At 45.2% G+C, this 57,671-nt stretch carries 49 protein-coding genes (1 of these 49 only partly in view); 31 read left to right on the top strand and 18 right to left on the bottom strand.

Annotation, left to right across the window (positions count from 1 at the left end; all coding sequences use genetic code 11):
• From lptB to HMPREF9999_RS05770, 22 genes are all read left to right on the top strand, one after another.
• A protein-coding gene (lptB, locus tag HMPREF9999_RS05880) for an LPS export ABC transporter ATP-binding protein (RefSeq protein ID WP_232301284.1) crosses the window boundary here: on the top strand, positions 1-417 show its final stretch. It extends 522 nt beyond the left edge of the window; only the last 417 of its 939 coding nucleotides appear in the window; its start codon lies off the left edge, out of view; it ends in the stop codon at positions 415-417.
• A gap of 17 nt (positions 418-434) precedes the next feature.
• Positions 435-3,011 (top strand): S9 family peptidase, encoded by a 2,577-nt coding sequence (locus HMPREF9999_RS05875; protein ID WP_009437582.1) that lies wholly within the window; start codon positions 435-437, stop codon positions 3,009-3,011.
• Between the two features lie 170 nt (positions 3,012-3,181).
• The gene (locus tag HMPREF9999_RS05870; RefSeq protein WP_198144629.1) at positions 3,182-4,027 is read left to right on the top strand and encodes a DUF4348 domain-containing protein; all 846 of its coding nucleotides are present in this window, start codon (positions 3,182-3,184) and stop codon (positions 4,025-4,027) included.
• Positions 4,028-4,085: 58 nt separating this feature from the next.
• A complete protein-coding gene (murB, locus tag HMPREF9999_RS05865) occupies positions 4,086-5,090 on the top strand; it encodes a UDP-N-acetylmuramate dehydrogenase (protein WP_009437580.1) in 1,005 nt (334 codons plus the stop codon).
• Between the two features lie 70 nt (positions 5,091-5,160).
• Positions 5,161-5,916 (top strand): exodeoxyribonuclease III, encoded by a 756-nt coding sequence (locus HMPREF9999_RS05860; protein ID WP_198144628.1) that lies wholly within the window; start codon positions 5,161-5,163, stop codon positions 5,914-5,916.
• A 67-nt stretch (positions 5,917-5,983) separates the two neighbouring features.
• A complete protein-coding gene (gene sppA, locus HMPREF9999_RS05855; protein ID WP_009437578.1) occupies positions 5,984-7,765 on the top strand; it encodes a signal peptide peptidase SppA in 1,782 nt (593 codons plus the stop codon).
• A gap of 67 nt (positions 7,766-7,832) precedes the next feature.
• Positions 7,833-8,903, top strand: coding sequence for a tetraacyldisaccharide 4'-kinase (gene lpxK / locus HMPREF9999_RS05850; RefSeq protein WP_009437577.1), 1,071 nt, complete (start codon positions 7,833-7,835; stop codon positions 8,901-8,903).
• Positions 8,866-9,678 carry a purine-nucleoside phosphorylase gene (locus tag HMPREF9999_RS05845; RefSeq protein ID WP_009437576.1) on the top strand — a complete coding sequence of 271 codons (813 nt, stop codon included), beginning with the start codon at positions 8,866-8,868 and terminating at the stop codon, positions 9,676-9,678. The genes lpxK and HMPREF9999_RS05845 overlap by 38 nt, the downstream gene beginning before the upstream one ends.
• A gap of 410 nt (positions 9,679-10,088) precedes the next feature.
• Positions 10,089-10,715 carry a DUF2238 domain-containing protein gene (locus tag HMPREF9999_RS05840; RefSeq protein ID WP_009437575.1) on the top strand — a complete coding sequence of 209 codons (627 nt, stop codon included), beginning with the start codon at positions 10,089-10,091 and terminating at the stop codon, positions 10,713-10,715.
• Positions 10,716-11,278: 563 nt separating this feature from the next.
• Complete coding sequence (locus HMPREF9999_RS05835; RefSeq protein WP_009437573.1) at positions 11,279-11,875, top strand: TetR/AcrR family transcriptional regulator; 597 nt, start codon at positions 11,279-11,281, stop codon at positions 11,873-11,875.
• A 35-nt stretch (positions 11,876-11,910) separates the two neighbouring features.
• Positions 11,911-12,657, top strand: coding sequence for a 3-oxoacyl-[acyl-carrier-protein] reductase (gene fabG, locus HMPREF9999_RS05830; protein WP_009437572.1), 747 nt, complete (start codon positions 11,911-11,913; stop codon positions 12,655-12,657).
• A 162-nt stretch (positions 12,658-12,819) separates the two neighbouring features.
• Positions 12,820-13,518 (top strand): RluA family pseudouridine synthase, encoded by a 699-nt coding sequence (locus tag HMPREF9999_RS05825; protein WP_009437571.1) that lies wholly within the window; start codon positions 12,820-12,822, stop codon positions 13,516-13,518.
• Positions 13,519-13,857: 339 nt separating this feature from the next.
• Complete coding sequence (locus tag HMPREF9999_RS05820; RefSeq protein WP_009437570.1) at positions 13,858-15,516, top strand: AMP-binding protein; 1,659 nt, start codon at positions 13,858-13,860, stop codon at positions 15,514-15,516.
• Positions 15,517-15,794: 278 nt separating this feature from the next.
• On the top strand, positions 15,795-16,055 hold the full coding sequence (locus tag HMPREF9999_RS05815) for a hypothetical protein (RefSeq protein WP_009437568.1): 261 nt from the start codon (positions 15,795-15,797) through the stop codon (positions 16,053-16,055).
• Between the two features lie 9 nt (positions 16,056-16,064).
• Complete coding sequence (locus HMPREF9999_RS05810; protein WP_009437567.1) at positions 16,065-16,616, top strand: FKBP-type peptidyl-prolyl cis-trans isomerase; 552 nt, start codon at positions 16,065-16,067, stop codon at positions 16,614-16,616.
• A gap of 167 nt (positions 16,617-16,783) precedes the next feature.
• Positions 16,784-17,314 carry a TIGR00645 family protein gene (locus HMPREF9999_RS05805; RefSeq protein WP_009437566.1) on the top strand — a complete coding sequence of 177 codons (531 nt, stop codon included), beginning with the start codon at positions 16,784-16,786 and terminating at the stop codon, positions 17,312-17,314.
• 344 nt (positions 17,315-17,658) lie between these two features.
• Positions 17,659-18,855, top strand: coding sequence for a tryptophan synthase subunit beta (trpB, locus tag HMPREF9999_RS05800; RefSeq protein ID WP_009437565.1), 1,197 nt, complete (start codon positions 17,659-17,661; stop codon positions 18,853-18,855).
• A gap of 59 nt (positions 18,856-18,914) precedes the next feature.
• On the top strand, positions 18,915-19,481 hold the full coding sequence (locus tag HMPREF9999_RS05795; RefSeq protein ID WP_009437564.1) for an anthranilate synthase component II: 567 nt from the start codon (positions 18,915-18,917) through the stop codon (positions 19,479-19,481).
• An 843-nt stretch (positions 19,482-20,324) separates the two neighbouring features.
• Positions 20,325-21,950: an ABC-F family ATP-binding cassette domain-containing protein gene (locus HMPREF9999_RS05785; RefSeq protein WP_009437561.1), complete on the top strand. Its 1,626-nt coding sequence runs from the start codon at positions 20,325-20,327 to the stop codon at positions 21,948-21,950.
• Between the two features lie 122 nt (positions 21,951-22,072).
• Positions 22,073-22,663: a nucleotide exchange factor GrpE gene (locus HMPREF9999_RS05780; protein WP_044063227.1), complete on the top strand. Its 591-nt coding sequence runs from the start codon at positions 22,073-22,075 to the stop codon at positions 22,661-22,663.
• Between the two features lie 53 nt (positions 22,664-22,716).
• Entirely contained in the window at positions 22,717-23,880 is a 1,164-nt protein-coding gene (gene dnaJ, locus HMPREF9999_RS05775; RefSeq protein WP_009437559.1) for a molecular chaperone DnaJ, read from the top strand.
• A gap of 32 nt (positions 23,881-23,912) precedes the next feature.
• The gene (locus tag HMPREF9999_RS05770) at positions 23,913-25,223 is read left to right on the top strand and encodes a bifunctional folylpolyglutamate synthase/dihydrofolate synthase (RefSeq protein ID WP_009437558.1); all 1,311 of its coding nucleotides are present in this window, start codon (positions 23,913-23,915) and stop codon (positions 25,221-25,223) included.
• An 86-nt stretch (positions 25,224-25,309) separates the two neighbouring features.
• On the opposite strand, the gene HMPREF9999_RS05765 is transcribed toward HMPREF9999_RS05770, so the two are convergent.
• The 10 genes from HMPREF9999_RS05765 to der all read right to left on the bottom strand — a co-directional run bounded on the left by HMPREF9999_RS05765 (position 25,310) and on the right by der (position 39,388).
• Positions 25,310-26,122, bottom strand: coding sequence for an indole-3-glycerol phosphate synthase TrpC (locus HMPREF9999_RS05765; RefSeq protein ID WP_009437557.1), 813 nt, complete (start codon positions 26,120-26,122; stop codon positions 25,310-25,312).
• Between the two features lie 50 nt (positions 26,123-26,172).
• Positions 26,173-26,652: a 2-C-methyl-D-erythritol 2,4-cyclodiphosphate synthase gene (gene ispF, locus HMPREF9999_RS05760; RefSeq protein WP_009437556.1), complete on the bottom strand. Its 480-nt coding sequence runs from the start codon at positions 26,650-26,652 to the stop codon at positions 26,173-26,175.
• 115 nt (positions 26,653-26,767) lie between these two features.
• Positions 26,768-27,925, bottom strand: a complete 1,158-nt coding sequence (gene porV, locus HMPREF9999_RS05755) for a type IX secretion system outer membrane channel protein PorV (protein ID WP_009437555.1) — start codon at positions 27,923-27,925, stop codon at positions 26,768-26,770.
• Positions 27,926-28,042: 117 nt separating this feature from the next.
• Positions 28,043-31,957 carry a type IX secretion system sortase PorU gene (gene porU, locus HMPREF9999_RS09955; protein WP_009437554.1) on the bottom strand — a complete coding sequence of 1,305 codons (3,915 nt, stop codon included), beginning with the start codon at positions 31,955-31,957 and terminating at the stop codon, positions 28,043-28,045.
• A gap of 289 nt (positions 31,958-32,246) precedes the next feature.
• Positions 32,247-32,864 (bottom strand): fumarylacetoacetate hydrolase family protein, encoded by a 618-nt coding sequence (locus HMPREF9999_RS05745; protein WP_044063226.1) that lies wholly within the window; start codon positions 32,862-32,864, stop codon positions 32,247-32,249.
• Between the two features lie 158 nt (positions 32,865-33,022).
• Complete coding sequence (asnS, locus tag HMPREF9999_RS05740; protein WP_009437552.1) at positions 33,023-34,417, bottom strand: asparagine--tRNA ligase; 1,395 nt, start codon at positions 34,415-34,417, stop codon at positions 33,023-33,025.
• A 163-nt stretch (positions 34,418-34,580) separates the two neighbouring features.
• Positions 34,581-35,933, bottom strand: a complete 1,353-nt coding sequence (locus HMPREF9999_RS05735; RefSeq protein ID WP_044063225.1) for a pseudouridine synthase — start codon at positions 35,931-35,933, stop codon at positions 34,581-34,583.
• A 244-nt stretch (positions 35,934-36,177) separates the two neighbouring features.
• Positions 36,178-37,524, bottom strand: a complete 1,347-nt coding sequence (gene purB, locus HMPREF9999_RS05730; RefSeq protein ID WP_009437549.1) for an adenylosuccinate lyase — start codon at positions 37,522-37,524, stop codon at positions 36,178-36,180.
• A 130-nt stretch (positions 37,525-37,654) separates the two neighbouring features.
• Entirely contained in the window at positions 37,655-38,068 is a 414-nt protein-coding gene (locus tag HMPREF9999_RS05725) for a hypothetical protein (RefSeq protein WP_009437548.1), read from the bottom strand.
• A 6-nt stretch (positions 38,069-38,074) separates the two neighbouring features.
• On the bottom strand, positions 38,075-39,388 hold the full coding sequence (gene der / locus HMPREF9999_RS05720) for a ribosome biogenesis GTPase Der (protein ID WP_009437547.1): 1,314 nt from the start codon (positions 39,386-39,388) through the stop codon (positions 38,075-38,077).
• 333 nt (positions 39,389-39,721) lie between these two features.
• On the opposite strand from der, the gene HMPREF9999_RS05715 reads away from it, so the two are divergent.
• From HMPREF9999_RS05715 to HMPREF9999_RS05680, 8 genes are all read left to right on the top strand, one after another.
• Positions 39,722-40,627: an NAD(P)H-hydrate dehydratase gene (locus tag HMPREF9999_RS05715; RefSeq protein WP_198144627.1), complete on the top strand. Its 906-nt coding sequence runs from the start codon at positions 39,722-39,724 to the stop codon at positions 40,625-40,627.
• Position 40,628: 1 nt separating this feature from the next.
• The gene (locus HMPREF9999_RS05710; RefSeq protein WP_009437544.1) at positions 40,629-41,717 is read left to right on the top strand and encodes a DUF4831 family protein; all 1,089 of its coding nucleotides are present in this window, start codon (positions 40,629-40,631) and stop codon (positions 41,715-41,717) included.
• Positions 41,718-41,733: 16 nt separating this feature from the next.
• Complete coding sequence (locus HMPREF9999_RS05705) at positions 41,734-43,002, top strand: S-adenosylmethionine:tRNA ribosyltransferase-isomerase (RefSeq protein ID WP_009437543.1); 1,269 nt, start codon at positions 41,734-41,736, stop codon at positions 43,000-43,002.
• Positions 43,003-43,151: 149 nt separating this feature from the next.
• Positions 43,152-43,541, top strand: coding sequence for a hypothetical protein (locus HMPREF9999_RS05700; RefSeq protein ID WP_009437542.1), 390 nt, complete (start codon positions 43,152-43,154; stop codon positions 43,539-43,541).
• Complete coding sequence (locus tag HMPREF9999_RS05695; protein ID WP_009437541.1) at positions 43,538-44,332, top strand: thymidylate synthase; 795 nt, start codon at positions 43,538-43,540, stop codon at positions 44,330-44,332. The genes HMPREF9999_RS05700 and HMPREF9999_RS05695 overlap by 4 nt, the downstream gene beginning before the upstream one ends.
• Positions 44,333-44,526: 194 nt before the next feature.
• Positions 44,527-45,018 (top strand): dihydrofolate reductase, encoded by a 492-nt coding sequence (locus tag HMPREF9999_RS05690; RefSeq protein WP_009437540.1) that lies wholly within the window; start codon positions 44,527-44,529, stop codon positions 45,016-45,018.
• Between the two features lie 255 nt (positions 45,019-45,273).
• Positions 45,274-45,624: a CidA/LrgA family protein gene (locus tag HMPREF9999_RS05685; protein ID WP_044063223.1), complete on the top strand. Its 351-nt coding sequence runs from the start codon at positions 45,274-45,276 to the stop codon at positions 45,622-45,624.
• Positions 45,605-46,324, top strand: coding sequence for an LrgB family protein (locus HMPREF9999_RS05680; RefSeq protein ID WP_009437537.1), 720 nt, complete (start codon positions 45,605-45,607; stop codon positions 46,322-46,324). Before HMPREF9999_RS05685 ends, HMPREF9999_RS05680 begins: the two co-directional genes overlap by 20 nt.
• Before the next feature lie 209 nt (positions 46,325-46,533).
• Here the strand turns inward: HMPREF9999_RS05680 and HMPREF9999_RS05675 are convergent, their stop codons facing one another.
• The 5 genes from HMPREF9999_RS05675 to HMPREF9999_RS05655 form a co-directional block, all read right to left on the bottom strand.
• On the bottom strand, positions 46,534-47,622 hold the full coding sequence (locus tag HMPREF9999_RS05675) for an ABC transporter permease (protein ID WP_009437536.1): 1,089 nt from the start codon (positions 47,620-47,622) through the stop codon (positions 46,534-46,536).
• A gap of 7 nt (positions 47,623-47,629) precedes the next feature.
• Positions 47,630-48,688: an ABC transporter permease gene (locus tag HMPREF9999_RS05670; protein ID WP_009437535.1), complete on the bottom strand. Its 1,059-nt coding sequence runs from the start codon at positions 48,686-48,688 to the stop codon at positions 47,630-47,632.
• Between the two features lie 70 nt (positions 48,689-48,758).
• Positions 48,759-50,264, bottom strand: a complete 1,506-nt coding sequence (locus HMPREF9999_RS05665; protein ID WP_009437534.1) for an ATP-binding cassette domain-containing protein — start codon at positions 50,262-50,264, stop codon at positions 48,759-48,761.
• Positions 50,265-50,277: 13 nt separating this feature from the next.
• Positions 50,278-51,210 carry an HlyD family secretion protein gene (locus HMPREF9999_RS05660; RefSeq protein WP_044063290.1) on the bottom strand — a complete coding sequence of 311 codons (933 nt, stop codon included), beginning with the start codon at positions 51,208-51,210 and terminating at the stop codon, positions 50,278-50,280.
• Between the two features lie 56 nt (positions 51,211-51,266).
• Entirely contained in the window at positions 51,267-52,550 is a 1,284-nt protein-coding gene (locus HMPREF9999_RS05655) for a TolC family protein (protein WP_009437532.1), read from the bottom strand.
• 172 nt (positions 52,551-52,722) lie between these two features.
• On the opposite strand from HMPREF9999_RS05655, the gene HMPREF9999_RS05650 reads away from it, so the two are divergent.
• A complete protein-coding gene (locus HMPREF9999_RS05650) occupies positions 52,723-53,586 on the top strand; it encodes an AraC family transcriptional regulator (protein ID WP_044063222.1) in 864 nt (287 codons plus the stop codon).
• Positions 53,587-54,241: 655 nt separating this feature from the next.
• On the opposite strand, the gene HMPREF9999_RS05645 is transcribed toward HMPREF9999_RS05650, so the two are convergent.
• The 3 genes from HMPREF9999_RS05645 to HMPREF9999_RS10750 all read right to left on the bottom strand — a co-directional run.
• Positions 54,242-55,156, bottom strand: a complete 915-nt coding sequence (locus tag HMPREF9999_RS05645) for a dihydrodipicolinate synthase family protein (protein WP_009437528.1) — start codon at positions 55,154-55,156, stop codon at positions 54,242-54,244.
• Between the two features lie 242 nt (positions 55,157-55,398).
• Positions 55,399-57,075, bottom strand: coding sequence for a glycoside hydrolase family 25 protein (locus tag HMPREF9999_RS05640; RefSeq protein ID WP_009437527.1), 1,677 nt, complete (start codon positions 57,073-57,075; stop codon positions 55,399-55,401).
• A gap of 386 nt (positions 57,076-57,461) precedes the next feature.
• On the bottom strand, positions 57,462-57,671 hold a 210-nt coding region (locus HMPREF9999_RS10750), incomplete at its 5' end, for a hypothetical protein (RefSeq protein ID WP_009437526.1).

Genomic DNA, 57,671 nt, shown 5'->3' with positions numbered 1-57,671 from the left:
GAATCCCTAATCTCAGAGTTCCGCTTACAGAAGGTGCGGAAAAATTTGGGTGACCAACTTTCAGGTGGTGAACGTCGCCGTACAGAGATTGCACGTTGCTTGGCCATCGATCCCAAGTTCATTATGCTGGATGAACCTTTCGCAGGTGTTGACCCAATTGCTGTAGAGGATATCCAATACATTGTATGGAAACTAAAAGACAGAAACATTGGCATTCTCATTACAGACCACAACGTCGAAGAAACACTGAGCATCACAGATCGTGCGTACTTACTCTTTGAAGGAAAGATTCTTTTCCACGGCAGTCCAGAAGAACTAGCCGCCAACGAGATAGTACGCGACCGTTACCTTACACACTCTTTCAAACTACGCAAAAAGAATTTTCAACTCATCGCTGAACAACGCGAAGGAAAATGACTCTCATATAATACCGCATGAAACCCATCTTACCTCTCTTTGTGCTAACACTCTGCACAGCACCACTCTGTGCTGTAGGCACGCACATAACATCCACTTCTAGCATAACACGTACCCATAGTGCGAATGCAACAGAGGATTCTTCCCAAAAGACTAAAGTAGACTCCCAGATTGATTCTGCTAGAATAAACGACACCCTGCATGTGACTTCAGCGCAACTCTATGGTCCTGTATTATTACAAGCCCCAATTTGGAAGGATTCGCTCAACTTCGCCGGAAAAAGTTATGAAGAAGATGAGGTTAAAGAATGGAATAGTCACCTCGTAGAAAATCCCAACCTGCGCTCGTCACGTATCCTTCGTAAAGGAGAAGCCATTGATTCTAATAGCGTCAATGGAATCCGATTTACGGTTGACGTACAACGCTGGACCAAAGCCGATTTATCTACGAAAAAAATTAGCAATTTCGACACCTATGTCAATGGTATTCTTCAAGATAACCAAACGATTATATTGCGCCCTGGGCGCACAGAGATAGCTCTTCTCACCTACTCTACATGCGATGCTCGTGACACCTTTGAAGTAAGCGTTATTGGTAAAGATTTAGCTAAAGCTGAGCTTAATAGCTCAAAGCCCCAAGCTTTCTCTTTCGATGACATGCTTCATGGGGAAAGTTTCTACAGCATGAAAATGTCTCCTTCGGGTCGCTATCTCATGACCATGTACTACACGACCAATCGTGATGGTAAAAACGATTATCGCACAGTACTTACCGACCTTCACTCACAGCGTACAATTTATCGCAGTGAAAAGTATGAGTACTGGACATGGTTGGAGCAAGAGGACAAATTATACTACGAAACCAAGAAAGGTGGAGATAACCAACTCGTACTTCTTGACCCAGCTACTATGCAAACACAGGTAATAGGTACGCATCTCCCCGAGGGAAGTATGGCACTTGCTCCCGATGGAAAGTTTGCTATTTATGACATCAATGAAGACAGTGACGAACAACGTGGTGCTCTCAAACAACTTAAGGCTCCCGATGATCGCCAGTCTGGCTGGCGCAATAGGAGTGCCCTCTACTATGTAGACTTAACCACTGGAGCTGCACGTCGCCTCACTTTTACCAAAGAAGATGTGCATCTCAACGATATATCTCATGATGGTCAACGTATACTTGTGAGCCAAAATACACATGATTTGACTCGCAAGCCCTTTGACCACAAAAATGTATATGAGATTTGGCTCGAAAAAGGAACTATTGACACCCTTTTAGTTGACCAACCTTGGTTAGGTAATGGCCAATACAGCCCAGACGATAAACAGATTTTGTTCGAAGGGTCTCCCTCTGCTTTTGATGGTATTGGCAGCAATCTCCCAAAAGGAGAAGTTGCTCAATCCTTCGACCAACGCTTATTTCTTTTTGACCGTACCACTCGTAAAGCCACTGCATTGCTCAAAGACTTTAAGCCTTCTGTGAGTCATGCCAAATGGAATCGTGGTGATGGCTTTATCTATGCCGAGTGTGCAGATGGTTATGATGAAACAATGTGGCGCATCAATCCCAAGAATGGACAACGCGAACGTCTTAATCTTCCGGTTAGCATAGTTCAAGGCTTTACGATGTCTCAAACACGCAAGCCACAAATAGCCTTTTTCGGACAAACTGGCACTACTTCACGAAATGGATATGTGGCAGAGCTTACGAGTATAACTCCCAAGTGTAAACCTTTTGGCGAAGTTTCTTTCCAGAAATCATTTGGTAATCGTGCAATTGCCAGTTGTACTCCATGGAAGTTCACAACTTCTAGAGGCGATATTATAGAAGGCTTTTATCACCTTCCCAATAATTTCGATGCTACACGTAAATACCCCATGATCGTTTATTACTATGGCGGTTGCATGCCCATTACTCGCGCTTTAGAGTCACACTACCCTCTCTCAGTATTGGCCAATATGGGCTATGTGGTATTGGTAGTGGAACCTTCTGGTAGCACAGGATTTGGAGAAGAATTTGCCGCACGCCACATCAATACCTGGGGAAAGATGTCCTCCGACGACATCATTGAAGGTACACAGACTTTCTTAAAAGAACATCCTTATGTAGATGCAACGAAAGTCGGTTGCATGGGTGCAAGTTATGGCGGATTCATGACCGAACACCTCCAAACACGCACTAACATCTTTGCAGCTGCCATAAGCCACGCTGGTATCTCTAACATAGCTTCCTATTGGGGCGGCGGATATTGGGGGCATACCTACGGAGAAACAGCGCAATATGGATCATATCCTTGGAACAACCCAGACCTATACACGAAGCAGTCTGCCTTGTTCAATGCTGACAAAATCCACACTCCTCTGTTATTGTTGCACGGCACAGCCGACACTAATGTCCCCACCAATGAGAGCCAACAACTTTTTACTGCGCTCCGCATTTTAGGTCGTCCTGTGAGTTACATTCAAATCAAAGATGCTAATCACGTGGTAACAGATTATCATCAACGCAAGGAATGGCAAGATGCCATCATGGCATGGTTTGAAAAATATCTCCAAGACAATGATGCTTGGTGGAAGCATCTAGGATTTGAATAGTACCTATATTCAAACTCTTTATCGGACGGAATTATAGCACTCTTCTAAGACAAAAATGGTATCTTCCAACGAATGATACTCAAAACAAAAAGCGAGGCCAAAAAGCCTCGCTTTTCGTTTTGTTCATTCCTAGGATTTACGTATCTTTGTCGCAATATATCAAAATGATTATGAAGATTCATTCGCTCTTCTTAGCAGCAACTGGTACAGTCCTTCTTATGGGAGGCTGTAAAAATCGCAATGATGCCTCTGCAGAAGTCACGACCCCAGCCGATACAAGTCAAATAGACACCACAGTCACCGCAAGTGACTCCATTATGGAGGAGCAAGATACTGTTGCTCCCCCTAAAAAAGCTGATGAATTTTTTGATGACTTCGCTTTCGCCTTTATGAAGAATCGCAAGTTCCAACGTTCCCGCATAATCTTTCCATTGCCATACACAGTAGATGGACAAACAAAGTATATAGCTCGCAATGCTTGGAAGTTTGATCGCATGTATTCTGCTCACGAAGTCTACACACTCATCTTTGATAGCCATAAAGGAACAAAGATGTCTAAGGACACCTCTGTAAGCAAGGTAGTTGTGGAAGAACTAAACTTGGAAGTCCAGCGTGTCAAAAGTTATCATTTTGAACGCAAAGCAGGTGAATGGAAACTTACATCTCTCAACGACCAGCCAATGGAAGAGAGTGTGAATAGCGAATTCTATAATTTTTACCACCGCTTCGCCTTAGATGATGACTTTCAAAAATCCCATGTAGCAGAATCCCTAAAATTCACGACCTACGATGATGACAATTTTCAACGCATCAAAGGCACTATCTCTGCTGCTCAATGGAAAGACTTCGCTCCTGAGCTCCCCCACACGCAGCTCACCAATATCCTCTACGGTCAAACTTACAAAAATTCAAACCTTCGCATCTTGTCTATTTCTTCCCTCTCTGGAGGAATGGCAAGCACATTGACGTTTAAAAAGAAGAATGGCGAATGGATTCTCACTCAACTTGATAATTAAAACTGTCATCTTCGCTTTTAGTCATATACGTTTCACTTTTTCTCCTTTTGCTTGAGATATGGCCTACCCTCTCACAGCTCACAATACTTTTGGCATAGCCGCTACCTGCAATTCATTCTTTGAATATGCTTCTGTGGAAGAACTACAAGCATTGCTTCCTCAGCTCAACCAGCAACGCTGGCTGCACATTGGTGCCGGTAGCAATCTCCTTTTTGTTCATCCACATTTCGACGGAGTGATCTTGCATAGTGGCATTAAAGGGTGGGAAAAAATCAATGAAACCGACACGACTGTGGACATTAGAGTTGGGGCGGGTGAAGAGATGGACGCTTTCATAGCACAGATGATAGTCCAAGGATACTATGGATTAGAAAATCTCTCTCACATCCCGGGAGAAGTGGGTGCATCTGCCGTGCAAAACGTTGGAGCTTATGGCGTAGAAGCTGGAGACTTCATTGTATCAGTAGAGGCTCTGGAAGTTGCGACTCAACAAGTAGTTACACTCCAACATGATGACTGTCACTATTCCTATAGATTTAGTGAGTTTAAAGGCAACTGGCGAGGCAAATACATTATTACAAAAGTCACCTTCCGCTTAAAGAAAACCTTCACTCCAATTCTTTCTCATAAATCCGTTCCACAAAGATTAGCTGAACTTGGCATTCCACTCGACACAGCTCGAGCCACAGACCTGAGAAAAGCCATTATTGACATCAGAAGTGCTAAACTTCCCGACCCTAAAGTCATAGGAAGTGCGGGTTCATTCTTTATGAATCCCATCGTTACTCCCGAAGTCGCAAAAGATTTATTGGAACAATTTCCCAATATGCCACACTACGCAATGCCTAATGGAGTAAAGATTCCAGCTGGCTGGCTGATCGAACAAGCTGAGTGGAAAGGAAAATCATTAGGTAATGCTGGTGTTCATCCCCAACAAGCCTTAGTGCTCATAAACAAAGGTGGGGCCACGGGCGAAGAAGTCTCACATTTAGCACACACCATTCAACAAGATGTAAAGCAAAAGTTTGGGATTATGTTGCATCCAGAAGTAATGTTTCTCTAAACATCGCACTTCGCCTTGTTTAATGCTTCTTAGTATTCACTCTTTCGTAATAGAAACACACAAAAACTCAATGATGAAATTTATCTCTTGGAATGTCAATGGTCTTCGCGCGTGTCGCGAAAAAGGATTTGAAGAAAGTTTTGCTCAACTAGATGCAGACTGCTTCTGCCTACAAGAAACCAAATTACAAGAAGGACAGATAGACATAGCCTTCGATGGCTATGAAAGCTATTGGAACTATGCTGAAAAGAAAGGTTACTCGGGCACTTGTATTTTTACACGTATCAAACCTCTCAGCGTTCGCTACGGGCTGGGGATAGAAGAACATGATCATGAAGGTCGCGTCATCACTCTTGAATTTGAAGATCTCTACCTCCTCACCGTCTACACTCCTAACTCCCAAGATGGACTACGCCGTTTAGACTACCGCATGACCTGGGACGATGATTTCCGTGCCTATGTACAACAACTCGATGCCCATAAGCCTGTTGTCATTTGTGGCGACCTCAATGTGGCACACCAAGAGATAGACTTGAAGAATCCTAAAACCAATCGCAAAAATGCAGGTTTTACCGACGAGGAACGCCAAAAGTTTAGTCAACTCTTAGAGGCAGGATTCACAGACACCTACCGTTTCTTTAATCCAGACCTTACTGATAGTTATTCCTGGTGGAGTTATCGTTTCAAAGCGAGAGAGAAGAATGCCGGATGGCGCATTGATTACTTCGTAACCTCGCAAAGTCTTAACGATCGATTGGTTTCTGCCGACATCCATCAAGAGATTTTTGGAAGTGACCACTGTCCTGTGGAATTAGTTATTAAATAAAAGAGTTCTCTTTCCCCTGTATTAAGGCTATAGCTATACGTAAACATCACATTTCTCCCACAGCTATATGAAACAATTCTTGCAATATGTCCTTGCTTCTATCGTCGGTTTTGTGATAGTAAGCATTTTCACCTTCATCATGTTTTTCGTTATGCTGGGTGCACTTATGGCATCTAGTGGTGAGCAACCTAAAGTTGACGACAATTCAGTTCTCAAAATATCTCTCAGTGGTACACTTGTGGATCAAGCCCCAGCAGAAAACCCCATTACCGCTCTTCTAGGTAATAACGGAGCTACGACAACACAAGGATTAGACCAGCTCATAGATGCCATCAAAGTAGCCAAGGAGAATGACCAGGTCAAAGGTATTTACCTTGAAGGTGGAGCTCTACAATCTGATTTTGCCTCTAACGAAGAGCTTCGCCGTGCTTTGCTTGACTTTAAGAAGAGTAAAAAATGGATCATCGCCTATGCCGATAGCTATAGCCAAGGAACTTACTACATAGCTTCAGTGGCTGACCGCGTATTGCTCAATCCTAGTGGGATGCTTGATTGGCATGGTATTGCCCAGCAAACGACCTTCTACACGGGATTAATGGAGAAACTCGGTATCAAAGCCCAAGTATTTAAAGTAGGTACGTTCAAGAGTGCGGTAGAGCCTTTTACTTTGAAGCAAATGAGTGAAGCCAACCGTCTGCAAATGTCAGAGTTAATTGGGGGACTATGGAAAGATATGTGTACTACTGTTGGAGCCTCTCGCCAACTCTCTCCTGATAGTCTCAACTCTTATGCTGATCGCTATCTCGCGCTGACCGATGCGAAGGATTATAAACAGCTTAAACTCGTAGACGACCTTGTCTACATTGATCAAGTACGAGCACTACTTCAGCAACGTGCAGGCGGTGAGATGAAGTTAGTGACTCCTAACACCCTATCGGCCTTGATGCAACAAGAAGGAGATGACCAAATTGCCGTCTACTATGCTAGTGGTAACATCGTTGACTTAGCAGGAACTGGTGTTCTAATGGGAGGAGACAATGAAATCGTAGGCGAAAAGGTTGTAAGTGATCTTGACAAACTCGCCAAAGACAAACACGTCAAAGCCGTTGTCCTCCGCATCAATTCGGGCGGTGGTTCAGCCTACGCTAGTGAACAAATGTGGCGAGCCGTTCAACTACTCAAGCAAAAGAAGCCAGTGGTGGTTTCCATGGGTGGTGTCGCAGCCTCGGGTGGATACTACATGGCCTGCGGTGCACAACGCATCTTTGCTGATCCCACTACCATCACAGGGTCTATCGGCATTTTTGCTATGATTCCTGAAGCAAGTGAACTTCTCACCCAAAAACTCGGTTTGAACTTTGACGTAGTCAAGACCAATCGTGCTTCCGACTTCGGTGGCCGTGCGCTGCGTATTGATGAATTGGGTGGTGCTGCCTTGCAAAAGCATGTAAATCATGGCTATGCTCTCTTCCTCAAACGTGTGGCAGATGGACGTTCAGCGGCAGGACGTAGAATGAGCATCAATGAAGTTGACAATATTGGTCAAGGTCGCGTTTGGACAGGTCGAAAAGCACTCCAAATTGGTTTAGTAGACCAGCTCGGTAGTCTTAATGAAGCTATCACTTATGCTGCAAAACTAGCCAAAACTCAGGACTACTACATAAGTAACTATCCCAATAATCCAAGTTGGTTAGACAATCTCAAATCTAGCACAGATACCGATAGCTACATGGAACGTAAACTTCGCACAGCTCTTGGTGAGTACTACGAACCTCTTCAAATGCTCCACCAAGTGGGACAGCACAATTATATGCAAGCCCGTCTTCCATTCTCAATTAACTTCAAGTAGAGAGTCTGCACGCCAGATATTTCATTCTCCACACCAGGTGAGTATTCCAAAGCCCTATTCATTGTCTATGTATTCCTCATTGTCCCATCAAATCCTACACGCAGTCCTACTTCCTCTAGCATGGTGTTATGATGGTGTGACACGTATACGTAATTGGGCCTTTGACCATGGATATCTCCCCACACTAAAATTTGACCTTCCTATTATAGGAGTAGGAAATCTCGCTGTCGGCGGAACAGGTAAGACACCTCATGCTCAATGGATTGTAGAGCAACTCTTGGAAATGAATAAACGCGTTGCGGTATTATCCAGAGGGTATGGACGCAAAACTCGAGGTTTTCGTCTCCTCACCTTCACAAGCACCGCTGACGAGGTAGGCGATGAACCACTACAGCTCTTTCGTCGCTTTGCCCAACGCAACTTCATTGCTGCAGTGTGCGAAAAAAGAGTCCTTGGAGTCAAAAGATTATTGCAACTCGAATATCCTCCGGAAGTTATAGTACTGGACGATTCATTTCAGCATCGCTACGTATCGCCAGGTCTAAATATCCTACTTACAGATTTTGCAAAAACCTATGACGAAGACTCTCTACTTCCTGCAGGTCGTTTGAGAGAAAATGCTAAAGGTGCATCAAGGGCAGACGTTATTATCGTAACTAAGTGTCCTCAGCATCTGTCAACAGCACAACAAACTGCCAAGATAACAGCTTTGCTGGCTGCCCACCCTTTACACCCCTCTACAGAGGAATTGCCTATATTCTTCACCACAATAGGATACCCTCCCATTCTTGCTACAAAAGAAGCCCTCCTTATCACAGGCATAGCCAATCCTCGACCACTAGTTGAACATTTGCAAAGACAAGGCATCACTCTTAAACATCTTGCTTTTGCTGATCACCATCATTTCTCAACCGCAGACCGAGCTCACATCATAGCTTGTGCTGCACACTATCCCACCCTCTTCACCACCGAAAAGGATTTCGTTCGCCTGGAGCAACTCAATCTGCCCGAAAACGTGCGACAAAAGATAAAACCTATTCCCATCACCGTGCAAGTGCTCTTCGAACAATCGGAAGCATTGCGCCAGATTATTCAGCGTTATGTTAGCTCAAATTCAAGAAACTGCTCAGTGGATTAAAGACCACACCTCGCTTCGCCCCACCACCGCCATTGTCTTGGGCACTGGTCTCGGACGTTTAGCAGAAGAAATCGAAGTCATAGAGAAATTCCCCTACGCCGACATTCCTAACTTTCCTGTATCTACAGTAGAAGGTCACTCTGGTTGCCTTATTTTTGGTCGCCTTGGTGATAAAGAAGTACTTGCCATGCAAGGCCGATTCCACTACTACGAAGGTTATGACATGAAGCAAGTCACCTTCCCCATCCGCGTAATGCACGAACTTGGTGTGAAAACTCTCTTTGTTTCTAATGCTTCTGGGGGCGTCAATCCTGATTTTGCCATTGGCGATCTCATGTTCATTACCGACCACATCAACTTCTTCCCCGAACATCCTCTTCGCGGTAAGAACTTCCCCACTGGCCCACGCTTCCCAGATATGAGCGCAGCCTATAATCCAGAGCTTCTTCAATTGGCTCGCAACATCGCACAAGAAAAGGGCATTCGCCATGTCGAAGGCGTGTATGTTGGCACACAAGGCCCCACCTTTGAAACTCCTGCAGAATATCGCATGTACTATCGCATTGGTGGTGATGCAGTGGGCATGTCTACCGTGCCAGAAGTCATTGTAGCACACCACACAGGCATCCGAGTATTTGGAATCTCTATTATCACCGACCTAGGAGTCGAAGGTAAGATTGTGGCAGTCAGCCACGAAGAAGTACAGGTAGCCGCTAACGCTGTTCAACCTATTATGGCCGATCTCATGCGAGAAATGATTAAACGTAGCTGCTAAAGGAAACCTCTAATTCGCAGCTCTTTCCTAGCATTGCATCTTTTGTAGTTTTCTTCTAAGTCTTCACAAAGATGCAATGCTATGTATTTATACCTAGCTTGAAAATAGTTATCCAATTATCTTATTTACAGATCTACCATAGATTACATTTAGGACAGAGAAATCAACACAGCTTTCCGTTCTATATGACTCTACTCTTAAGTTTATAATTTTCTTTTTTGCCCTAAGCTGAACAATTTCATGCTTGTTCTGACAGAAAGTTCAAGTAAGAAATATAGAGAGAAGTAGGCACTTAGCTCCCTTATATGGCGTGTTACTCTTTTTTCATTCGTCTCTCTTCCCCCTACATCAAGCACTTCGTGAACGACTTGTTCTCCCTTTCACGACTAACGATATTAGGACTTATTGATATGTATAAAATCAAACTCGCCTTTGTACTATTGATAGTGGTAGCCACAGCAGTTTCGTGCATCGACCCACTATACCCTAACGAACAAATGCTTCAACACCTTGGCACGCTCTTACTCTTTGTACCTCTTGCCAGAGATTTATTCCGAAACAAACTTCCATTACCTGCTTTTATTGGAATTGCATGCTTCACTTTTCTCCATATCCTGGGTGCTCACTACATCTACTCCTATGTTCCCTATAAAGAATGGGCTGTTACGCTAGACATTGTCGATGCAGATTTCTTTCAATCGCCACGCAACCATTTTGACCGCCTTGTTCATTTTTCCTTTGGATTGTTAATCCTACCTTCTATGCTCCACTTAGCAAAACAATGGATTAAAGATAACACTTGGACTGCTCTCTTTATGGCCTGGCTAATGATTCAGACAGGAAGTTTAATTTACGAACTGTTTGAGTGGTCTCTTACCATTGTCATGGCCTCGGAATCGGCCGATTACTACAACGGACAACAAGGAGACATGTGGGATGCACAAAAAGACATGGCTTTAGCCTTAGTTGGTTCAACCATAACTAGTGGCATCTATGCCATAAGCTTCTATTTTTCCCGACAAAAAAATCTAAACTAAGTCCAATCCGCAATATCTTATTGTAGATATTGCGGATTTTTGTTATCCAGCCAATAACAATTTCTCGATACCTCTCTAAAGAGCTAGAGCCAACCACGAAATATAGCACATCCCTCGATTTATATACATGCTAGACAATCTACTATCAGAAGTTTTAAATGCCCTTGTACAATGGCATTCATAGCTGCAGCCTATGGAACTACAAAGCAGAAAAAGTGCGACTAAAAGCAAGAACAACCCAACAAGGCAAGGAAACAGTAGAGCTACATTCTTACTATTTTTCCATAAACACAGAGTATTATCAAGATTTTACTTCAATTGACATCAATAGTTCCACCCTTTAGAAGCTCTATTCTCCGAACTTCACTATCATTCACTCCGACGTTTTCAAAACTAAGGCAGACATTTACTAATATCCAGGGGAAAGACATCCATTTTACAGACTAAACTCTCAGATATATAGGACACAAGAATTTATCGCTATCGAGGAAAAACAGAACAAAAATTGCACACTTCTAGAAAAAATGCGTAACTTTGCAGCAGAATTTCATTGACACTCAACCATGTCTATCAGTAAAACTCGCCAGAAACTCATTACCGTTGCTCGTGAACTCTTTGCCAAACAAGGCTTTGATGGTATCACGATGAACGATATCGCTCAAGCTTCTCAAAAAGGTCGACGCACGATGTACACCTACTTTAGCAGTAAGGAAGACATCTATTATGCGGTTATCGAAGATGAACTAGAGCATCTGTCAGAAGAGATGGACAAAGTGGTGAACCTCCCCATTGATCCACAGGAGAAAATCGTGAAGATTATTTACACCCACCTTCATCTCATAGAAGATGTGGTTAAACGTAATGGATCGCTCCGTGCGGAATTTTTTAGTGACATCCACAAGGTGGAACGCGTACGTCGCAAGTTTGACCTTGAAGAACTTCATGCACTACGTAGTATCTTGCGAGAAGGTGTGGCCAAAGGAATTTTCAAGCTAGACCATGTCAATCTCACTGCCGACGTCATCCACTATGCCATAAAGGGCATCGAAGTTCCTTTCATGTTCGACCGTTTAGGACAAGGCCTCTCCATGGAGGAAAGTGTAGTAGTGGTGGAACGACTCATCAGTCGTGCGCTTGGTGTCAGTCTACCCCAACAATAGTATTATCATTATATCCATAAATATTCAATCTAAATATGGGACTCTTAACAGGAAAAACAGCCATAATCACTGGTGCTGCTCGTGGTATTGGTAAGGCTCTTGCTCTCAAGTTTGCAGAAGAAGGTGCAAACATTGCATTCACTGACCTCGTCATTGACGAAAGCGGCGAAGAAACTCGCAAAGAAATTGAAGCCAAGGGTGTAAAGTGCTTGGCTTATGCCAGCAATGCAGCTAACTTTGAAGAAACAGCAGAAGTTGTGAAGAAGATTCACGAAGATTTCGGCACCATTGACGTCTTGGTCAACAATGCAGGTATCACCAAAGATGGTTTGATGCTCCGCATGACTGAAGCTCAATGGGATGCAGTTATCAACGTAAACTTGAAGTCTGCGTTCAACTTCGTACACGCTTGTCTTCCCATCATGATGCGTCAACGTGGCGGCTCTATCATCAACATGTCTAGTGTTGTTGGTGTGCATGGTAATGCAGGTCAAGCTAACTATGCAGCTTCTAAGGCTGGTATGATAGCCCTTGCCAAGAGCGTAGCTCAAGAAATGGGTAGCCGCGGTGTTCGCGCCAACGCCATTGCTCCTGGCTTCATCGAAACTGCAATGACTCACCAACTTTCAGATGAAGTGCGTAAGGAGTGGATGAAGCAAATCCCTCTCCGCCGTGGCGGTCAAGCTGAAGACGTGGCCAACGTTGCTGTATTCCTCGCATCTGACCTTTCTTCCTATGTCACTGGTCAAGTGATCCAGGTGGACGGTGGTATGAACACTTAATCTTATCACCTCCTAGTTATTCTTAGTGCCGAGTGGCTTCTTCGGAGCTACTCGGCACTATCTTATCTGTTTATACCTTGAAGGCAAGGCAATATTCCCACTTTGCAAAGGCACAAGATCATTCTACAAGCCTCTAACCTCTCAGACTGCGCAACAAAATTCATGGAAGTACTTTACGAAGACAATCATATTATCATAGTAAACAAATCCGCTGGCGAAATCGTACAAGGCGATAAAACGGGGGATGCTACCTTAGCAGATGCCGTAAAGGCCTATATCAAAGAGAAATATGCAAAGCCTGGTGATGTTTTCTTGGGTACCGTGCATCGTCTCGACCGCCCTGTGAGCGGTATTGTCGTATACGCACGTACTTCCAAAGCTCTTTCGCGCCTCAACGAGATGTTCCGTCTTGGACAAGTACACAAGACTTACCATGCGATAACTCCAAAAACTCCACTTGCTCGTAGTGGACAACCCCCTCTCGCCCTAGGAACTCCCACAAATCTTGTACATTTCCTCACGCGCAATGAGCGACAAAACAAAGCCTATGCTCACCTTCACGAAGTCTCGGGAGCCAAGCGCGCAAGTCTTGATGCTACGATACAGAAAATCGGGGACAACACTCAGCTCATAGAAGTAAATCTCCACACAGGCCGCCACCATCAGATTCGCTGTCAGTTGGCAGCTGTAGGCTTTCCCATTCGTGGAGACTTGAAATACGGTGCGCCACGCTCCAATCCCGATGGTAGCATATGTCTTCACGCGCATCACATCGAGTTCGTCCATCCAGTATCGAAACAACTCATTAGTGTCACAGCTCCTTATCCACAAGGGTTAAGCATCTGGCGTGCTTTTGAGTAACAAGTTTCGTTATATTCTTTGTCTCTGTAGCTCTAAACTCAACTATCCACTCAACTTTTTATCAACTAGCATTTGGTCGAACTTAATTTTGTTCGTAATTTTGCTAGGCAACTCATTACTGGACGTTTCCAGAAACTAGTACTAAACTACTATAGAGGTACATTTCTACCCTAAAAGTAAGCTCAGACTGGCGATGCTACGCCAACTCATAACTAGCAACAACGCAAAACTCACAACTAAACACTACGCATCACAGCGTTTGTTTTTCATTATTCCGAACACATTCATGGCAATATCCTCGTTGATTACCAGGATAGTGCCTTTTTTATTCCTACCCCTATGATTGAAAAATACCTCAAAACATCACACTTCTCCAACACAGAAGAGTTTGCCAATGGTTTCCACATAGATATTCCCCAATGCTTCAATTTTGCCTATGACATCGTTGATGAGTGGGCAAACAAAGCTCCTAGCAAACGTGCCCTCTGCTGGGTAAATGAACATGGTCACCACCATGACTTTACCTTTAGAGAGATGAAGCAACTCTCAGATGCTGCCGCTTCCTTCTTCCTATCGATTGGTATAGGACGAGGAGATATGGTGATGCTCATGCTCAAACGTCGCTACGAATTTTGGGTAGCTATTCTAGGCCTTCACAAGATTGGTGCAGTAGCCATTCCCGCTACCCACTTACTCACTCCCAAAGACATAGAGTATCGTTGCAATGCCGCTGACATCTGTGCTATTATTTGCACCGAGGAGCATGATATGCAAGATAAAGTGAATGCAGCGATGCCCCTTTGCCCCACGGTTAAACATCGCATCGCTATTAATGCTCCAGAGGAAGGGTGGCACGATTTCCATCGTGGCCTTCAAGAAGCCGCTCCTTTCATCCGTCCCGCTGCTCCTGTGAATACGAACGACGATATCATGCTCCTCTATTTCACCTCAGGTACAACAGGCAACCCTAAGATGGTGACACATAATTTCGCTTATCCCCTCGGACATATCGTTACAGCCAAGTATTGGCAGCAGCTGCACGAAGACAGTTTGCACCTCACTGTAGCAGATACTGGCTGGGCTAAGGTAGCTTGGGGCAAACTCTATGGACAGTGGATCATCGGAGCTGCCATCTTTGTCTACGACCACGAACGCTTTGATGCTGCTAAAATGCTGCAACTTATTCAAGAATATAGCATCACTTCGTTTTGTGCTCCCCCAACGGTCTATCGCTTCATGGTGCGCGAAGATCTTTCTTCCTACAATCTGTCCTCACTTGAACATGTTACTACTGCTGGAGAAGCTTTGAACCCCTCAGTCTTTGAGGCTTTCCAAAAAGGGACAGGTTTAAAGATGACCGAAGCCTTTGGACAAACAGAAACTACACCGCTCATTGTCACCTTCCCTTGGGTAGAACCTCGCCCAGGTTCAATGGGTATTCCCAATCCGCTCTACAACCTGGACATCATTCGCCCCGATGGTAGTTCAGCAGGAGTTGGCGAAAAGGGAGAGATTGTCATTCGCATGCCAGAAGATGGCAGTCACCCTCTCGGTCTTTTCCGAGGATACTATCGTGACGAAGCGATGACGTGTCAAGTTTTGCACGATGGTCTATACCACACGTGCGATGTGGCCTATCGTGACGAGGAAGGCTATTGCTGGTTTGTTGGGCGCACCGATGACATCATAAAGAGTTCAGGCTACCGCATCGGTCCCTTTGAAGTAGAAAGTGCTGTAATGACTCACCCTTCTGTGGTAGAGTGTGCTATCACTGGCGTGCCCGATGACATTCGTGGCATGATTGTGAAGGCCACCATTGTACTTGCACCTGAATATAAGGAGCAAGCAGGTCCAGATCTTGTGCGCGAGATACAACAGCACGTAAAACACGTAACAGCCCCCTACAAGTATCCTCGTCTCATCGAGTTTGTTGATGCCTTGCCAAAGACTATTAGCGGAAAAATCCGCCGTGTAGAAATTCGCAAGAATGAGAAATAAGCTTTAATTGCCTGGGAACTTTTCACTTATCAAACTTTTATTATAGAACTCCTCACCTTCTCTGAATTCATTCCTAGTTTATTATTTAAAGTCCTAGGAAATATCGGAGTAGATGAGGATTCTTGAAAAAGGCAGTGCAGAAAAGGCCATTAAACCTTTGGTGTTCTTGCTGATTTCCATTACTTTTGCACGTGAGTAGACCTCTATCTTCTCTCTTTCTTCTATCAAATTTTACTCGCCCAACTTAGCCTACGCAAAACCACAAAACTTACAGAAGTATGGATAAAGCTAAATTTGAAAAAGTGATGGGTGTCATTGGCACCATTACTGCAGTTCTCATGTACGTGTTCTACATCAACACGATTCTCAACAACCTCAATGGACAAAAAGGTGACTGGGTTCAACCTTTGATGGCATGCATCAACTGTATCATTTGGGTCAGCTATGGTCTTTTCAAAGAACGTCGCGATTGGCCCGTAGCTCTCGCTAATGCTCCTGGTATCATCTTCGGACTCGTAGCTGCTGTCACCGCATTCTAAACTCTTATTATGCTCACATTCATTGCACATTTGACTCAATCCGTCTTCCACTTCAACCGTAATCTTCTTTTAGCTGGCGCTATGCTCACCGCAGCAACTACAATCACGAGTTGCTCCAATCAGAACAAAGCTCATGACGCTGCCGCTGCTACTGCACAAAACGATAGCATCGAAGCGCGCCAAATGGCAAAAGAAGAAACCTTTCTAGCCCAGAAAGCCAAAGAGCCTGGGGTACAGTCGCTCGGTGGTGGGCTCCTTTATAAGGTGCTTCGCGCTGGAAATGGTGCGCAGCCCACTTCAACGAGTATGGTGACCGTGGACTATGAAGGCAAACTCATCGATGGCACTATCTTCGACAGTAGTTACCAACGCGGAGAACCCGCAAGTTTTCCCGTGAGCGGTGTCGTTGCTGGTTGGCAAATCGCCTTAAAAGCGATGCATGTAGGAGATGAATGGGAAGTATATATCCCACAGTATCTGGGTTATGGTGCTAATGGCACGGGCAACATTCCTCCCTACTCTACTCTCATCTTCAGAATTTCTCTGAAATCTGTGGAGTAACCGACACTTTGCTTCGTAATGTCCCCCTCGACTCTCGCAGTACCGACATTGCGAAGCCTTGTTTTTGCACAACCATCGATTATTGTTAGCTTGGCATCGTATCTTATGCACGGTATCAAGCGCACATCGTTAGCTAAAACCTCTGTTTCTTAGTCTTATTTTGCTATATGGGTAAACCTATCTCTGCTTTCAAACGTGTCGAAAACACCATCGAATGGATTATCTACAACGCTCGATGGATTCAAGTGCCTATTTATCTTGGTCTCATTGTGGTGATGCTACTCTATTCCTATGTCTTTTGTTGCGAAGTGTTTGACCACATTGTCCACATCAGCTCCTTACACGAAGCGGATATGCTCCTCATCACCTTGGGACTAGTGGACGTGTCCATGATTTTCAATCTTATCATCGTGGTCATCATGGGAGGATATTGGACCTTTGTCAGCCATCTAAGCATTTCCGAACGCGACAAAGATGGTGAACAATTTGGTCATCTAGGCAACCTGTCTGCTAATTCGCTCAAGATTAAGCTCCTGGTATCGCTCATTAGCATCAGTGCCGTACATCTCCTCGAAAGTTTCGTGCGCCACGACGTAGAACCCAAGCACATAGCAGCGCAAATAGCCATTCACCTTGTCTTTATCATCTCTGCTCTCGCCATGACATACATGGATAAAATAACGGCAAATTCTCACTAATATCGCCTATTGTCTCTGGGTAGCCCCATTTTTTAGACAAAAAAGTTCAGAGAATCTTGGCTTTTTCGCCATTTTGCATTACATTTGCAAAACCAAATCACAATTCAATCGTAAACAACAATGATGCAACAAAACAACATTAAGGGTTGGTGGCGCACTCAAGATAGTAATATCGTGAGTTAGACATCGCACACCCTAATTGTTCGTTCATCATCTACGGAATATTGAGGCTTGTCGTTACTCACGGCAAGCCTTTTTTGTCGTGAGTTGCGCGCGACAGTCCCGACGTCAACTGTTGCCCCCTACTTTCCGAGTATCATTTATCTCTTCAACAACGACGACTTATGACTTCTTTCCTTATTGATTCTAAAGGTTTTTATGGCAAATTTGGCGGTGCCTTCGTGCCCGATGTCTTGCTACCCAACATACAAGCCCTGCAAGAAGCCTATATTTCCATCATCGAAAGCGAAGACTTCCAACGCGAGTTTCACGAACTCTTGAGAGATTATGTGGGACGCCCGAGTCCCCTCTATTATGCTCGTCGTCTCAGTGAGAAATATGGCGCAAAGATTTATCTTAAACGCGAAGACCTCAACCACACTGGGGCGCACAAAATCAACAATGCCTTGGGGCAAATCTTGCTCGCCAAACGTATGGGCAAGAAACGCATCATTGCAGAAACTGGTGCTGGACAACATGGCGCTGCCACAGCTACGGCTTGCGCTCTCATGGGCATGGAATGCAGCATCTACATGGGTGCGCTCGACGTAGAACGCCAGCATGTCAATGTAGAACGCATGCGCATGCTCGGGGCCACAGTGATTCCAGCAGAGAGCGGCAACAAAACGTTGAAAGATGCCGTAAACGAAGCCTTGATGGCATGGTGTGAAAGTCCAGAAGATACGTTCTACCTAATCGGTTCTGCCGTGGGGCCTCATCCTTATCCCGATATGGTGGCTCGTCTGCAGAGTGTCATCAGCAAAGAAATCAAAGGGCAACTTATGGAAAAGGAAGGTCGCGACTATCCCGACTATCTAATGGCGTGCATCGGTGGAGGTTCTAATGCTGCTGGAGCCATGTATCACTATCTCGATGACCAGAAAGTGCAACTCGTATTGGCAGAAGCTGGCGGACTTGGAAAAGATAGTGGTGCCACAGCCGCTACTATCAACATTGGTTCGGAAGGAGTGTTGCATGGTAGTCGCACACTGGTCATGCAAACTCCCGAAGGTGAAGTGCAAGAGCCCTACTCCATTTCGGCAGGTCTGGACTATCCCGGCATTGGACCGCTCATCTCTCATTTGGCGCACCAAAATCGAGCAGAAGTATTGGCCATCAACGATGATGAAGCCCTTCGTGCCGCCTTTGAACTCACACGTTTGGAAGGCATCATCCCAGCTCTCGAAAGTAGCCATGCTTTGGCACTTCTCGCCCGACTGAAGTTTCAGCCTGAAGACGTGGTGGTCATCAACGTGAGCGGTCGTGGCGACAAAGACATCTCCACCTATTTGGCACATAAAGCCGAGATTTTGAGAGAATAAAACCATCCTTCCCTGTTTGTCTCGCTCACTTCTTTCACTTCACCTCTTACAACTTTGACATGCAGCACGTTTTGCTCATTGATAATTACGACTCATTTGTCCACAACCTTGCACATTTGGTGCAAGGGTTGGGGGCAGAAGTCACTATATTGCGCAATGATAAAGTGGCGCAAGTAGATTTCTCAGATTACTCCCATCTGCTGCTGTCTCCTGGTCCAGGTTTACCAGAAGAAGCAGGCGATTTGCTGCCCCTCATTCGTCGTGCCGCAGGACAAATCCCCATATTAGGTGTCTGTCTGGGTCATCAAGCCATTGGCCAATGCTATGGCGGCACGCTATTTCAACATGAACAACCACTGCACGGCATAGAAAGCCGCTGCCATCTCCTCACAGACGATGGTTTGTGGGCTAATCTTCCAGATGAAATTTCAGTGGGTCGCTACCATTCTTGGTCTGTCAGCGAACCTCTGCCGGAGATTTTAGAAGTAACAGCACGTGCCGAAGATGGAACCATCATGGCTTTTCGACATCGCCACCTAAACCTCCGTGGCGTGCAGTTTCATCCCGAGAGTATTCTCACACCTTTTGGAGCTGAAATCATAGACAACTGGCTTTCTCTTTCGTAAGGAGGAAGCCAGTTGTGTTAGTAATCACCCAAGCCCCTCCTTTTTCACATTTGCTTTGTTAAAATCGCAGCTCAAAAGTCCCCCACTGATATTCCATTCTAGGAGAGAGAAAAGCAAGAGTTTGCGAGAACAACCAAGAAAAAATTGGATAAACAACTAAAAACTTGCGACCCACCCTACATTTTTGGGCTTCTCTCTCATTTTTCTTTGGTCTGTTTTCATAGTTTTGTCGGAGTTTTAGCCCTAAAACGTCCGACATAATATTGATTTTGTGGGAAGTTTTTCGCAAAATCTCCGACATAATTTCATTCTGATGCGATAGGTATCACTTTCCATCCTTCATTCCTCTAAAACTAACACACAGAGAATCGCATAAATCTCCCACAAAGGGAAAAAAATTTCATAGACCACGTTAAATTCCACGTTTCATAACGCAAACATTACGGAAGAAACCTTTCGCACTAGTTCGTGAGCTGTCGCAATAAGCCCAAGATTTAACGCAAGAGTAACCATCACAAGGGGAAGACATGTAAATAGATTTGGCTTTAACCTCGAGCAGGGAGACAATAATGCTACAAATCCCCTTCTCTATTTAACGAGGCATAGGCAGCATAACTACGGCATATTGTCAAGACCATTGCACATTTATCACGCGCGCAATGATCTTTTAGTGGCAAACTTCATGGGTTGTTCGCTCATCTGCAGAAAAATACGTAACTTTGTAAGTTGGAAAGTAGCAGAATCTGCGCAGACCTGCTATTTTAACTCTCTTTGCCTTCTCTTTTCTGAGTAAGAATATCGATGAGAGGCTCTACAATTAAGCAAAAAACAACCACGTTATAAATGATCACTCTCTCCAACATCGCCGTACAATTTGGTAAGCGCATCCTCTATCAGGATGTAAACATGAAGTTTACCAACGGCAACATCTATGGTGTTATTGGCGCAAATGGTGCCGGTAAGTCTACACTACTCAAAGCTATTAGTGGCGAACTTGAACCAACTAAGGGTAAAGTAGAACTTGGCCCAGGCGAACGCCTCTCAGTGCTCTCACAGGACCACTTCAAATTTGACGACCAAACAGTGCTCGACACCGTGCTTCAAGGACATACTGTGATGTGGCAGGTGATGCAAGACCGCAATGAACTCTATTCCAAAGAAGAGTTTACGGACGAAGATGGCATCAAAGTGGCAGAACTCGAAGACAAGTTTGCCACAATCGGTGGATACACCGCAGAGAATGACGCTGCAACGCTTCTTTCTGGTCTTGGCATCAAAGAAAATCTCCATGGAAAACTCATGGGTGAGCTTTCTAACAAACAGAAAGTGCGCGTGATGTTGGCACAAGCCCTCTTTGGTGAGCCCGACAACTTGCTCCTCGACGAGCCTACGAACGACCTTGACCTAGAGACCGTGGAATGGCTCGAAGAATACCTCGGTAATGTGGAACACACCGTCCTTGTGGTGAGCCACGACCGCCACTTCCTTGACCAAGTTTGTACCCACACGGTCGACATTGACTTCGGTAAAGTAACGCTCTTCTCTGGTAACTACTCGTTCTGGTACGAATCTTCTCAGTTGGCACTCCGTCAAGCACAAAACCAACGTCAGAAGGCTGAAGAAAAGCGTAAGGAGTTGGAAGAGTTTATCCGCCGATTCTCTGCTAACGTGGCGAAGAGTAAACAAACGACTTCGCGTAAGAAGATGCTCGAAAAGCTCAATGTGGAAGAAATTAAGCCTTCTACTCGCCGCTACCCGGGTATCATCTTCCAGATGGAACGCGAACCTGGTAACCAAATCTTGGAAGTGCAAGACCTTAAAGCTGTAGCCGACGATGGCACAGTTCTCTTCGACAAGGTGAATTTCCAAGTGGAGAAGGAAGAAAAGGTGGTATTCATCAGCCACGATCCACGTGCGATGACCGCTCTCTTTGAGATTATCAATGGTAACCAAGAAGCTGCTGCTGGTACTTACTCATGGGGCGTCACCATCACTACAGCTTATTTGCCACTTGACAACACGGAGTTCTTCGACACAGACCTCAATATGCTCGACTGGCTCTCTCAATATGGCGAAGGCAACGAAGTGTATTTCAAAGCGTTCCTCGGACGTATGCTCTTCAAAGATGAGGAAATCCTCAAGAAGGTTAACGTGCTTTCGGGTGGAGAAAAGATGCGTTGTATGATTGCCCGTATGCAACTGCGCAATGCCAACTGCTTGATTCTTGACACGCCTACCAACCACCTAGACATGGAGTCTATCCAAGCCTTCAACAACAACCTTAAAGGCTTCAAAGGTAACATTCTTTTCTCCTCTCACGACCACGAATTTATCAACACCGTGGCCAACCGCGTGATCGAACTCACGCCGAACGGCACGATTGACAAGTTGATGAGCTACGAAGACTACGTACACGATGCTCGCATCCGTGAATTGCGTGAACAACTCTACGGAGAAAACAAAGCCTAATATTCGACAATCTCTACAGCTAGCGACATAGATATGGCGCAAACTAGCTGACAATTCTACACATTGACCCTCTTTCGGCATAATATTTGCAGAAAGAGGGTCAAACTAATAAGCATAATTTCATGGAAGAAAAAGAACCATTGACTAACAATACAACAAACGACGAAACCACTCAGCCCGAAACTAACGAGCAAGAAGTTCAAAATCAAGCAGACACTGCAACAGAAGCTACAGAAGCTCCTGCAGCAGAACTGACTGATGCCGAAAAGTTGGCACAAGCTGAGGCAGAAATTGCAGAACTCAAAGATAAGATTTTGCGACAAGCTGCTGACTTTGCAAATTTCCGCAAGCACAGTATGGCAACTCACACAGAGTTGATTCTCAATGGTGGTAAGAAAGTGCTAGAAAGTTTGCTTCCCATCCTTGATGATATGGAGCGCGCTGAAGCAAATTTGGCAAAAAGCGAAGAAGTAGAAACCTTGCGCGAAGGCTTGTCGCTAATTTTCCAAAAGTTGCAACGCACACTCGAACAACAAGGTCTGAAGAAGATGGAGACTAAGGAAGCTCAGTTTGACACTGATTTCCACGAAGCTGTAGCTCTCTTCCCAACAGAAGATGAGCAACAAAAGAATCACATCATCGACTGCGTGCAAACGGGCTATATGCTCAACGACAAAGTGTTGCGCCACGCCAAAGTGGTGGTGGGACAATAAAATAGTTTACCGCCCGTGCGCGGATATTTTTCATCCTAACAAGCAACAAGACAATGGCAGATTTAGACTACTATCAAATACTCGGTGTCGACAAAAGTGCCAGTGACGCTGAGATCAAGAAGGCTTACCGCAAGGTGGCCATGAAGTATCACCCAGATAAAAACCCAGGCGACAAAGAAGCCGAAGAAAAGTTTAAGGAAGCCGCAGAAGCCTATGAGGTATTGCGGGATCCAGAAAAGCGACAACGCTATGACCAATTTGGTAAAGCTGCTTTCGAAGGTGGTGCAGGAGCTGGAGGATTTGGTGGCGGATTTACCGACATCAATGACATCTTCTCGCACTTTAGCGACATCTTTGGCGGTGGTGGCTTCGGAGGTTTTGGCGGTTTCGGTGGTGGCGGTGCCTCTGCTGGACCTCAGCAATACCGCGGTGGAGATTTGCGTTTGAAAACCAAACTCACCCTCGAAGAAATCGCTACTGGCGTAACCAAAAAGTTCAAGATAAAAAAGCAAGTTGAGTGTAACGAATGTCATGGCTCAGGAAGTGAACCAGGACACAGTGCTGAAACTTGCTCCACTTGCCATGGTAGCGGTTATGTGATTCGCAATGCTCGCACCATCTTCGGCACGATGCAACAACAAAGCCCCTGCCCCACATGTCATGGTGAGGGAAAAGTGGTGACGCACAAGTGTAAGAAATGTCACGGTGACGGTGTTGTGGCTGGGGAAGAAGTGATCGAAGTGCGCATCCCTGCTGGTGTAGCAGAAGGAATGGTCGTGACCGCTCCTGGAAAGGGCCATGCTGGCAAGCACAACGGTGTTCCTGGAGATATTCAAGTCCTTATCGAAGAGTTGCCACACGAACACTTCATCCGTGATGACAACGATTTGATCTATAACCTCCTACTCACCGTGAGCCAAGCAGCCTTAGGTGATCAAGTGGAAGTGCCTACGCTCGAAGGAAAAGCCCGTGTAACCATCAAACCTGGCACACAACCAGGCACGCGTATGCGCTTGCGCAGTAAGGGTCTTCCTGCTGTGCAAGGTTATGGCTATGGACGTGGCGACATTGTCATCAATATCTCTGTCTACATTCCCGAAACTCTCTCAAAAGAAGAGAAGTCTGCTTTCGAAGCGATGAAAGACAGCGATAACTTGAAGCCTTCTACCAGCATCTTCAATAAGATTTTTAGTTCTTTCCGCGCTTACTTTAGCTAAGCTATAGGAAAGATTTTAAGCGGAATAACACCATGGACTATCAACAGACCTTGGACTACCTCTTCACTGCTGCCCCGATGTTTCAAAGCATCGGGGCAGGAGCGTATAAAGAGGGCTTATCTACAACGCAAACTCTCGATGCGCACTTTAATCACCCTCATCGTTCCTACAAAATAATCCATGTGGGAGGTACAAATGGCAAAGGCTCTACCTCGCACACCCTAGCCGCCATCTTGCAACTCGCAGGTTACCGCGTGGGACTCTATACTTCACCGCATCTGGTGGACTTTCGTGAGCGCATCCGTGTGAATGGAGTGTGCATTTCTGAGCAACGTGTCATTGATTTCGTGGAAGAAGAACGTGCTTTCTTCGAACCACTCCACCCTTCCTTCTTTGAACTTACTACAGCTCTGGCTTTTCGCTACTTTCAAGAACAAGCAGTGGACGTGGCTGTAGTAGAAGTGGGACTAGGCGGGCGATTAGATTGCACAAACATCGTAAATCCTTTGGTGAGTGTGGTGACTAACATCTCGTTCGACCACATCAACCTACTAGGAAATACGTTGGAAGCCATCGCTTTTGAGAAGGCAGGCATTTTCAAAAAGGGAGTTCCTGCTGTGATAGGGACAGCACAGCCAGAGGTTCGCACCATTTTTGAAAAGGTAGCCGCAGAGAGAGAAGCAAAACTTGTATTTGCAGAGGAAGAAAGTCCACTAGAAAAGATTGAAACAACGAAAGAAGGGTCTTTTATCTACCACACGCACTCGTGGGGCAACGTCGTGGCCAGTTTAAATGGGGCTTGTCAGTCCCAAAATGCGCGTACGATTTTCTGCACTCTAGCACAACTGCCTCAGGATTTCCAATGTCGCATCACTCCAGATGCAGTGCGCGAAGGATTTCTTAGGGTAGCTGAACTCACAGGTTTACAAGGTCGTTGGCAAATCATCAGCAAAAATCCTTACGTGATAGCAGACACTGGGCACAACGAAGATGCTTGGCGACACCTCACTCCACAATTAGAGCAACTCGCTAAGCAATCCGCTCACCCCAAGTCCGCTCTCCATATCGTGTTTGGCGCATGCAACGACAAAGACATTGCGCACATACTTCCGCTACTTCCCAAAGAGGGCACCTACTACTGGGCGCAAGCAAGCGTGCATCGAGCATTGCCTTCAAACTCCCTTAAAGAATCAGCTGCACAACTAGACCTACAAGGTTGTGCTTACTCCAACGTTGTTGAGGCCTATGCTGAAGCCTTACGTCATGTACCTGAGACAGGCACTGTTTTCGTAGGAGGCAGTTCATTTGTGGTAGCTGACTTTCTCAGCTACCTCTCGCAATAATCTTTACGCAGCTCCATCAGCAAAGAAAAACAGCACGCTTTCCATCACAAAGAAAGCGTGCTGTTCTTTTTGAAAATCACAGACAATTATAATGCACTGCGGAGTTGCTGCAAAGCGGCTGCAGGATCAGGTTGAGACATCAAGCAATTACCTAACATCACTCCATGATAACCAGCTGCTTTTAAGCGACGGATGTCCTCTACTGTGCTTATGCCACCTTCGGAAAGTAGCACTTTATCAGTAGGAAGTTGAGTAACTAAATCCAATGACTTCTGTAAGTCTGCACTGTAGTCTTCCAAGTTGTAATTTACTACAGCTACGATGTCAGCCTCAGTTTGGGCATAAGTCAATTGCTCAGCACTATGAATCGCAACAACTACTTCCAAGCCAATGCTGTGGGCATAGGCCAAGAGTTCCGTATATTCCTCAAACGAAAGGAAATCTGCATCGAGTTGTACTGCAGAAGCTGCAAAAAGACGAGCTTCCAATAACTGTCGTTTGCTAATGATTACATCGTTGCGCAGCACAGGAATATTATAACCATGACCTTCAATGGTGCCATAGGCTGTGCGAAGGAAGGCCAACTTACTATCAAAAAAGGCTTCATTAGTCTGCATGGACACAGCCGCTGCACCAGCACCTGCAAAAGCGGGACACAGCACCTGCGGCACTGCTTCAGCATTCAGTACACCGACACCTGGACTCTTACGCTTGAATTCTGCTACTAATCCATAAGGATCTGTTTGTAAAGCAGTTTTAAAAGAAGTCGGACTGGCCAAATGCCCTTCAGCCTTCATTGTTTCATAACGTTCTAAGATTGTTTGTGTAGTCAAGGTGGCTTCACGTTCGGTAAGTTCTTGACGTTTTTGCTGAAGCATCTGTTCTTTGTAAGGCATCATCGTTAAGAATAGAGATTTTATATATGAGTTGAATAAAAGAAATTACAAGGTTAGTCTTTCTCAATCAAGGCTACGCAGTAGGCAGCTATACCCTCTTCTCGTCCCACAAAGCCCATACGCTCGCTTGTGGTGGCCTTGATTGAGATTGCGTCTTCGTCCACTTGAATCAAAGAAGCAAGACATTGGCGCATGGCTTCTACGTGAGGATTCAGCTTAGGTCGTTCTGCACAGACTGTACAGTCGATGTTACCCACGCGGAATCCCTTGGAAGCGATAAGCTCAATGGTACGTTGTAGCAGCACTTTGCTATCTGCTCCTTTATATTTAGGATCAGTATCAGGAAAATGAAAACCTATGTCACGCATATTAGCTGCACCTAATACTGCATCACAAATGGCATGAATGAGCACATCGGCATCACTATGCCCCAGCAATCCTAGTGAGTGATCAATCTTCACACCACCCATCCAAAAATCTCTATTTTCAGCTAGACGATGCACGTCATAACCATAACCTACTCGTATTTTCATTGTCGAAATTTTGAATCATTATTGAGGAGTCTTCAGCTGTGACGCTCTACATCATCGAGCATAAGCCTTATTCTACAATAGAGAACTCCGCGTAAATAAAAGAGTATTGTAGTAATTAACGACCACGACGGCCAAAGAGTTCACGAATACCATCCATATCAAAGGAGAGCGTGACACGCAAAGTTTGGTCAAGCGGATTAGAAGGCGTAGTTGCCACTACATATCCTGCATCAATGTTGAGCACATTCATTTTGAACCCAGCTCCGAAGGTGAAGTATTTTCGATTACCCTGTGCTTCACTTTCATGATGATAGCCACCACGGAGGGCAAACTTGTCGTTGTAGATGTATTCAGCACCTACACTCCATTGTATTTCTTCCAGTTCTCCTTTAAACCCTCTTTCGCTATCGCTGAAGCTTTTGAAAACTCCTGAGATAGGTGAGAGATCATTGTAGTCAGAAAGGACTCTTTGCTTATAATCTTCGTTGCTCTCGCCATCTTTGCGGAGAGGCAGTGAAGGAACAAGCAACTTGTTAGCCTCAGCCGTGATTGAGAACTTGTTATACTCATCAACAGGAATCAGCAAATTGGCACCTAGGCGCAGATTGGTGGGAATAAAATAGGAATAATTGCTGCCAAAGTTAATTTTAGAACCTAGATTACTCACATTTAAGCCTAAATTAAGCGCACACTCTCGACGACCGAGAAAAATATAATTGTTCCAATACATCGCCACATCTGCTGCAACGGCAGAACCAGGGGTGAGATCGTCGTTATATCGGCCTGTAAGGTCAGAATACATGTATCGGAGTGCTACTGCTGCAGAGAACCTTTCAGACAGAAGGCGAGAGTAAGCCACATCCACGGCATATTCATAAGGACGCACCACACCAGCTGTTGGCGTGGGGACTTCACCTACGGTGAAATATTTAATTGAACCTGAAACAGCTTGGTAATCTCCTAGACGCGCATAGCCCACAGCATTCACCAAAGCAATACCTTCGGTGAGCTGTCTCAACCATGGCGTGTAGTTCATCGCAAAACCAGCACGCGAAACTGTGAAAGGATACTTAGCCGGATTCCAGTTTTGTGAATGCACATCAGCTTCTGTAGCAGCACCTACGTCACCCATGGCAGCTCCTCGTGCATCGGCAGCGATGGTCTGCGAGATTACTGCGGTGCGCACTGGGTTGAATTTTTCTTTAATCTCGTTTTGCGCTTGCGCCCCAAGGGTGAAAGCTATTAGAGAAAGGGGAAGGATAATTCTTTTCATTCAGAACAATGTGAAGATTCAAAAGAATGAAGGAGGCAAGATACGAGTTCATCTCATGACTAAATCCACAATAGACTCCTTATCTCCTATAAAATATTGGATAATGCGTTAAGTGTCTTATTCCACTACAACGAGTTTATAAGTAGCAGTGGACTTTCTACCATCGGCATAGTGCACTTGTAGTCGACAAATATAAAGGCCTGCAGAAAGCGGAGCACCAGCACTATTACGTAGCCCCCAAGACTGCGACCAACTACCCTGTCCTGCTGCTAGAGATTGCCGGTGAGTGTAGACCTTCTGTCCGCTAGCATCAGCCACTTCAAGGAAGAGTTCTCCTTCTTTATCTGAAGTGGGGAAATTGGCAACGAAGGTAGTAGCTACCTGAGCCGGATTTTCAGTCGTTGTCAAAGTCGTTTCTGTAAGCTGATTAGCAGAAACAATGAAGCGCATCATAGTGGTAGTGACATTATCATTGACATCCCACACACGAAGTTTAAGCGTGTGCAGTCCAGGTGAGAGGTTCATGAGAGGATAGACTATCTGACCACGGTTATAGCTCCCTAGAGAAAAAGTGAAATGCTCATTGACACTAACAGGAGCTTCATTGTCTAATGTCAACTCCATGTCGTGTCCAAGATAACCTTGGCTTGCATTAATGCCTGAATCATCAGATATATCAGCTACCAATGTAGCATTTTTTCCAACAATGGCATAATCAACTTGTCCCACTTGGTTCAAGTAAGCCACAACTTTGGGTGCGAGTGTATCGGGTGCAGCAGAATTGGCTGTTCCATTGAGATTAAACTGCTCATTAACTCCATTGCATTCCGTCTTTTTATCATCGCTCACCGCATAAAGACTCAAGCGAGCAGCATCCGTGCTGTAACTGATGTTTCGAGGCACGACAGCTGAGATACTAAACTTCCCTTGTTCCACTCGGGCAGTACCTTTAAACACAGCAAGCCCTCTTTCACTAAACTTGAGAGGCTGACGATTCCGACGCGCAGCACTACCATCATTGTCCTTACATACGATGGTCTCCAAGCGGTCATAAATCGAAGCGGAAAGAACTCCAGAGAAACTCTCATCCAAAGCCCCTGCATTTTGCTGACTCTTCGTTATATGCCCACTAAATCTTGCGACACTTCCGGCTTCAAGTTGAACTTTCATCGAGGAAGTTACCGCTTTTCCATTGATACTATCAATGACCACACTTCCCGTGGGGATAGATAGCACTAAAGCTGGGTCTCCGAAGTAGAGATATTTGAGTTTATTGATGGAGTTATCAACATCTCTATAACTCTTTCCTGCGGGAGAGAGCAAGTCATTCTTTGCCTTACGCAATGCTTCTCCCATTGTTATACGATTTCCAGCATCATCTCGCCCCACCACATAGTAGGCAAATCGACGATTAAGGGCATTATTCTGCGTGGCATACACCGCTCTTGTAGCACACATGAAACCTATACTACCGCCGTTAGGCTGATGGAGAAACTCTTCTGCTATATTATCTTCCTTACTATCGAAGGGATAGATTTCACAAGAGGCTAGCACCCATAGAGTCTGACGATTGTTATATGATTTTTTGAAATCTTCTAGACGTAAAGCAGCTTCGTGCGACACTTGAAATGGAGCACCATGGCCACTATAATTGAAGATAACAGCACCTTCTTCCATGCGACGAAGAGCTTGTTGGCGTACCATAGGATAGGTGAATCCGATGGCACTAGCCTCTCGATTGTAGCGATCCCAATAAATCTTTGAAAGATTCAGACGATCATTAGAACCTGACACATACTCCTTCGACACCCGCTCAGCATCTTCCATGTGTTCGTTAGCATCACCATCATCTCCAAGCATCACCACATTATTTTTCCATTCGCCAGCATCAACATTCGTTAGATAGCGTTCGACTTTATCTACCAAAACTTTAGCTTGTTCGGAAGTAATTGCTATCATGCGGCCTGTGGCAAGGTCGGGCTTCTCACGCTCAATGGTTTCTCCTTCTCCATCGTCTAAGAGTGCATAGAAATCATCTGTGATATAGCTATTGACAGTGCCAAGATTATAGTTAGATGCATCCTGTTCGTAAGCCAACAAATAATCATCTGGGTTCTCGCGCTTCCAGTCATCTGTCAAGAATCTATTATCCCATGGACTCTTACCCATGAGCAAAACATATCGAGGTGCGGGAGTAGTATCATCCGCTCGGTCGTAGAGCATCTTCAAATAGCGACGATAGGCATTGGCATCAGGAGTGCCAGAAGAGAACTCATTATATAGTTGATCAGCACGCACCACTTTTACTGTCAATCCACTATGTTGCCGATGCATAGCTGCAAGTCGTTCCGCCTGTTGAATGAGTTTTCCACTTGAAGGTACGATGATGACGTAGTCTATTCCAGTGTCTGCATGAAGATTCTGGTTCGCAATTTCACCTACCAACTGAGGGATAGGAAAGCGAGCTGAGCTATTAAAAGCAACAAAGCGACGATTGGGGGTATCAGTAGTAAACGTGGCACGTCCATCGGCAAAACTACTACGCGGAACTTCGACTGTGGGACTCCCCATCTGCCCAATTCTCCATAATTTCGTGGAAGAAATGGCAGACTGCACAGAGAGTGTAGTCACCCCTGTGGATTGAGGGGAAAAACTATAAGGATTGCCGTCGACTTTCAACAGTCGAGGATAAGAGATTCTGACAAAATCCATTCGAGCACTATTGCCCGCAGTGGTATTCACCACAAAAGCATTACTGCCAACTTGGATGCGCTGTCGGAAAGTCTTCGTGTCAAGTGTTGCACTCGAAGTAAGTGTATTGAATGATGAGGCTGAGAGCTGTCCCAGTCGTTTCCCGTTCAACTGTATGTCAGCTGTGGTAGATGAAGTGGAAGATGCTGCTGCAAAAGAAACTTCTACGGGAAGCTCTCCAGCATCTTCAGCTAAATCGGGAACATTGACGTTAAATGCCAGCTGATTGTGCGTAGCAAAATCGTGTCCATCAAACATGCGCCGTCCACCTTGGTACAATCCGGCCTCATCTTCATCCCAGATGGCAGCGAAAGGCACACGATCCAATTCTGTCGTTGCGGCCTCTTCAACAGCTGCTAAAGAAGAAACACGGAGGGGTGTGTCACCTTCAGTAAGAAAATAGTAGCTAAAGCGTGAATAGTAATTATTCTCGTGCGACCACTTCCCAGCCGTCTTGTCATACGTTCGACGTTGCGTACCTTCTGCCCAAAAGAGCAACTGTTCTCCTTCACGCAAAGTTGGCACTTCCACAAGATCGTCTGGCACTCGTTGGGACTGCACAGCATCGCTTTCTACATCAAAAAGAAGCTTCTCGTCCTGCATCAAGCCACCATATCCAAAGACTTTCACCCGATCTACTTGAGCGAAACCAGCCTTACGCAAAAAGTCGGTAGAAAGATTGTAAATGCCTTCGCGAGCCACCCGAATCTTCACCCATCGCCCTTGTTTTAACAGGGAAGATTTCGCCCAACGCAAATCTGCAGCAGTGGAAGTAGAAGAAGTGAATGCTGAATGAACTAAAATACCTCTTTCTACAGGTTGAGATGAAACTCCATGGCTTAGGAGGCGTGTCCGTGAAGAGTCAGCGTTATTATCCTTATTGACAACTTTTGGTTGGTTTATCACTTTGAGCTGACAAGAAGTGATGCGTAGCCACTTCCCTTCTCTATAGACAAATGGCACGAAAGTTACAACGAGGCATTTGCGTTTTTGTTCTACTGCAGTCGCGACTTCCAACTTTGGCTGCGACACTCGCCCCAGCTCTTGCTCCATCTTTTTCACCCACTTGCGCTCTTCCGAAGACAGAGGGGCATACTCTGGATAAATCAAGGCGACTTCATGATGCAGATTTCCTTGCTCCACTGCCAATTCTTGTGTAAAGAGCGGCAAACTGTCGCTCACTACGTAGTCTGCAGTGGAGATATGCACAAATTCGCGCTGAGCCATCAGAGAAAGAGGCGCAAAAGCGAGGAATGTCCAAAGAAGAGACGGATGAATCATTGAGGGAAGTTTGAAAGGATAGTGGAAATGTAAGCTACTTTGACTATAGGACAACGAGGCTCATTAAGCTATTTCATCATAATATCTGGGAGAGTTAAAAGAAAATCTCAGAGAGTTGAAAGAAAATCTCGGAGATTTATCAAAAGTTCTCGGAGTTTTTCTAGAAAATATCGGAGATATTCTTAAAGTTCTCGGAGTTTGTTGTTGGAAACATGAGACTATTAACTAACAGCTCTGCAAGACAATGGCAAAACTATAAATCTACATAGCTAAAACTATCGGGGGTTGACTACTTCACATTAAAAGAAAGCACACGAGTTTCACCTAGATAAGTTTCAACTTTGTGGTCGGGTGTGATGAAAATGGGAGCAGTGGGTGTACCCATCAATAAGATGTCACCACGGCGTAGTGTAAAATATTGGCTCACCTCGGCAATTACATTGTCTACATGGTGCAACCATTGCGTAGTGCTGCCTGACATCTGTTCTTTACCATCCACGCGCAAACTGAAGTCTAGTTGAGATACAGTGGAAGGGGCTATTTCTACAAACTCTCCCAAAGGAGTGGCATTGTCAAAGCCTAAAGCGGCATCCCAAGGTAATCCAAGTTTTTGAGTCTTTTCCCACAAAGCTGGTGCTATAAAATGAGGCATCACCGTTGCGGCATCATAATAACGTGAAGCAAATCGCGCTGAAATATGACGTCCCAAACGACAAATGCGCACTGCCAAATGCACTTCTAACTGTGCAGGATTGGCATAATCTGGCAAAAAAACAGGTTTACCATTACGCTGCAACGCTGTTTCAGGCAATGTGTAGTATGTCATTGCTGGCGACTCGGAGCTGGAAACGCTTTGCTCTGATAACGCAGAAAAAGAATAGTTATTGTGTAGAACGAGAATCGTCATATCGGAAAGCTACATTGCGACTTGCGCCGTAGGAAATGTTTAGAAAAAGCCTTTAATAACAGCATTTGTCACGCTCAAAAAACACTTCGTAAAAAAACTCTCTGGTGCGAGAAACACTGCTCGCAGCCAGAGAGTTGAAAAGTTAGGGGAATATTTGCTTAGAACGCTGCGGACTTTGGCGTGCGAGGGAAAGGTATCACGTCGCGAATGTTCTGCATACCTGTTACAAAGAGGATGAGTCGCTCGAATCCAAGGCCGAATCCAGCATGGGGACATGAACCAAACTTGCGGATGTCGAGATACCACCAGATATCTTTGTGAGGTACGCCCATCTCATCGGCACGTGCCAAAAGCTTGTCGTAATCCTCTTCACGCACCGAACCACCAATGATTTCACCGATTTGGGGGAACAGCACGTCAGTGCCTTGTACAGTCTTGCCATCTTCATTAGTCTTCATATAGAAAGACTTGATCTCCTTAGGATAATCAGTGAGGATGACGGGCTTCTGGAAGTGTTCTTCCACGAGGTAACGCTCATGCTCGGATGCCAAGTCGCAACCCCAAGATACAGGGAACTCAAATTTCTTGCCCTTAGCCACAGCGGCTTCAAGCAATTCGATACCCTCTGTATAAGTGAGGCGCACAAACTCGGTATCTACTACAGAACGAAGACGATCGAGAAGGGTGTTGTCAATCATCTTGTTGAGGAATTCGAGGTCTTCCATGCAGTTATCGAGTGCCCAACGTACGCAATACTTGATGAAGTCTTCTTCCAAATCCATCAAACCATGGAGATCCATGAAAGCAACTTCGGGCTCAATCATCCAAAACTCTGCCAAGTGACGGGGAGTATTGGAATTCTCTGCACGGAAGGTAGGGCCAAAGGTGTAGATGGCTCCCAAAGCAGTCGCACCCAACTCACCTTCGAGTTGGCCAGACACTGTGAGGCAAGTAGATTCTCCGAAGAAATCATCAGAATAGTCGATGTGACCTTCTTGGTCCTTCTTCAAATCGTAGAGATTCTTTGTAGTGACTTGGAACATCTGCCCTGCTCCTTCAGCATCACTGGAGGTGATGATGGGAGTGTGGAAATAAAAGTAGCCATGTTCATGGAAATAGCGGTGAATCGCCATTGCCATGTGGTGACGAATACGAAAGATTGCTCCAAAGGTGTTGGTGCGCAGACGAAGGTGTGCATGCTGGCGCATGTATTCAAACGTCTGTCCTTTCTTCTGCATGGGATAGTCATTGCCACAAGCTCCAAGTACTTCGATAGCTGTGGCTTGGATTTCAGCAGCTTGACCGCCACCTTGGCTTGCTACGAGCGTTCCTTCTACGCTCAAGCAGGCACCAGTGGTGATGAGTTTCAAAAGTTCGGGGTCGAACTTCTCCACATCGGCTACAATTTGCACGTTGCTCAGGCACGAACCGTCGTTGAGCGCAATGAAATTTACGCTCTTACTGCCACGACGAGTGCGCACCCATCCTTTAACACATACTTCTGCGCCAAAGTCGGTACGGGCCAAAAGGTCCTTTATCTTGGTTCTTTCCATGAGGTTGGGATAAGTTGTTCTAGAGATATGGGAGAATCCTACAACAAGTAGCTTTGCACTGCCCTTCCCTCTCCTATGAATCGTGTCAAACCGAACGACACACAGGAGTTTTTTGCGGGATTGGTCGCAACTACTTGCTTAGGAAACAATGGAAACACGCGGTTTATTCGAATGAGCCCATACGAAGCATACGTACTTCTTCCTCAGTGAGGAAACGCCAGTCGCCACGCTTCACATTTTTCTTGGTCAATCCTGCGAAATATACGCGATCGAGCTTTACGACATTGTAGCCGAGGCTAGCAAAGATACGACGCACGATACGGTTCTTTCCAGAGTGGATTTCAATACCCACTTGCTTTTTGTCTGTTTCGCTCGCATAATCAACGGCATCAGCACGGATATCGCCGTCTTCGAGGGTGATACCCTCTGCAATCTGGCGCAAGTCTGCTGCTGTGACGTTGCGATCGAGATATACATGGTAGATTTTCTTCTTCAAGAACTTAGGATGCGTGAGCTTAGAAGCCATCTCTCCGTCATTCGTAAGGAGAAGCACACCAGTTGTGTTGCGGTCGAGGCGTCCTACGGGGTAGATACGCTCCATGCAAGCATTACGCACGAGGTCCATCACCGTCTTGCGGTTTTGAGGATCTTCGCTAGTGGTCACATACCCCTTGGGCTTATTGAGCAACACGTAGATTTTCTTCTCGGCCTTCACTTGTTGGTCGTGGAAGAGAATAGTGTCGGTGCGGAGCACTTTGTGGCCAAGTTCGGTGATAACTTCACCATTTACCTTCACCACACCTGCTTCGATATACTTATCTGCATCACGACGAGAGCAAACTCCTGCGTTGGCCAAGAACTTGTTCAAGCGAATGGGCTTCGTAGGATCGTAAGCTTCTTCCTTATAGTCTATGCGACGTTTGCCAGGATTAGAGAATTTATTATAGCCACCGCCGCGGTTGAAACCACCTTGTCCACCACGATTGTAGCCTCCTTGCTGACGATTACCGCCACCATAGCTTCCGCCACGATTGCCATAACCGCCGGCACTGCTACCATAGCTTGGACGACCATATTCGCCACTTTGTGTGCCGTAGCCGTTAGACTGACGTTGGTAGCCACCCTGTTGGCGATTGCCGTAGCTTCCGCCACGATTGTAACCACCTTCGCTACGTTGATAGCCACCGCCTTGTGCATTGTAGCCACCTTGGTAGCGATTGCCACCACCATAGCTTCCACTACGATTGTAACCACCATTGCCACGATTATAGCCACTACCTTGACGGTCGCCATAACCGCCTTGGCGATCATTATAGTTATTGCCATCACGATGATAACCGCGGTTGCCACTGTTACTGTTATAGCTAGATTGTCCGCCATAAGTTTGGCGCTCCGCATTGTTACCCTCACGGGTAAAACGTGGACGGGGAGTACGATTTTCGTTTCGTCCTCCGTTAGACGAAGTGTAGCCCTCGCGGCGGCCTCCGTCATAATTGTGCTGATCGTAATCGCTCATTGCTGTTGTAATTTTTAAATATACGTTGTTTAATAAAGTATTGTACGACCTCACGGTCGAAATAATCAAAGAGACTTCTTTTATTTATCGGATTTGTGTAAGCTACAATCCTGTGATGCTGATATTAGCTAATATATTATTATGTGTAACTTTCCGGAAAAAGTCTCTCTACTATGAAAAAGATTCTCACTCAGCCTTAGGCATATCTCCTAGATGCGTGGAAAGATTTATCAAGATTTTCCGCTTAAATGCCAGTATAGTTGTGAGGAGTGATCTGGTGTAATTCTGCTTTTATAGCATCGCTCACTTCAAGCGTGTCGATAAACTCTGAGATACTTTGCTGTGTAATGGCTGCATTCGTACGCGTAAGGGCTTTGAGTGCCTCATAAGGATGAGGATAGGCCTCGCGGCGAAGGATAGTCTGGATTGCTTCTGCGCAAACCGCCCAGTTTTGTTCGAGGTCTGTAGCCAAAGTTTCCTCACGCAGCAACAATTTGCCCAAACCTTTAAGTGTCGATGAGAAGGCTATAAGAGCATGCCCCATAGGAACACCTACATTACGCAAGACAGTAGAGTCCGTTAAGTCGCGTTGCAAGCGACTAATGGGCAATTTCATACTGAGATGCTCAAGTATCGCATTGGCCACTCCCAAGTTACCTTCTGAGTTCTCGAAGTCAATGGGATTTACCTTGTGAGGCATCGCACTTGAGCCCACTTCTCCAGCCTTAATCTTCTGTTTGAAATACTCCATCGATACATATTGCCAGAAATCTCTATCAAGGTCAATCAAGATAGTATGGATACGGCGCATAGCATCAAAGACAGAAGCTAGGTTATCGTAGTTGGCAATCTGCGTAGTATAAGTTTCACGTTCGAGTCCGAGCTTTTCTGCTACAAACTTGTTCCCAAATTCAGCCCAGTCGATATGGGGATAAGCCACGTGATGTGCATTGAAGTTTCCCGTTGCTCCTCCGAATTTCGCACTCAATGGTACAGCTTTAAGCTGCTTAAGCTGCTGTTCCAAACGATAGCCAAAGACACGCACCTCTTTACCTAAACGAGTGGGCGAAGCAGGTTGTCCATGAGTCTTTGCAAGCATTGGAATCTCCTTCCATTCTTCTGCACGCTGATTCACGGCATCGATGACTTCTTGCAAAAGCGGAACGTAAACCTTTTCAAGACTCTCCTTGAGCATCAAGGGAAAAGCCGTATTGTTGATATCTTGCGAAGTAAGCCCGAAGTGAATAAACTCTTTGTAGGCTTCTAAACCACCGATTTTGTCAAACTCTTCTTTAATGAAGTATTCGATAGCCTTTACATCGTGATTCGTCACTGACTCAATGGCTTTGACTCGCGCCGCATCCTCTTCAGTAAAGTTTTCATAGATGGCGCGAAATCGTGGAAAGAGTCCTTTATCGCAATCAGCCAATTGTGGCAAGGGCAGCTCGCAAAGCGTGATGAAATACTCAATTTCTACACGCACTCGGTATTTCATCAAAGCATACTCAGAGAAATAAGGAGCAAGTGCTGCAGTTTTACTACGGTAACGTCCATCTATGGGTGAGACGGCAGTGAGGAGGTCTAATTCCATGGGGAGAGATAGATTATTTTGAGGGGGATTATTGTAAGTGGCAGGATAAGAAGCAAAAGGCTCATCTAGAGTCTAGCTATAGAAGGTATTCCTTTAACCATCATTGCTACTACGTATCTCATATTGAGCTTCAACGTAGTCGCCAGCGATCTTTCACCCAAACAAAAGAAAGCAGGATTTCTTCGTGGGTCTGATTGCGATAATTCACACGTAGTATCACATTAGTCTGTCGACCATCGGCCGAAGGGGTCAGTTTTACCACGCTTGCAGATGCTACACCGCCCATTTTCTCTTGTTGCAACATGGCATGCTGCTTATGCAAATCGGCCATTTGTTTACGATAGCTCTCAGGAGCACTTTCGCAAGAAGCCATCTCTGCTACATACGCAGCATAATCTCCTTGTTGATACAAGCCATACACACGCTCCACCTCAGCGTTTTCGAGAGGAACTATCTGTAAATCCTTTGTTTCTGATTTAGCAGAAGTGCAAGCCACCAATACCAAGGAGCAAAAGAAAACACCAAGCAACAAAAATTGACGCATTGTCTTTTATTTCTGACGGATGAAGACGTTGATAGGACAACCGCTGAAATCCCAGTATTCACGAATCTTATTCTCTAAGAAACGCTTATAGGGATCACGCACATACTGCGGGAGGTTGGCATAAAACACAAAAGTAGGGATTTGCGTATCTCGAATTTGGGCGCAATACTTAATCTTGATATACTTACCCTTAATAGAAGGGGGTGGATAAGCCTCAATAAGAGGGAGCAATCGCTCATTCAGCGCTGCAGTTCCTACATGGCGTTTGCGGTTGAGATATACTTCCTTGGCGGTTTCAAGCACTCTAAATATGCGCTGCTTGGTAAGCGCCGAAGAGAAGATAATGGGGAAATCAGTGAAGGGTGCCATACGCTCGCGGATAGTATCTTCAAAGTGAGAAATCACTTTCTGCGTTTTCTCCTCCACCGTATCCCACTTATTCACCACGACAACAAGACTCTTGTTGTTGCGTTGAATCAGCTGAAAGATATTCATATCCTGCGATTCTATACCACGTGTAGCATCAATCAAAAGGATGCAGACGTCAGAGTTCTCGATTGCACGAATAGAGCGCATCACACTATAGAACTCCAAATCCTCTGACACTTTATTCTTCCTACGAATACCTGCAGTATCTACCAAATAAAAGTCGAAGCCAAACTTGTCATACCGCGTAAGAATAGAGTCACGAGTGGTGCCTGCAATGTCCGTAACGATGTGACGATCTTCACCAATAAAGGCATTGATAAGCGAGCTCTTACCAGCATTTGGACGACCTACCACAGAAAAACGTGGTATATCATCTTCACCTTCCTCTTGGTTCTTCTCTGGTAAATCTGCGAGAATCAAATCGAGCAAATCCCCAGTACCACTACCAGTGGCAGCAGACACACAATATGGTTCACCTAATCCTAAAGCATAGAATTCAGGAGCACCATAACGATCCTCATTTTGATCGGTCTTATTAGCACAAAGAATGACAGGAGTTTTGGCTCGGCGTAGGATTTGCGCCACTTGTGTATCTAAGTCTGTGATGCCGTTTTGTACATCAACGACAAAAAGGATGAGATCCGCTTCTTCAGTAGCCAAGACTACCTGCTTACGGATTTCTTCTTCAAAAATATCATCGGAATTTACGACCCAACCACCCGTATCTACGAGTGAAAACTCACGGGTACCCCATTCCACCTTACCATATTGACGGTCGCGTGTTGTACCCGCTTCATCGCTGACAATCGCTTGTCGCGTTCCTGTGAGTCGATTAAAAAGCGTGGATTTGCCCACATTGGGACGTCCCACGATAGCTACTAAGTTAGACATTCGTTATAACGTTTCTTTTCGATAATAGGGAGCACAGCCTCACGGCTTTCTCCACGATTTAATTGTGCGCGCAAAGATACAAAATTATAAGGACTAAGGCAAATTTCCTCCTCCAAAAACCACCGAAAACTACTAATTCCAAAGATTTCTTCACGATTCACCTATACAGACTCTTCAAAACGACAAACTTGCCCTACAGATTGCACTCTGCATTATCTTTCGATTTTGGAAGAATTTATTCTTCAAAACACGGGAATCACCATTCTATTACAGCAATTTCTCGCACCATTCCTCCTAAATGTCATGGACAAAGCGTATCTTTGCAGTATGCAAATGTCGTCTTTTCCAAAAATCAATGCGCAATTAGCCACTCGACTCCTCATCCCACGTCCAACCGATGGACACAAAGGCACATTTGGGCACCTACTCCTTGTTGGTGGCCATTATGGCATGATGGGTGCTGCTCTACTTGCTGCAGAATCGGCTTTACGATCTGGACTAGGCAAACTAACGGCCCACGTCCCCGAAACAGCTAATACCATCTTCCAGACAAAACTACCAGAAGCGATTCTACATTTCGACGAACAATCGCATCAACACTGGACAAGCCTCATTGAATTAAAAGGTTATAATGCTGTAGCAATAGGTTCTGGAATTGGCATCGACGGCGAAACGCAATGGGCCTTTCGTGCACAACTCAAAATGCTCTTAGACTTAGAGACCTCTGGGAGTCCCCTCCCTTTAGTACTAGATGCTGATGCACTCAACCTGCTTGCCCAAGACTACCAACTATTGTCCTACGTTCCTGCAGAAACAGTACTTACACCTCACATTGGCGAACTCAAACGATTGTGCACTGCCCTAGAATTACCACATTCAACCACAGCTGAACAATTAACTTCCGCCCAAAACCTAGCTATTTCTCTGCAAGTACATGTAGTGGTGAAAAGCCATCACACACACATTTGTACAAAGGATGGAGAGATTTTTCAGCTCGATACCAAAGGCAATAGTGGCTTAGCCAAAGCCGGAAGTGGCGATGTCCTCACAGGGATTATCGGCAGTCTCCTGGCGCAGGGTTATTCACCTAAGTCTGCAGCAATTGTAGGGGTATACCTTCATCATCAGGCTGGATTATTGGCTTCTCGGCAAAAGGGAGTTTACTGCACTTTAGCTTCCGACATTATTGCAGCACTTCCCGCTGCATTTTCGACTTTAGACACTTCCAACTCTCTATAGAATGAAACTACATAGATTACTCTTCATCAACAGTTTAATTACTCTTTTATTGAGTATTCCCTCAAATACTACTGCACAAACTGAAATACGCCCCTATCAACCTGGAATTACCACAGAAGGCATAACCTATTTCTTGCCACAAACTCGCCTTCACATCGTGGTGCGCGCTCAACGTGAAAGCTATACTCCTGGTGAATATGCAGCTTACGCTCAGCGTTTTTTAGATGCCCCCAATGTTGAGCAACAACCTTTCGACACCTGGACACTGCAAAGCATTGAGGTGACTCCTTATGGTGTGGCTGATCGCACACAAGCCTACACCATTAAGCTCAACCATAAAACCTCTGCTCCACTTGTAGAACTAGCACCTGATGGCCGTCTACTGAGCGTCAACACCACAGCAGATGCTTTACCAACCTTGGAAGCTCCTTCTGTGAAGAAAATTAGCAAGGATAGACCACAAGGCAATAAGTACAAAACCCAAGAGATTCTTCGTGCAGGTAGCACAGCAGCTCGTGCAGAAATCACAGCCCAAGAGATTTACGACATCCGCGAAAACCGAGGCTTACTAGCCAAAGGGCAAGCAGACTTTAATCCCAAGGACGGGGAGCAATTGAAAACGATGATGGCACAGCTCGATCAGCGTGAAAATGGTTTGTTGTCGCTCTTCTTGGGTACTAAAACAATGGAAGAACATGTCGTCACCTTTGAGGTAACTCCGCAACAAGCACAACAAACTCTTGAGCTTTTCCGGTTCTCTCGCTACTTAGGCTTTGTGGATGCCAACGAGGTGGCAGGCACTCCCATTCAACTCCAAGTGTCTGACCAACTCACCCTACCTGAAGCAGAAGAATCTCCCAAGAAAAAGAAAGAAATGGAAGATCTACGCTATCGCATTCCCAGCAATGCAGCTGTGCGCCTCTTTGACAACGAAAGAGTTTGGTTTGATGGTATCATCCCCATTGCTCAATTTGGTCGTATAGAACACCTTGGAGGTGTGCTTTTCAACAAGAAATTCAACACAAAAGTACGTCTTTCTCCTATAACTGGCCGTGTAGAAAAGCTAGACCTCGAACAACTCTCCAAGTAATTTTTAGACTTTTGTCATGACCGACACACAGCACATCAAGATTCAAGACTACGCATACCCTCTCCCAGAAGAACGCATCGCCAAATATCCCTTGCCGCAACGCGATCAATCTAAGCTATTGCTACGCAGCTGCGATGGTACGATTGGAGAAGAAGTCTTTTCTCATCTTCCCGAATACTTGCCCAAGGGTGCACTTATGGTGTTCAATAACACCAAAGTGATACAAGCGCGCTTGCACTTCCACAAAAGCACGGGCGCACTCATCGAAATTTTCTGTCTAGAACCATTCTCCCCACTGGACTACCAGCTATCCTTCGCAGCTAAAGGCGAAGTAAGTTGGGTTTGTTTGGTCGGAAATCTCAAAAAGTGGAAAGAAGGGACCTTGCAACGCGAAGTTGCTGTGCAAAATCGTATTGTAACCCTCACTGCTGAGCGTGTAGGCGAACAAGGAACAGGCTTTGAGGTTCGTTTCTCTTGGGATGATACCTCCATTTCATGGGCTGAAATTCTAGAAAGCATCGGTGAATTGCCCATTCCTCCCTATTTGAATCGCGACACAGAAGAGAGCGACCTCAATGCTTACCAAACTGTCTACTCGCGCATCAAGGGGTCTGTGGCTGCCCCCACTGCAGGTTTGCATTTTACCGAAGAAGTACTGCAAAATCTCGATGCGCGCGGCATCGAACGCAACGAGATTACCCTCCATGTAGGCGCAGGAACTTTCAAACCTGTGAAGAGCGAGGAAATCTCTGGTCACACCATGCACGCTGAATGGATAGCCGTGCCACGTACTTCCATCGAACGCCTCCTTGCTCACGGAGCACAGTGCATCGCAGTTGGCACCACCAGTGTTCGTACCCTCGAAAGCCTTTATTATATAGGCGTTCGCTTGCATCAAGCTCGTGCAGAGCAGCGCACACCATCGGAAGACGATCTGCACGTGCCCCAATGGTTACCCTATGAATATGCGGCCTCTACTCCCACCCCTTTGACGTCTGTAGAAGCCTTACAAGAGATTTTGCTCTATCTCGACGAGCATGGTTTGCAAACCCTCCACACCGCCACACAGATTATTATTGCTCCTGGCTACGAATACCATATTGTGCGCACTATTGTCACCAATTTCCACCAACCTCAGTCGACACTTCTTCTCCTCGTGAGCGCATTCGTCGACGGACGTTGGCAAGAAATCTACGACTACGCGCTCAATCACGACTTCCGCTTTCTTTCTTATGGCGATTCTTCCGTGCTCAACTATGATGCACTAAAAGATACAGAAGCATAAAAAGCCAAACTCCTCTCTGAAAAGGCATTATTAGACTGATAAAAAAAGAGTTGTCTTTAGACTAACTTGAATCACTCCCCATTCAAGTTCTAACCCTTAACAAACAAAGATCTAAAGTCTGATGTCTGATTTCATAACGTCTCGACCCGATGAACCAATATCCTAAGTGGCTTCTTGCCTTGAGTTTCCCCAATGTATTTATTCCTATTGGCACACTCATCTTCTTTTTATTCGGTGGTGTCACTCTTTTTGACACCCAAGATAGCACCATACTCGACATACTCCAATATATAGTGCTACAACTTTTCTGGGTTCTTCCATTAGCAAGTTTCTTTGCCACCCTTTTTCTTTGGGGCAACACCCACGAACGTGCAGCGATCATCACCACAATTGTAGGATTATTGATATCTCTCACTTCAGTGTTCTTACTCTGGTCGCAACGAAACGAAACCCAGATTACTAAACCAGTGGCACACATTACCACCATTTCGGTCATCTCTCACCCTGTCATCTATCGCATCACAACCAACGCTCTATGAAACCATATCTAGATTTGCTACAGCGCATCCTCGATGAAGGCAATACGAAAAGCGATCGCACAGGAACGGGCACCAAATCTGTATTTGGCCATCAGATGCGCTTTGACCTCTCTCAAGGTTTTCCTCTCCTTACCACTAAAAAACTCCATCTCAAAAGCATTATTCATGAGCTTTTGTGGTTTTTGCGTGGCGACACCAACGTAAAATACCTCCAAGAACATGGGGTGCGCATTTGGAACGAATGGGCAGATGCCGATGGAGAACTAGGCCCAATTTATGGTCACCAATGGCGTTCATGGCCAGACTATAGCGGAGGACACATCGACCAAATCCAACAAGTAATCGATCAAATCCGCAACACCCCCGATAGTCGCCGCATCATAGTCTCTGCCTGGAACGTAGCGGAAGTCAATAATATGGCACTACCTCCTTGCCACCTCCTTTTCCAGTTTTACGTAGCCGATGGAACACTCTCCCTTCAACTCTATCAACGCAGCGCAGACACCTTTTTGGGAGTTCCCTTCAACATAGCTTCTTACGCACTTCTCACCATGATGATGGCCCAAGTCTGTGACCTTCAACCAGGAGAGTTCATCCATACCACAGGCGACACTCATCTTTACCTCAATCATCTGGAACAAGCACAACTGCAACTCACCCGCACCCCTCGTGCACTTCCCAAGATGCGCATCAATCCTGAGGTGAAAGACCTCTTCTCTTTCAAGTTTGAAGACTTCCAACTCGAAGATTACGACCCATACCCTCACATTCCTGCCGCGGTTTCGGTATAGTCTGCCCAAGCTCTCCTATCAGTTGTTCATTGAGTCTCGCACATTTCATATGTTATTGGCTGTTTCGCTGCGTTGCAACGAACGGTAGTGAAAATAAAAGCCCTCTCTCTTGCATCACTCTTTATCAGCTGCTCCGAGCAAATATAAATACGAAACGAACAGCTCCGTTCCACTCACATTCCTCATATAGTCACATGTTTCTTTCCATCATCTGTGCCGTGGCCGAGAATGGCGCAATAGGGTATGAAAATCGCCTACTCTATCATCTCCGAGCCGATTTACAACGTTTTAAAGCTTTGACCACAGGCCACACCATCATCATGGGGCGCAGTACTTTCGCCTCTTTGCCCAAAGGAGCCCTGCCTAATCGTCGCAACATCGTGCTTTCCCGCAGCACCACTACGCCTTGGGCCAACACCGAAGTTTATGCTTCGCTCCAAGAAGCCCTTGCCACCTGTTCCGACGACGAAGAAGTCTTCATCATTGGTGGAGCTTCTGTATACGCTGAAGCCCTTCCAGTGGCCAATCGTTTATGCTTGACTCATATTCACGCGACTCCCGAGCTAGCAGATACCTTTTTCCCAACTTGGAATCCTCAAGAATGGCAACTCACTCATCAAGAACATCACGCAGCTGACGAACAAAATGAGGTAGCCTACACGTTTGCCGACTACGTAAGACGCTAATAAGCTTAGAGGAGCATTCGTTTGTTTCTTCCTGTACTATGCTAGAGGAAAATAACTGAACTACGAATAGCGACAATGAATATCTCTTCTCCGCCATTCTAATCAGCCTTTTCTTTTTCCACTTGTGCTGCAATGTTGCACCTCAGTTCGCAAATTCTCAGCACTAGTGGATTTTTTATGTCCATTTCTTTTAGCTTCTTCCACCACTCTCTCCTTTTTCTCGTAACTTTGTAGCAATCAATCAACACTTTTAACATGGTCAAACAATGCACCATCCTCTTCGGCTGCATGGCTCTAGGGGAATTGCTCGTAAAAATCACGGGCATCAGTCTTCCCGGCAGCATCATTGGTATGCTCCTATTGGCTGCTTTTCTTGAAATGGGGTGGATCAAACTCGAATGGGTCAAAGAGATTTCCGACTTTTTGCTGAGCAACCTCGGTTTCTTCTTCGTTCCACCAGGCGTAGCCCTCATGCTTAACTTTGACACCATAGCCAAAGATTTCTGGGCAATCGCCATTGCCACACTTGTAAGTACTGTTCTTGTGCTCCTCTCTACCGGATGGGCACACCAAATCGTTAGAAAATATGCAAAACGTGGCAAATAATGTTCTCGAAGCCTTGAGCAATCCCTTTGTGCTCATCGCCCTCACCTTCGTAGTTTTCTTCTGTGCCAAACTCATTCAGCGCAAGACAGGCTGGGTGCTCTTCAATCCCATCCTCATCACCATCGCAGTACTTATAGCCTTTCTCAAAATCACAGGCATACAATATGAAGTGTACCATGAAGCAGGTTCACAGATTGAATTCTGGTTGAAGCCAGCTATTGTGGCGCTTGGCGTACCACTTTATCAACAACTTAAGGTTATTCGCAAGCAACTCATTCCTATTCTCATCTCACAGACCGTAGGTTGTGTCATTGGCATCATCTCTGCTGTAGCCACAGCTCAGTGGTTGGGAGCCTCCAAAGAAGTCGTCATCTCGCTAGCTCCCAAGAGTGTCACCACCCCTATCGCCATGGAGGTATGTCGCACTGCAGGCGGCATACCTTCCCTCACGGCTGCCATCGTGGTTATCGTGGGTTTGTTTGGTGCAGTCACTGGTTTCCGCGTCCTACAAATTGGTCGTGTCAAGAGTCCCATTGCGCAAGGTCTGAGCATGGGTACCGCCTCTCACGCTGTCGGCACCTCACGTGCTATGGAAAACGGAGCTAAATATGGGGCTTTCGCTAGCCTTGGACTCATCGCCAATGGCGTGCTCACAGCCATTCTCACCCCTATTGTATTGCACATCATGGGAGTCATTTAGCCCCACAAGGTGGCCACCATTCCATTTCACCCACACTATCACTCGGCTCTCAGAGCAAATCTCCAAAGCCCTTGAGAGCCCAGAACAACACTGGGCCATTTCACCCTAAAACTCCTAGCATTCTTCATCGGAAGCTAGGAGTTTTTTAGTACCGTAAGAAAAAAGCCTCTCAGCAACAACCAATCTCTAACATTAAAATGAGCCCTATATCAACTATTCTTTTTATAGCTTAATACAGCCCAAAGACTCATCACGGAACTAATGCCCAATAAAGCCAACACCTGAGAAGCAATATCAGCCAAACTGCCACCGCGAATGAAAACTGTGCGAATAGCTTCAATGAAATAACTCAAAGGGTTAACATAAGTCGTCAGGTAAGCCCATGGAGGCATAGAGCGTGTAGGGGTAAACAAACCACTGAGCAACATGAGAATCATCACGAAAAACCACATCACAAAGACAGATTGTTGCATCGTATCGCTGTAGTTAGAGATAATCAAGCCCAACGAAGAAAAGAACAAAGAAAGGAGCAAAGACAACAAATAAATGAGCCATACAGAACCTTGTGGCACAATACCATAAAGACCCCATGATAACAGCAGACAAATAGTGATAATAAACAATGCTATGCCCCAATACGGAATGAGTTTGGCCAAGATAAACTCTCTTTTTTTCACAGGAGTAACATTAATCTGTTCCATCGTTCCCGCTTCTTTCTCACCTACAATATTAAGTGTAGGGAGATATCCAGTCATGAGCATGATGATGATGGCATAAAGCGCAGGAATCATGTAGAGTTTGAAGTTTTGATTCTTATTATACAATGGCAAAATAGACACCCTCTCCTGCAGAGCTCCTAGTGTCGGATAGGCATTCATCATCACCATCTGCGAAAGATAGGCGGTTCCCATAGCCCCTTTCACACCATTAACGGCATTAGCCGCAATAAGCACCTGAGGTTTATCCTGCCCTGAAGTTAGATTCTTACTGTAATCTTGGGGAATCACCACCACAACATCAGTTTCGTTTTGTTCTATCTTTTGCAATGCAATCTTATAAGAAGGCTTCATACTCTGAAAATCAAAGTAACGACTATGCTGAATATCAGCAACCAATCGCTGTGACTGCTGACTGCACTCCAAATCCACCACATCTACCTTCAAGTTTTTCACCTCCATATTCATCACCCAAGGCATGACACACATGATCATGATAGGAAACATCAGAATAAGGCGAGGCAAAAACGAGTTGCGACGTATCTGCAAAACTTCTTTCTGCAAAAGACTTTTGAGTGACATAGGGCTGTTATGTTAAGCGTTTTTTGAAAGTAGCTAGTGAAAGTATGAGCAGTAGAATGAGCATTGAGGTGAGAATCATGATTTCCGACAGCACCTGTTCTATGCCAGCCCCCATAATCAAGAGTTTTCGCATAGCAGATATATAGTACCGCGTGGGAATCACAGTCGAAATCCACTGCAATACCTGTGGCATAGACTCGAGTGGGAAAATCATACCTGAAAGCATGAGTATAGGCATCAGGAGCATCATTGCACAAATGATGAGAGCAACAAACTGAGTCTTCACTAAATTAGACACCAACAATCCCAAAGAAAGGGCTAACAATATGTAGATGCCCGAAACTAAAAAGATCCACCACAAAGAGCCAGCAATAGGTACTGCTAAAACAAAGGCAGAAAGCAAAAGAATTATCACTAATATAGATACAGAGACAACAAGATACGGCACTACTTTCGCAAGGATGATGAGTAGCGGTTTGGTGGGTGACACCAATAAGATTTCCATTGTCCCTTTCTCTTTTTCGCGAACTATCGAAATAGAAGTCATCATTGCACAAATGAGCATCAAGAGCATTCCCATGATGGCAGGCACAAAATTGTAGGCAGAACGCATTTGGGGGTTATAAATCAGCTTGATATTAACCAGTGACTGAGCTGGATTAAAGAGCACTTGTGTAGCATAATTCGTCCATTGTTGTGACTGATTGGGGTCGGAAGCATCTACGATAAACTGCACCTTCCCATGTTTCATAGTAAACTGAGGAGAGAAGACCACAGCCATATCCGCACGTTGTGCTCGAATCTCACGCTCCGCCTCAGCAGGAGTCGACACCTGCGCAGAAATCGTAAAGTATTCAGAGGCAGCCAGTCTATTCGTAGCTTGTCGAGTTGCATAATCCATACTTGATGCCACTATTATTGTACGAACATTTCGCACATCATTGGTCACTGCAAAGCCAAACAAAAGCATCAGCATAATAGGCATCCCAAAGAGCATGAGCATGGTGCGTTTGTCGCGAAAGATGTGTTTCGCTTCTTTGAGTACAAAACTAAAGAACTGTTTCATATCTGTTAGATGAATGATTAGAAAGAGAGACAAAGAACAACTTTACTTTCTCACATAATCCACTGAGACTTTAATCAGCACTACGCGTAGCTTGTCGCGCCAAATAGGTGAAAACATGATCTATGTCTGGTTGTTGAAATCTTGCCTTCAAGGCTTCAGGTGTATCCATTGCCTTGATTTTACCATCGACCATGATAGAAATACGATCACAATACTCTGCTTCATCCATGTAGTGGGTAGTCACAAAGACAGTGATGCCACGATCTGCTGCAGCATAAATGAGCTCCCAAAACTGGCGCCGCGTTGCAGGATCTACACCGCCCGTTGGTTCGTCAAGAAACACCACACTAGGATTATGGAAAATAGCCACAGAGAAAGCCAACCTCTGTTTCCATCCCAAGGGGAGTCGGGCAACAAGAGTATGCTTGTGGGCTGTAAAATCGAGTTGTGCCAGGAGTTCATTCATTTTTCTATCAATCTCTGGCTCACTCATCCCATAAATCCCAGCAAACAATCGGATATTCTCTGCCACAGTGAGTTCATTATACAAAGAGAACTTTTGGCTCATGTAGCCAATGTTGCGTTTGATTTGTTCATGTTCGGTGCGAATATCAAAACCAGCTACGTGTCCCGTGCCACTTGTAGGTTGGCTTAGTCCGGTGAGCATACGCATCACCGTTGTTTTTCCAGCACCATTCGCTCCTAGAAATCCGAATATCTCTCCTCGTTTCACTGCAAAACTGATGTCATCGACCGCATGAAAATGACCAAAGGCTTTGATCAGATGCTCTACTTCTATCACATAGTCTTTCATACCTTTCAGGGGAGATGGCTCAAGCTGAGGAGTAGTCAAATTTATGTTCGCCTCCTTCTCATGCTCGATAGGAGGAGGATTGAAGATTTCCGCAAAACGATTGAGGATAACGTCAGGAGAATCTATACCTTTCACTTCTCCCTTATCCAGAAAAGCCACACGCTCGCAGCACCGCACCTCATCCAAGTATGGAGTTGCTGCAACAATAGTAATGTTTCGCTCTTTGAGGGTAGCAAGCATCTCCCAAAATTCTTTGCGACTCACGGGATCAACTCCCGTCGTTGGTTCGTCTAGAAAAAGAATACTTGGAGAGTGAATCAGCGCACACGACAGAGCTAGCTTCTGTTTCATGCCTCCCGAAAGAGCACCAGCACGACGATTTTTGAAAGGCTCGATTTGTGAATAGATAGCTTTTATCGCATCATAACCTTCTTCCAACGTGGTGTCAAAGAGAGTAGCAAAGAAACGCAAGTTCTCCTCGATGGTCAGATCTTCATAGAGTGAGAATTTTCCCGGCATATACCCTACTCTCCGACGAATCTCCGACATTTGACTCACGGGGTCAAAACCCTCAACCCGAATATCGCCCGTGTCAGCCAAAAGCAGGGAGCAAAGCAAACGAAACAAAGTTGTTTTGCCAGCACCGTCTGGACCGATGAGTCCAAAAACCTCCCCTTTATTCACAGAAAACGAAACTTCCGAGAGGGCTTGCACCTTGCCATAACATTTACTTACACCCTTTACTTCTATTGCTTGTATCATAGCAATGATTTTCTTAGAATTTCACTTCTCCATACATCCCGATTTTTACCCGACCATCGTTTTTAATTGCGATTTTCACGGCATACACCAAGTCTGCTCGCTCATCGTCAGTGACAATCGTTTTGGGAGTAAACTCCGAACGAGAAGAAATCCAGGTGACCTTACCCCCATATTCTTGTTGTTTTCCACCACCATAGTCGGCATAGACCTTGACTTTCTGACCAAGCATCACAGACTTTAATTGGGCAGACGTCACATAAGCGCGGAGATATACGTGGTTCATCTGTGCCAATTTGAAAAGTGGTTTACCCACTCCTACAAATTCTCCAGCCTCAACAAATTTCTCCAGCACCACTCCACCTTTTGGGACTATAATAGTGGCATTCTGGATTTGGCGTTCTAGTTGTCGCTGCTGAGCTTCTACTCCTTTTATCTGAGCTTGCAGCCCCTTACTCTGCTCTGCAAAGGCAGCATTGTTGCTGCGCAACTGATCACTGGTGGCTGCCATCTGACGTTGCAAGAGCGAGATTTGATCATTGAGGTCATCCAATTGCTTACGGGGCACTGCTCCATCTCTCACTAGCTCAGCAAATCGTTGACGTTCACGCTGAGCATGGACAATCTGTTGCTGCAGCGTTGCTAACTGTTTGTTCAAATCTAGTTGACGACTTTCCGTAGCTGCGTTATTGGCATATATTTGTTGCTTAGCAGCTTCAAGTTCGCCTAGTTTTTGCACCAACTGATAGGTATCAATCTGTCCTGCCTGAGCACCAGCTTCTAAACTTTGTCCTTCGGTGATATCGAATTGTTGGACCTCGCCCGATACTTGTGCAGAAACGGTGATTTCTGTAGCTTCAAAAATGCCCGTAGCATCATAGGCTTTCTCACTATTATTGCAAGCCCCCAAAAAGAGCATGGGAAAGGCAAAGAAGAATATAATTTTCATTTTCATTTGACGTTGAGAACATTTAATAAATGTAGGAGCCATATATTGGGACTTGGCTATTCTTTATCAAGGCCAAGCATGATGTATTGCTGGTGCACCTGTTTGAGCCATTCAATTTCGTGGATGGTCTGTTGCACACGTGCGGCGGTTTCAGCATTGATGTCACGCAACAAATCACTGATTGCTATGATACCATGTGCCAATTTTGACTCTCCAGCTTTCCGCACCGCGGTGCGTAGTTGCAACAAGACGGCATCATTTTTCATAAGTTCTCGATATTTCCTCATGTTTTCCTCCGTTTCTATCTGCTGCATCTGATTGTTGAAGAGAAAAGTCTGACGATGATTCTCTATTATCTTCCGCTGTAGCTCAATCTTGGCTTTATCATTTTTGCGAGTATAGAAGGCACTGAGGTTCCAAGTGAGTTTTGCTCCCACCATAGCATTGAGACTCCAGCGATGGCGCATCATATCTTCAAACATATTGTAACCTGGATATCCATAAAAGCCCTGAGCTAAAAATCCGAACTTTGGGAGCAATGTACTCTTGAGAGCTTTTTCTTGCGCTTCCAGCACTTGCAGCTGCGACTCAAACACTCGCAGTTCAGGACGTTCCAATTGTGGTCGCTGGCTTAGGAGTTGAAAAGCTGGTTTTTTGGGATGTTGCACCTCAATACCACAAAAAACAGAGAGTAGCTGTTGCAAAGCTCGCTGATGAGACTGCAACGCGATGCCTTGCTGCACGGCAGTGAGCAGCTCCGCCTTCACGCTTTGCCAATCACTTTCTGCTGCTATTCCTCCCTTGACCATCACCTCCAACCGTTGTGCATTGGCAGAAAGAAGAGTTTGCAAATCCTTGTTGAGCTCTATTTGTTCGGAAAGTAGCAAGAGCGAAAAATACATTTCATGCACACGTTGTCGAAGGGCATAGAGATTAACCTCCATTTGCGCTGACTCCACCCTACCCTTAGATCGGGCTACTGCCTGCTGAGCTTGTAAGGCTCCACCATCATAGACCAACTGATATACATCTACCCCCATGCGATACTGAGTTTTTGAAAGCCCTTTGATGGGCACTCCCAACTGTTGCATCATTCCTTGCATTGTCTCTGGCCATGCTGCAACATCACTTTGATACGTGGCTTGTGCCGATGCTGAAATCTGCGGCAACCATCCTTTCGCAATATTAGCAACAGTGAGATTTGTTGTCTTCTCGATGAGCCCATATTGACAAATCTGCGGATAATGCTTTTCAGCAGCTTGCTGGCACTCTTCCAAGGTCTGAGCTTGCGCCATTCCCATAAAAAGAAAAACTGAAAGAGAAAGGAGTATATTCTTCATATCTGGCTGTTTCTGTTTGAATTACTACGACAAATGTAGAAATAAATGTAGCAGCCTTTACTATAAAAATAGGACAAGAAATTCATGATTTGTATGATTTTCTCTATTTTCTCACTAAAGTGATGATAGAATCCCCTATCTTTGTAATAGCATCGTACAAATAATGAATCTTATGTCTGAGAAAAAAACTATTAATTATGTGTCAGTCGAGAATATGTCTCTCAATGATTTAGTATGTGGTGATGCTCACTTTTTTCACAATCAGCACTTAAGTATTATCATCAATGGGAGACCTCGCAATTCGACCTTCTTACGCAAAGAAACCATCTATCATGTAGCAGAAGCTCACCTTCTTCTTTTTTTAGAAGGATGGTCAGTTGTCAATTTAGATCTTGAGAATCAACGCTTTCAACAAGGCGACGTACTATTACTACCCGCCGACAGCATCGTGGAATTAAAAGATTATAGTAATGACTTAAGAGTGATAGTCTTTGTGATTCGTGAAGAATTGCGCATCGACGAAAATATAGTGCTCTCAGCCTGTCCCGAAGATTTTCAGCATCTGCTCAAGATGGCATTTCTCACTTGGGATTTAGCTCAGCACACTCCTTTTCGCAAAGAAGTAGTACTCCCTATTGTACAAGCTATGGTAGCCAATATTCAATGTCTGCATAAAGATAAAAATGCTACCTCAGTCACTAATATGGCTGTTCGACAACAACAACTTTTCCAAAACTTTAAACGCTTAGTACACCAACACTGTGAAGTACAACGCAATATTCCTTTCTATGCAGAAAAACTCCACATCACGCCTCATTATCTCTCTGCAGTCATCAAAGAAATCAGCGGACAAAGCGTGATGTTTTGGCTCAATCGAGCCGTTATTCTACGGGCTAAAGTACTTCTCAACACAAAAGGAATGATGATTTATGAAATCGCCGACAGACTTAACTTCTCTAGTCCCTCGGCTTTCCACAACTTTTTCAAACGCATCACAGGGCTAACTCCTAAGGAATACCAAACGAAGATGGAATAAAATGCCGATTATAGTGACCAACTATGCTCGAAACTTTCCTGTTCTAGCCAAACTGTGAAAACATTTACGATAATACAAAGTACAATGAGTTAAAAGAGTAATTCTTTAATCGTTAGAGTTTTCGCTCAACTAGAAATAAAGTTTGCGACATTTTGAGTCTTTTCTCTGTTTTGTTAGACTTAACTTAGCTTCATTAGGGATTTCATGCTCATTATCTCGGAGTTTTCTCAAGTAACGTGGGAGATTTTTCAAAACAACTAGGAGATAATCACCTGATAGATTGGAGAATTCTCGCCTATTCTCTTAAAATAATGGCTATAAAAGCCACTTTTGTAACGAAATTCTCTACACATCTTCTATATCTAGTGCTCTAAGAAGGGGGATATTTACCATTAGTCCTCAAGCTCACTTCTTTTGCGTGTTAATTAGCGGAGATAAATATGTAAAGTTTTCCTAACACTGAATTCGATTTCAAGAATATTTACTCCCCATTACATTGCCACTTGCTTTTTTCCATCCCACGATAGAACTGAAATAAAAGACTTCCCTCATGTCATGAGCAACACGACATGAGGGAAGTAAGAAAAAGGCCTGCAAGGGCTTCATGATAGAGAGAAGCCTTAAAATAAGACCTATTCTATTACCAACTAAAAATTTATTTATTGCAATGTGAGAAGAAGTCGATAGCTTCCAACTGACGACGAAGTTCTTGCTCTTCTTCTTCAGTGACACTCATGAAGGGCACGCGGTTAGGACCGAGGTCAAGACCAATGAGCTTCATGATGCGCTTGCCACCCACGATGTTGCCGCGGAAATTGCAGATGACATCAATGACGTCTTGTGCGAAGTCTTGGAGCTGACGCGCCTTTTCGAGATCGCCTTTCTCCCATGCTTCGATAATGCCGGTGAGGCAACGACCATTGTAGTTGGTGGTGCCACCAATGCCACCTTGTGCACCGCCCATGGCCAGACAAGGGAGGATGGTTTCGTCTTGCCCATGCAGCATATCGAATTTACCATTCTGATAGCGACGGCAACGATTGTATTCGTAGAGACTCTCAAAGGTGTACTTGATACCTGCGAAGTTGGGGATGCGACCATCTACGGCTTTCAAGAAATCATACATAGAGAGGAAAGCTCCATTGAAGGCAGGGATGTGATAATAGTAGAAAGGAAGTTCGGGAGCGGCTGAAGCAATCTCCTCGCAATAGCGACAGAGTTGTTCGATGCTACCGATTTTTGGGAAAGGAGTGGCCATGGCACCAATGCCCCATGCCCCAATCTTCTGAGCATGCTCTGCCAAACGACGACTGCTCATCACAGAGGTGCTACCCACATGCACGATGACTTTGAAATCTTCAGGCACTGCTGCCATCCAAGCCTCGGCAAGTTGCATGCGCTCTTCTTCTGTGAGCATGTAGCCTTCGCCAGAAGATCCGTTGATGAACACGCCTTTTAGTCCATTGCGGGCAAGAAGGGCAGCATATTCGGGGATAGGCGCGAGGTTGAGACTACCGTCTTCGTGAAACGGTGTGAAGGGAGCATCGATGAGTCCTTTAATTTTTTCCATGATGATAAGGAAGAATTAGTGGTATATTATACAGCAAAGTTAGCACTATATTTCGGGATTGTGGAGAGATTGCCGTAAAAAATAGTAGACTGAAGCCCGGTTTTCACCTTTTTACAAGATGTCCAGCCACAAAAAACCGCAAGCCCTAAGCAGAACTTGCGGTGGAGAAGGGAGAATAGTGCCTTGGTATCCCTAAGACTATGGTGTGAGCTTAGCGTTCTTTCGATGTCGAAGGGCACTGGCTACGAATTGCGCCAAGCGTGAAAATCGCTTTTTGTGCCATTGTAGACATTGATATCTACATCGCCATGGATGCCGCGCACATGCCCATCGGGAGAAAGCTGCCAAAAGGTGAGCTTGACGTAGGGTTTGAACTCACCATAGCGCGCTATCCAGACCTCATATTTGCGCAGGGCTTCAGGAGCATGAACAAGATGCTGATTTACAAACTGCTGACTCACATAGAGGATGGGACGACGATGGGAATATTGTTCAACGTGACGCAACCAAATGAGCATTTCTTTAAAGAGGACTTCACGACCTCCCATTTTGGAAATTTGGGCATTCGAGGGTTCGACATCAAGCATTGGCGCCAAGGTGGCAAGCGGCAAACGGACATGCTTGACAAAGTGACGGGCTTGAGCTAATCCTGAACTGAGATGTGTGAAGAAATGATAGGGAGCAACGGGAATGCCCTGCGCACGCGCGCCACGAAGATCAGAAAGGTAGTACTTATTGAGCAAGCTTTTCCCTTCGGTGGCCTTAATGAAGACGAAGCTCACAGGATAATCCACTGCTCCCGACACTTTTTTCTTGGAGATACTGCCAAGATGAGTGATGCGCAGTCGATTCCAATGGATGAGATATCGCTTACGGCCTTTCTCATGTTGGTGGCGCGACACATCGATGCCGTAGACTCGCGTGGGGGTGTAGACCATGCGCTCTCCACGATAGCGATTTTCGTTCCACTCTCCACTCTTTACGATGTGATGATCTACAGCAAATCCCTGTCCATGTCGCTGATATTGGGCATTGAAAAAGCCTTCATAGTAGGTGCCATCGGAAGAAAGTTGCGTGCCGCTCCATGTTTTGGGCACACTGCTCACGAGCTGCAAGCGATAATGAACACCGAGACTGTCTGTGAACTCTAGATGTGTGGTGTCAGGTAGCGGACGGAGATAGGCATACAGGCTTTTTCCATCGATGCCTTGCTGCGGCACGTTTGCAATGGGGGCAAGGGTTAGCAAGCCTAAGCGTGGCGTTTTATCGGTATTTTTGAAAAAACTGTTCCCAGCGTCTTCAGTGCGCTGATACACTTGACCATTAACGCTATATTGCATACGACGATAGGCGCGCAACTTCTTTGGGTGCTTTCCAGAATCTGTTTGAACTTCCGCAAGATAACGATTTAGCTTTTGATAAGCTCTCATCTGGTCTTGGTGTTCTTGGAGAAGCTGTTCGCGATAACACATCACTTCGTTGTAACCTTCGTCGATGACACTATGAGTTTTAGCGTAATACGCCAGTTCTTTGAGGTGTTGCTCATTCGATTCCACACACTTTTCTTCTGCCTTGGCATAAGATAAGAGCATTTTATGCAACTTTTCTCCAGATAGCACCTTGTTGCGTACTACGAACGTGGCTTGCACGAGATTTTCTCTCGAAACTCTCCGTCCTATCACAGTGCGCAACTGCTCTACCCTAGTTCTCTTATCACTGATTAAACGGACACTATCGGGTAAAACATCGTCAAAAAAGAGGGTGTCTTTCGCCCCTATAGGGAGTGCATACACACTGCGTGCGCTGACGTTCACCAAGGCATTGACACCATCTTGGGTGTGACGAAAATAAAGTCCAAGCACAACAAATTGTGCTAGGACTAAAATGGATATAAATGTGCGAATAAGGTATTTCTTCATTCGAGTGGTCTAATGAATGGGGGCTCTCCTTAGATTCTCTACAGTCTAAAAAGGAGGAAGGATGATTCTTAAAAGCCAGAAAAACGTCAGTTTGAATAATCTGATTCTCCTAAGGCGAACTCATTCCTTTCTGACTTACGCTCTTCATACAGAGCAATTCTAATTGCGCATTCGAACTATATTCTATTCGTATGCGACTTGTTGATGCTCTTACGATGGTGGTACCTAAACTCTCTTGCTCATTTTTCCCTACTCATTTCTAGTCTAAACTCAAGAAGTAGAGGTAGGTACAAAGAAAAAGTTGCCCCAACGTCTGTTTTGATGGTGCAAAGTTACAGAAATCTCACCATGATACAAAAGTCTATCTCAGGTTTATTGAATCATTTCTATTTAAGAGTTCTTCTAATATTTGATGCAACTAGACTCATACCAAAGATAAAAATAGATTTCTGTCCGAATAAACGGAGACTGATATTACTATCGTGCCCACTGCAATTAATTAGCATTGATTCACGCAGCCCAAGCGGGCTGCGATCTTTACCAAACTTCAAAATGGTGATCAAGATGTGTTTCAATTCACGCAGCCCAAGCGGGCT

The sequence above is a fragment of the Alloprevotella sp. oral taxon 473 str. F0040 genome, assembly GCF_000318095.2.
Lineage (GTDB): Bacteria > Bacteroidota > Bacteroidia > Bacteroidales > Bacteroidaceae > Alloprevotella.
This window is presented reverse-complemented; position numbering and strand designations above follow the sequence as displayed.

What these genes read in the sequence shown, in the direction of transcription:
- purB (WP_009437549.1), bottom strand. Translation starts at nt 37,524, where the DNA reads ATGGAATTAGACCTCCTCACTGCCGTCTCACCCATAGATGGACGTTAC.
- HMPREF9999_RS05845 (WP_009437576.1), top strand. Translation starts at nt 8,866, where the DNA reads ATGTTAGCTCAAATTCAAGAAACTGCTCAGTGGATTAAAGACCACACC.
- HMPREF9999_RS05655 (WP_009437532.1), bottom strand. Translation starts at nt 52,550, where the DNA reads ATGAAGAATATACTCCTTTCTCTTTCAGTTTTTCTTTTTATGGGAATG.
- HMPREF9999_RS05835 (WP_009437573.1), top strand. Translation starts at nt 11,279, where the DNA reads ATGTCTATCAGTAAAACTCGCCAGAAACTCATTACCGTTGCTCGTGAA.
- HMPREF9999_RS05810 (WP_009437567.1), top strand. Translation starts at nt 16,065, where the DNA reads ATGCTCACATTCATTGCACATTTGACTCAATCCGTCTTCCACTTCAAC.
- der (WP_009437547.1), bottom strand. Translation starts at nt 39,388, where the DNA reads ATGTCTAACTTAGTAGCTATCGTGGGACGTCCCAATGTGGGCAAATCC.
- HMPREF9999_RS05815 (WP_009437568.1), top strand. Translation starts at nt 15,795, where the DNA reads ATGGATAAAGCTAAATTTGAAAAAGTGATGGGTGTCATTGGCACCATT.
- HMPREF9999_RS05860 (WP_198144628.1), top strand. Translation starts at nt 5,161, where the DNA reads ATGATGAAATTTATCTCTTGGAATGTCAATGGTCTTCGCGCGTGTCGC.
- HMPREF9999_RS05780 (WP_044063227.1), top strand. Translation starts at nt 22,073, where the DNA reads ATGGAAGAAAAAGAACCATTGACTAACAATACAACAAACGACGAAACC.
- HMPREF9999_RS05660 (WP_044063290.1), bottom strand. Translation starts at nt 51,210, where the DNA reads ATGAAAATTATATTCTTCTTTGCCTTTCCCATGCTCTTTTTGGGGGCT.
- HMPREF9999_RS05840 (WP_009437575.1), top strand. Translation starts at nt 10,089, where the DNA reads ATGTATAAAATCAAACTCGCCTTTGTACTATTGATAGTGGTAGCCACA.
- murB (WP_009437580.1), top strand. Translation starts at nt 4,086, where the DNA reads ATGGCCTACCCTCTCACAGCTCACAATACTTTTGGCATAGCCGCTACC.
- HMPREF9999_RS05700 (WP_009437542.1), top strand. Translation starts at nt 43,152, where the DNA reads ATGAACCAATATCCTAAGTGGCTTCTTGCCTTGAGTTTCCCCAATGTA.
- HMPREF9999_RS05785 (WP_009437561.1), top strand. Translation starts at nt 20,325, where the DNA reads ATGATCACTCTCTCCAACATCGCCGTACAATTTGGTAAGCGCATCCTC.
- HMPREF9999_RS05725 (WP_009437548.1), bottom strand. Translation starts at nt 38,068, where the DNA reads ATGCGTCAATTTTTGTTGCTTGGTGTTTTCTTTTGCTCCTTGGTATTG.
- HMPREF9999_RS05680 (WP_009437537.1), top strand. Translation starts at nt 45,605, where the DNA reads ATGCAAAACGTGGCAAATAATGTTCTCGAAGCCTTGAGCAATCCCTTT.
- sppA (WP_009437578.1), top strand. Translation starts at nt 5,984, where the DNA reads ATGAAACAATTCTTGCAATATGTCCTTGCTTCTATCGTCGGTTTTGTG.
- HMPREF9999_RS05670 (WP_009437535.1), bottom strand. Translation starts at nt 48,688, where the DNA reads ATGAAACAGTTCTTTAGTTTTGTACTCAAAGAAGCGAAACACATCTTT.
- HMPREF9999_RS05765 (WP_009437557.1), bottom strand. Translation starts at nt 26,122, where the DNA reads ATGATGCCTTACAAAGAACAGATGCTTCAGCAAAAACGTCAAGAACTT.
- ispF (WP_009437556.1), bottom strand. Translation starts at nt 26,652, where the DNA reads ATGAAAATACGAGTAGGTTATGGTTATGACGTGCATCGTCTAGCTGAA.
- HMPREF9999_RS05770 (WP_009437558.1), top strand. Translation starts at nt 23,913, where the DNA reads ATGGACTATCAACAGACCTTGGACTACCTCTTCACTGCTGCCCCGATG.
- dnaJ (WP_009437559.1), top strand. Translation starts at nt 22,717, where the DNA reads ATGGCAGATTTAGACTACTATCAAATACTCGGTGTCGACAAAAGTGCC.
- HMPREF9999_RS05695 (WP_009437541.1), top strand. Translation starts at nt 43,538, where the DNA reads ATGAAACCATATCTAGATTTGCTACAGCGCATCCTCGATGAAGGCAAT.
- HMPREF9999_RS05690 (WP_009437540.1), top strand. Translation starts at nt 44,527, where the DNA reads ATGTTTCTTTCCATCATCTGTGCCGTGGCCGAGAATGGCGCAATAGGG.
- HMPREF9999_RS05675 (WP_009437536.1), bottom strand. Translation starts at nt 47,622, where the DNA reads ATGTCACTCAAAAGTCTTTTGCAGAAAGAAGTTTTGCAGATACGTCGC.
- HMPREF9999_RS05825 (WP_009437571.1), top strand. Translation starts at nt 12,820, where the DNA reads ATGGAAGTACTTTACGAAGACAATCATATTATCATAGTAAACAAATCC.
- HMPREF9999_RS05645 (WP_009437528.1), bottom strand. Translation starts at nt 55,156, where the DNA reads ATGGAAAAAATTAAAGGACTCATCGATGCTCCCTTCACACCGTTTCAC.
- lpxK (WP_009437577.1), top strand. Translation starts at nt 7,833, where the DNA reads ATGTATTCCTCATTGTCCCATCAAATCCTACACGCAGTCCTACTTCCT.
- HMPREF9999_RS05640 (WP_009437527.1), bottom strand. Translation starts at nt 57,075, where the DNA reads ATGAAGAAATACCTTATTCGCACATTTATATCCATTTTAGTCCTAGCA.
- HMPREF9999_RS05710 (WP_009437544.1), top strand. Translation starts at nt 40,629, where the DNA reads ATGAAACTACATAGATTACTCTTCATCAACAGTTTAATTACTCTTTTA.
- HMPREF9999_RS05805 (WP_009437566.1), top strand. Translation starts at nt 16,784, where the DNA reads ATGGGTAAACCTATCTCTGCTTTCAAACGTGTCGAAAACACCATCGAA.
- trpB (WP_009437565.1), top strand. Translation starts at nt 17,659, where the DNA reads ATGACTTCTTTCCTTATTGATTCTAAAGGTTTTTATGGCAAATTTGGC.
- porU (WP_009437554.1), bottom strand. Translation starts at nt 31,957, where the DNA reads ATGATTCATCCGTCTCTTCTTTGGACATTCCTCGCTTTTGCGCCTCTT.
- HMPREF9999_RS05650 (WP_044063222.1), top strand. Translation starts at nt 52,723, where the DNA reads ATGTCTGAGAAAAAAACTATTAATTATGTGTCAGTCGAGAATATGTCT.
- HMPREF9999_RS05875 (WP_009437582.1), top strand. Translation starts at nt 435, where the DNA reads ATGAAACCCATCTTACCTCTCTTTGTGCTAACACTCTGCACAGCACCA.
- fabG (WP_009437572.1), top strand. Translation starts at nt 11,911, where the DNA reads ATGGGACTCTTAACAGGAAAAACAGCCATAATCACTGGTGCTGCTCGT.
- HMPREF9999_RS05715 (WP_198144627.1), top strand. Translation starts at nt 39,722, where the DNA reads ATGTCGTCTTTTCCAAAAATCAATGCGCAATTAGCCACTCGACTCCTC.
- HMPREF9999_RS05665 (WP_009437534.1), bottom strand. Translation starts at nt 50,264, where the DNA reads ATGATACAAGCAATAGAAGTAAAGGGTGTAAGTAAATGTTATGGCAAG.
- porV (WP_009437555.1), bottom strand. Translation starts at nt 27,925, where the DNA reads ATGAAAAGAATTATCCTTCCCCTTTCTCTAATAGCTTTCACCCTTGGG.
- HMPREF9999_RS05870 (WP_198144629.1), top strand. Translation starts at nt 3,182, where the DNA reads ATGAAGATTCATTCGCTCTTCTTAGCAGCAACTGGTACAGTCCTTCTT.
- HMPREF9999_RS05745 (WP_044063226.1), bottom strand. Translation starts at nt 32,864, where the DNA reads ATGACGATTCTCGTTCTACACAATAACTATTCTTTTTCTGCGTTATCA.
- HMPREF9999_RS05705 (WP_009437543.1), top strand. Translation starts at nt 41,734, where the DNA reads ATGACCGACACACAGCACATCAAGATTCAAGACTACGCATACCCTCTC.
- asnS (WP_009437552.1), bottom strand. Translation starts at nt 34,417, where the DNA reads ATGGAAAGAACCAAGATAAAGGACCTTTTGGCCCGTACCGACTTTGGC.
- HMPREF9999_RS05820 (WP_009437570.1), top strand. Translation starts at nt 13,858, where the DNA reads ATGATTGAAAAATACCTCAAAACATCACACTTCTCCAACACAGAAGAG.
- HMPREF9999_RS05735 (WP_044063225.1), bottom strand. Translation starts at nt 35,933, where the DNA reads ATGAGCGATTACGATCAGCACAATTATGACGGAGGCCGCCGCGAGGGC.
- HMPREF9999_RS05795 (WP_009437564.1), top strand. Translation starts at nt 18,915, where the DNA reads ATGCAGCACGTTTTGCTCATTGATAATTACGACTCATTTGTCCACAAC.
- HMPREF9999_RS05685 (WP_044063223.1), top strand. Translation starts at nt 45,274, where the DNA reads ATGGTCAAACAATGCACCATCCTCTTCGGCTGCATGGCTCTAGGGGAA.